Raw genomic sequence first — 53973 nt, forward strand, 5'->3', positions numbered from 1 at the left:
TCTGCTCGTCGTCACCGGTGGTGATATCGACGACGGAGGCCAGCGTCTTGTACGGCACGGGGCGAGGCGTCAGCGGCAGCTCTCGCAACTGCCGCGATGCCGAGTCCAGCACGGACACCGCCCGGGCGTGCGCCGCAATGTCGCCGGGCTGGGCCTTCTCCCCGGCCGTCTTGCGGACCAGAGCGTCCCATTCGTCGTACGTGCGGGGCAGGTCGCCGTCCAGCGCCACGTCGAAGGACTGATTCGGCTTCTTACGCCCATACAGCCAGCGCAGCAGCGGCGGCTCGAGGTAGCGCAGCGCGACCGCGGCGGTCGGTACTCCGCCCTTCGACGACGACATCTTGGCCATGCCGCGGATGCCCACGAAGGCGTACATCGGTCCGAGCGGCCGTTTCCAGTCGAAGATCGGCGCCACGTCCTTGCCCACCGCGAACGACGACCCCGGGGATTGATGGTCGACGCCGGAGGGCTCGAAAGTGATCTTCTCGAAGGCCCAGCGCATCGGCCAATCGACCTTCCACACCAGTTTGCCGTCGGTATGATCGCGAAGAATCACCGTTTCGGTGTGCCCGCACCGGCAAACGTAAGTCAGCTCGGTCGAATCGTCGTCGTACGACGTTACCGTGGTGAAATCGGTACCGCACACCGAGCAGTACGGCTTGTACGGATAGTAACCGGAATCACCCGACCCGTCCGCTTCCTCCGCCGCTCCCGACGCCGCATCAGCCTCCGATTCCGTGACCGTTTCCGATGCACTTTCGTCCACTGCTGACGTTTCTCCGCGGTCGAGCGTCCGATAGCGTTCGAGGATGCTATCGATGCGCCCTCGTTGCGCCATCGCGTGCAGCACCTGATCGGTATATGCCCCAGAGGTGTACATGGCTGTCTGGCTGATTCCGCGGTACTCGACGCCCAGATCCTCTAGCGCGCCCTGCAATTCGCGTCGGAAATGCTCGGCCCAGTTCTCCGCATCGGAGCCGTGCGGCGCCGGGACGCGTGTCAGTGGTTTACCGATGTGCTGTTCCCAGGAGGAATCGACGCCGGGGACGTTCGGAACCTTGCGGAAACGGTCGAAGTCGTCCCAGGAGATGATGTGCTCGACCTGCAGGCCGCGGCGGCGCAACTCGTCGGCCACCAGGTGCGGGACCATCACCTCACGGAGGTTGCCCAGGTGGATCGGCCCCGACGGGGAGATCCCCGAGGCCACTTTCACGGGTGTCCCGTTCCGCTCGGCGAAGGCCACGGCCTCGTCCGCGAGGCGGGAGACCCAGTCGTCCAGGGGTGCAGTCACGGGCGCAGCATTCACGGGTGGTGATCCTACCGCCCGGCCGCGATCACCCCGGATTTGCTGCGGGCGAGACCGCCGCCCCGGGTCATCACGGGCGTGAGCGGCCCGCGGAGGAGGTTCAGGCCTCGTGGGCGGCGAACTGGGCGAGCGTCCGCTCGTAGGACTTGGTCACGCGCCCGGCGCCGGGCGTGATGCCCAGGGTCAGGGCCCGGAAGCCACCGTCGACCGACGAGGCCTGCACGCCCCGGTCCCGGAGCCGGGTGGCGATCGCGGCTGCGGTGGCGCCGTTGCCGCTGACGAGCAACCACTGAGCATCGGGGCCGGCGGCAGCGAGGCTGGTGGGGAGGCCGGGGACGAGCCGGGCCGCGACGGCGGCGGCGTCGAGGGCGACGGCACCGGGCAGGATGCCGTCGCGATTGCGCTCGGACTGGTCGCGGACGTCGACGACGATCTGGCCGTCGGCGGGGGTGAAGTGCACGGGGTGCATCGAAGATTCTCCAGGAGGGAGGCGGAGCGCGGAAAGCGCGTCCGGGCAGCGGAAGGGGGCCGGGTTCCTAACGGACCCGACAACACTCCATGCAGCTGCGCACCTGGCTCATGGCAGCGAAAGTAGCACCCCGCCGCGGCCTGCGGCAAGGGTTCGAATCATGCATGGCGCGAATCCCGCGCGCGCCGGTCCCGCTGCGCCCGGTTGGCGCACTCCCGCAGGTATACGGCCCGCAGACCCTGCAGCGTGAGGTCGGCGCGATGGTCGGTCACGGTCGAGCACTCGGTGGCAATGCCCTCGTCGAAACCGCCCGTCGCGACCACCCGGGCCCCGGGAACCACCTCGAGCGCGCGCCCGACGAGCGCGTCCACCATCCCGGCGAAGCCGTAGATGATGCCCGACTGCAGCGCCTCGACGGTGTTCTTGCCGACCACCGACCGCGGCGCGACGAGCTCAACGCGGCGCAGCGCGACGGTCCGCTCGGCGAGCGCGTCCAGCGCGCTCCCGACGCCGGCGGCGATCGCGCCGCCGAGGAACTCGCCCTTGGCGCTGACCACGTCGACCCGCGTCGACGTGCCGAAGTCGACGACGACGCACGGGGTACCGGCCGCCCGGCCGACCAATTCGAAGGCGCCGGCGGCGTTGGCGACGCGGTCGGTACCCACCTCGCGCGGATTGTCCACGAGCAGCGGCACGCCGGTCTTCACGCCGGGCTCGAGGATGACGTGCTCCGCCGACGGGTAGTAGCGCGGCATCACGGCGCGCAGCGAGCGCAGCAGCTCGGGCACTGTCGACAGCACGGAGACGCCCGTCACCCCCGCGGGATCGACGCCCGCGCCCGTGAGGAAGCCGCGCAGGATCAGCGCGAGCTCGTCCGAGGTCATCCGCGGGTCGCTGCGCAGCCGCCAGGTGCCGAGCAGTTCCTCGCCCTCGGCGGACGCGAACAGCCCGACGGTGACCGAGGTGTTGCCGGCGTCGATCGCCAGCAACACTAGACGCGCCCCGTGACCAGGCCGTAGCCGTCCGGCACATGGGCCGCGTCAGCGGTGAGCTCGACGGGCTTGTTGTCGGCGTCCACGAAGACGACGCTGGGCGCGTAGGTCTTCAGCTCGTCCTCGTTCAGCTGGCCGTAGGCGATGAGGATGACGATGTCGCCGGGGTTGACGAGATGCGCGGCGGCGCCGTTGATCCCGATGACGCCGCTCCCCCGCTCGCCGGCGATGGTGTAGGTCTCCAGGCGGGCGCCGTTGGTCACGTCGACGATGGCGACCTGCTCGCCCTCGAGCAGGTTCGCGGCGTCCAGCAGATCGGCGTCGACGGTGACCGAGCCCACGTAGTGCAGATTCGCCTCGGTCACGGTGGCGCGGTGGATCTTGCTGGTCATCATGGTGCGCAGCATTATTCGGCCTCCTCCAGGAACCCGGTGCCGATGGCGATGCCCACGTTGTCGAGCAGCCGGGTGTTGCCGAGCCTGGCGGCCACCAGCAGGCGGCCGTCGCCCTTCTCCGGCGCGACGCCCAGGTCGGGGGCGCGCAGCTCCAGGTACTGGACCTCGATCCCGGGACGCGAGGCGAGCACGGCGTTGGCGGCCGCCAGGATGGCGGGCTCGCCGCCCTGCGCGGCGTAGGCCCCGGCGAGCAGCGCCGCCGAGAGGGCCGTCGCGGCCTCGCGCTCGTCCTCCGACAGGTAGACGTTGCGCGAGCTCATCGCCAGGCCGTCCGCCTCGCGGACCGTCGGGACGCCGACGATCTTGACGTCCAGGTTGAGGTCCGTGACCATCTGCCGCACCAGCACGAGCTGCTGGTAGTCCTTCTCGCCGAAGTAGGCGGTGTGCGGCCGCACGATGTTGAGCAGCTTGTTGACCACGGTCAGCATGCCCGCGAAGTGCGTGGGGCGGCTGTCGGCCTCGAGGCCCACCCCGGCGGGGCCGGGCTGGATCGTGGTGCGCGGGCCGTTCGGGTACATGTCGGCGGCCGACGGGGCGAAGACCAGCTCGACGCCGGCGGCGCGCAACTTCTCGACATCCGCGTCGAGCGTGCGCGGGTAGGCGTCCAGGTCCTCGTTCGCGCCGAACTGCAGCGGGTTCACGAAGATCGAGACCACGACGACGGCGCCGTTCAGCTTAGCGGCGTGCACCAGCTCCAAGTGGCCCGCGTGCAGCGCACCCATGGTGGGCACGAAGGCGATCTGCCGGCCGGTCGACTTCAGCGCGCTGGTGACCCTGGTCAGCTGCGCCGGGTCGTGGTGCACCGTGAGCTGACCAGGGGTGTACGGACGGGTGGGTGCGCTCATCGGTTGTCCTTCTCGAGGGCGGGATCGATCATGGCTGATGTTCCGGATTGGGCCGCCGCGCGCCGGGATTGGGCGCGGTAGGCGTCGGCGATGGCCGGGTCGACGGTGTCGATCGCAGCCAGGTGGCGGGTCACGGCCGCGGCGTCCCCGCGGGCGGCGGGACCCGTGAGAGCGGACGGTCCGCGGGCGAGGGCGTTCTCGAGGGCGGCACGGACGAGCGGGGCGAGGACGCGCTCGGCGAGCGAATCGGCGGAGCCCCCGACGATCTCGGGATCGTCGAGCCCCACCCCACCGGCGAGGGCGGCGCGCAGCGCGACCACGGCATCGTCGACCAGCGCGACCAGATGGTTCGCGCCGTGCGCGAGCGCCGCGTGGTAGAGCGGACGGGCCGATTCCGGCACCCGGACGGGCTCGGCGCCGATCTCCAGCGCAATGGCCTGGCCGACGGCGTGCCCGATCTCGTCGGCGGCGGTGATGCCGATGCAGCACGTGGCGAGCCGGGCGGTGTCGTCGGGGTCGTCGACGAAGGTCATGGCGGGATGGAACGCGATGGTGGTGCAGCCGAGCCGCGCGAGTGGCGCGAGCACGCCGACACCGAGCGCGCCGGAGGTGTGCAGCACGATCGCCGACGGGTTGATCCGCGCCGCGAGGTCGTCCACCAGCGCGGGGAGCTCGGTGTCCGGCACCGCCAGGATGAGCAGCTCGGCCTTCTCGGCGATGACCGCGGGGGCGTCGACGCGGGCCTCGGGCAGGCGCTGCGCGGCGCGGGTGCGGGAGCGGCCGGACGGCGCGGACGCGGCGGTGACGATGTGGCCGGCCCGTTCGAGGGCGGCGCCGAGTGCGGTGCCGACGCGGCCGGCCGAGATCACGCCCACGGACAGTCGCGCGGGGGTGGGGGGATTGGGGATGCCGGACAACTGGTCCACGGCATCGGGCGAGTCCGAGAACTCGGGCATGGGCGTACGCCTCCAAGGGTCGTTCCAGTCCCGCTCCGCGGGTACCAGACGGTCACCGAAAGGCTATGCCCGCACGGCCGAACGGGCAACGACGTGTGAGCTAGATCATCACTCCGGCTTGCGCCGGCGGCCGCCGCTCGAGCGCTCCGTGTCGGCGTTCATCCGGGCGATCAGATCCGCCACGGTACTGCCCGACGAGTGCTGCCCGGCGTGACTCGCTTCGACCTGCTGCTCCTGCCGGTCCTCGGGCGCCTGCTGCGGCGGGGTGCGCTGCTGGTCCTGCGCCCACGGCCGTCCCTGTGCCTGACCCGCCTGCTGCGCGTCCTCGAACTGGGGGGCCTGCGGGGGCGCGGACTGGAACGGGGAGTACGGCGCCGCCGGGGATACGGTCGGCGGGTTCGACGGGGCGTCCGGCGTGTACGGGCGCGGCGGCAGCGGCGAGCGGTAGCCGGACTGTGGCGCGAGCGGCACGAAGGGCTCGGCGACGTGGTCGACGTGCTCGACGTCGACGGGCGGCTGCGTATCCGGGGTCGCCGCGGTGGCGGGCGCGGCGGGTGCCGCGGACGGCTCGTCCGCGACGACGTGGAAAACAGTGGTCGGCGACTCCTCGTGCGGCCGGTCGGCGGCGGGGTTGCTCGCCGGCCCGGACGGCACCGTCGGACCCGACGGACCGGGCGGGACGGGGGCGGCGGGCACCTCGGTCACCGTGGCCTCGTCGATCGGCTCACCCGCGACGGACGCTGCACCGTAGTAGTCGTCGACGGCCGCGGCAGCAGGCTCTGGCACACCGGCGAAGTCCTGCTGCGCCCGGAATCGGTCGTCGTCCTCGAAGACCGACTTGGCCCGCTGGGCGTCCAGGGCCCGCTGCTCCGCCGCGGCGTACAGCTCGGTGTACGACGGGCCCAGATCGCGGCCGAGCAGCTCCTCGAGATTGGCGCGCAGCGCCAGGACCTCGGCCTTGAGCGCGGTCAGCTCCTCGTTGGACTCGCCCTTGAGCTCCGCGCGGATGTCGTGCTCCACCTGCAGCTCGTACTCGCGGCGCGCGCTGATCTCCCGCTCGAGTTGCAGCCCGTAGACGGTCTTGAGGCCGCTCTCCTTCGACTCCGCGGCGCGCAGGTCGCGCGAGTACCGCGCGATGAGGAAGGCCGCAATGACGAGGCCCCACACCAGCAGGATCAGCGAGACCAGGCCCCAGCGGCGGTCTTCCGAGAACACCCACATGCCGGTCCCGACGACCGCCAGCAGGATCACCGCACCGAGCATCCACTGCCCCGCACCCGAGGACCGTCGCGGGGCGCGCTTTCGTGAACTCGGGATAGGCGGTTGCGTCATATCCGCGACCTTACCTTTTACCTGAGGTCGGATTCCTCAGGCTGGCGATGTGTCGGCGGGCTGGTCGTCGGGATCGTCGGGTGTGCGACAGCAACGCTCGAGCCAGAGCGCGGCAGCCAGGAGCAGCAGCGCCCCGGCGGCGCCGATCCAGGCGCCCGGCCGGTCCGCGTGGGTGGCGGCCAAGGCAGCGCCCTCGGTGAGGAGGAAGACGAGCATGCCGCCGAAGAAGCCCAGGGCAACGGCGCCGAGGTACGCGGACGCCTTGGCGAGCGCCACGGCGCGGGCGACGGCGATCGGGTGGATCCGCCCGGGCCCCCAGCCGACCTCGCCGCGGCTCAGCCGCGAGCGCACGAGCTGGGCGATGTACAGGTCCGCCGCCGCCACGCCGTACAACAGCGCCCCCGCCCACACGGGGACGACCGGCACCACGGTGCGCACCAGCAGGTACGAGCCCAGGCCCACGCCCAGCACGATCACCACCAGCTCGACCCAACCGGTCGCGCGCACCGTCGGGCCGCCCGGCTCCTCGGGCGCCCGGTCCAGGCGGTTCGACGGTCCGCTCATAGGCGCGTCACCTCCGCAGTCTCGTCGGCGGGCAGAGCCCGCAGCAGGTCGCCAACGGCGCCGTGCCCGGGCAGCTGCGCCGCCGGATCGGCGTCCAGCCAGGGGATGAGGACGAAGGCACGCTCGTGCGCGCGGGGGTGCGGCAGGGTCAACTCGGGGTCGTCGGAGAGCACGGGCCCGTCGCCCTCCCAGACCGCGATCACGTCGACGTCCAGGGTCCGCGGGCCCCAGCGGACGTCGCGGACGCGCTGCGCGGCGGCCTCCTGTTCGCGGGCGAAGGCCAGCCATCCGGCCGCGTCCCGAGCCTGGTCGTCGACCAGCACCGTCGCGTTGACGAAGTCGTCCTGTTCGACCCCGCCCCACGGCGGGGTGCGGTACAGAGCCGACGCGCGCACCAGGGCAGGGCCGAGGGCGCCGATCGCGGCGCGGACGGCGACATCCGCGGCGCCGAGGTTGGCGCCCAGAGAGAGGACGGCGCGGCTCACTGTGCGCCCCGGGCGCCGGAGCGGAACCGGCGGGCGACGACCACGACATCAGCGGAAGGGGTCATTGGGGTACGCGCCTTTCCGCAGCCCGAGACCGCCGAGCCGTCACCGCAACGTCGGCGAAAGACAGCGGGATCGGGGCGGACGGCTTGTGCACCGTCACCTCGACGGCGTAGACCTTCTCGTCAGCGGCGATATCGTCGGCGATCTCCGCGGCGACGGTCTCGATGAGGTTGCGCGGCTCCCCCGCGACGATGTCGTGGGCGCGCTGCGCGAGCGCACCGTAGTCGACGGTGTCGTTCAGGTCGTCGGACGCCGCCGCGGGCCGCGAGTCGACCCACAGCACGAGGTCGATCACGAACTCCTGCCCGTCGCGCCGCTCGTGCTCGAAGACGCCGTGATTGCCGCGCACCCGCAGGCCGGTGAGCTCGATCCGGTCCGCCATGTCAGGCACCACCTTTCATCCAGGCCTCGGTCACGGCGATGGCGTCCGCCGTCGACCGCACGTCGTGCACGCGCACGCCCCACACCCCTGCCTGCGCGGCGAGGGCGGAGACCGCGGCAGTGGCGACCTCACGGCCCGCGGGTTCGCGGCCGCCGAGCAGCTCGCCGAGAAAGCGCTTGCGGGAGGCGCCGACCACGATCCGGAAACCGGTGTCCTGCAACGCCGGCAGGCCGCGCAGCAGCTCCCAGTTGTGGACCGCGTTCTTGGCGAAGCCGAGACCGGGGTCCAGCACGATCCGCTCGGGGGCGATGCCCGCGGCGATCGCGGCGTCGGCCTGGTGCAGCAGCTCGTCGCGGACCTCGGCGACGACGTCGTCGTACTCGGTGATCTCGTGATGGATGCCGGCCCACACCGGTCCCGGCGCGCCGGGCGAGGGCCGCCAGTGCATGAGGATCCACGGCGCGTCCGAGTCGGCGACGACGCGCGTCATGTCAGGGTCGGCGCGGCCGCCGGAGACGTCGTTGACGATCGCGGCGCCCGCGGCGAGCGCGGCGGCGGCCACGGAGGCCCGCATGGTGTCGACGGAGACGGCGATGCCCTCCGCGGCGAGCGCGGCGATCACCGGCACCACGCGGTCGCGTTCCAGCTCGGCGGGCACCCGGTGCGCGCCGGGCCGGGTCGACTCCCCGCCCACATCGACAATGGCGGCACCGTCGGCCACAAGCTCCCGCGCCCGTGCGACGGCGGCGCCGGGCTCGAGGTAGCGGCCACCGTCGGAGAAGGAGTCGGCGGTGACGTTGACGACGCCCATGATGAGCGTGCGGCCGGGCTGCTCCGTCACCGGCGCAGGATCAGTTCGAGCGCCTCGGCGCGCGAGGTCGCACTGTCCTTGAACGCGCCGCGCACCGCCGAGGTGGTGGTGCTCGCGCCGGGCTTACGGATGCCGCGCATCGCCATGCAGAGGTGCTCGGCCTCGATCACCACGATCACGCCGCGGGGGTCGAGCTTGCGGACCAGCGCGTCGGCGATCTGCGCGGTGAGCCGCTCCTGCACCTGCGGCCGCTTGGCGTACAGGTCCACGAGGCGGGCCAGCTTGCTCAGACCTGTCACTCGACCGCTGGTGCCGGGCAGGTAGCCCACGTGCGCAACGCCGTGGAAGGAGACCAGGTGGTGCTCGCAGGTCGAGTACATGGGGATGTCCTTGACCAGCACCAGCTCGTCGTGGTCCTCGCCGAAGGTGGTGTTGAGCACTTCGTCCGGGTCGGTGTGCAGCCCGCCGAACACCTCCTTGAAGGCCTTCGCGACCCGCTCCGGGGTCTTCTGCAGCCCCTCGCGGTCCGGGTCCTCGCCGACGGCGATCAGCAGCTCGCGGACCGCGGCGACGGCGCGCTCGTGATCGAACGGGGCCACAGCGGCCCCGATGTCCTTGCCCATCAGCTCTCGCTCGATCGGCCCGGGCCGGACTGCTCCCCGCCCTGCTGACCGGTCTCACCGGGGGTCCGCCCCTCGGGCGTGTTGCCCTGCGGCGGCCATCCGGGCGCCGACCAGCCTGCGGGGGCGCCGTAGTCGGGGCGGCTGCCAGGCTGCGGCGGCTGCTGACCGTACTGACCGCCCTGCGGCTGTCCGTATCCTGGCGCCGGGTACTGCGGGCCGGGGTAGGCCTGCTGCCCGCCCCACTGGTAGCCGGGCTGGCCGTAGGCCGGCTGCGGCTGCCCCTGCTGGCCGTACCCCGACGGTGCGCCGGGCGAGGGCCAGGGCTGTCCGGCCGGCGCGGGCGCGCCCCACTGGCCGTTCTGCCCGGCGTGACCGTTCGGCGCCGACTGGGCGGCGGCGAGGGCCGCGGCCTTCTCCTGTTCCGCCTTGCGGCGCTCGGCCTCCTCGTCGACGGGCGGCCACGGCTCACCCTTCTCGATCGCGATCTCCTTGGGAGTCTTGATCGGGGGCTTGGTCGACGGGATGCGGCCCCCGAAGTCGTCGAACTGCGTGATCACGGGCCGCTTCTCGACGGACTCGAAGATCCGCTCGAGATCCTTGCGGACCAGCGTCTCCTTCTCCAGCAGCTCGCTGGCGAGCACGTCGAGGACGTCGCGGTACTCGGTGAGGATCGCCCAGGCCTCGGTGTGCGCGGCCTCGATCAGGGAGCGCACCTCCTCGTCGATCTGTGCGGCCACGGCGTCGGAATACTGCGCGCCGCTACCGAATCCACGGCCCATGAACGGGTCGCCCTCGTCCTGTCCGTACTTCACAGCGCCCAGGCGGGCGCTCATGCCGTACTCGGTCACCATCGCGCGGGCGATCTTGGTGGCCTGGTCGATGTCGCTCGACGCGCCGGTGGTGGGCTCGGCGAAGACCAGCTCCTCCGCCGCGCGGCCGCCCATGGCGAAGATCAGCCGGCCGATCATCTCGTTGCGGGTGTACATGCCCTTGTCGTTCTCGGGCACGGCCAGCGCGTGGCCGCCGGTGCGCCCGCGGGCGAGGATGGTGACCTTGTACACCGGGTCCAGGCTCTTCGTGGCCCACGCGGCCAGGGTGTGGCCGCCCTCGTGGTACGCGGTGACCTTCTTCTCGTGCTCGCTGATGATGCGGTTCTTGCGGCGCGGACCGCCCACCACGCGGTCGACCGCCTCCTCGAGCGTGGGCGCCGTGATGACGGAACCGTTCTCGCGGGCCGTGAGCAGCGCCGCCTCGTTGACCACGTTCGCCAGGTCGGCGCCGGACATACCGGGGGTGCGCTTGGCCAGGCCGTCGAGGTCGGCGTCGGGGGCCAGCGGCTTGCCCTGGGCGTGCACGCGGAGGATCGCCTTGCGGCCCGCGATATCCGGGTTCGTCACGGGGATCTGCCGGTCGAAGCGACCGGGGCGCAGCAGCGCCGGGTCCAGGATGTCGGGCCGGTTGGTGGCCGCGATGAGGATGATGCCCTGGCGGTCGCCGAAGCCGTCCATCTCGACGAGCAGCTGGTTGAGGGTCTGCTCGCGCTCGTCGTGGCCACCGCCCATGCCGGCGCCGCGCTGACGGCCGACGGCGTCGATCTCGTCGACGAAGATGATGCAGGGACTGTTCTCCTTGGCCTGCTCGAACAGGTCGCGCACACGGGAGGCGCCGACACCGACGAACATCTCGACGAAGTCCGAACCGGAGATCGTGAAGAAGGGCACGCCGGCCTCACCCGCGACGGCGCGCGCGAGCAGCGTCTTACCGGTGCCGGGCGGGCCGTAGAGCAGCACGCCCTTCGGGATCTTCGCTCCCAGGGCCTGGTATCGGGCCGGATTCTGCAGGAAGTCCTTGATCTCGTACAGCTCCTCGACCGCCTCGTCCGCGCCGGCGACGTCGGCGAAAGTGGTCTTGGGCATGTCCTTCGTGAGCTGCTTGGCCTTGCTCTTGCCGAAGCCCATGACGCCGCCTCGGCCGCCGCCCTGCATCCGGTTCATGAGGAAGAAGAACAGGCCGACCAGCAGCAGGATCGGGAGCAGCGTGAACAGCAGCATCGAGATCCACGGCGATTCCTGCGTCACGTTCGTGGTGTACGTGACGGGCTTGCCCTCGGGGTTCCGCGCGTCCTGCACGAGGCCGAGGATGTCGCGGGAGGTGCCCGCGGGGTACTTCGCGAAGACCTTCGTCGAGCCGTCCGTGCCGTTCTCGCCGTCGACGGCTTTCGCCAGCGTCACGCGCAGCGTCTGCTCGCGGTCGTCGATCTGGACGTCAGTGACGTTCTTCGCCTCGAGCTGCTGCACGACCAGCGAGGTGGACGCGGGCTTGTAGTCACGGTTGCTGCCGCCGACCATGGTGAACGCCCAGACCAGCAGGACGAACCCGGCGATGATCGCCAGCGTGCGGATGAGTGATTTCCGTTTCATATGGCTTCGCCTCGCGGCTCGTCAGTCCTTCTTCTTCCGGCGCGCGGCGGGCCGCGCTGGGTCGACTTCCCAGGTTACCGTGCAGCGCCGGGACCGGGCCGGTCGCGTGGGTGCGCCCTGAGCGAACAACATCCCTTTCGCGCACATTATGCTGCCGCAATGACCGAGAACAGTGTCCCGCCGCAGTACCCCATCGACCCGCAGAACCCCTACGGCCAGCAGTACCCGCAGCAGCCGTTCGGCCAGCAGCAGCCGCACCCGGGGCCGGCGGTCGACGTGCCGGAGCGGTGGCGTAGCCGGTTCGACTTCTACTCCCGCTACGGGCAGCCCGCATCCTCCCCCGAGGCGACGGCCGCCTTCAAACAGCTGTCCTTCGGCCAACGCTTCCGCCTGGGCTTCAACGGGCCTGCGTTCTTCTTCGGACCGATCTACTACGCGATCAAGGGACCGTGGCGGAAGGGCCTGAGCCTGTTCGGCATCGCGGTGGCGATCACCATCGTGATCTCGATGATCGAGATCCTGTTGAACTTCACGTTTCCCGGCGCTTCGTACAGCGTGGTGATCGGCCTGCTCTACTCGACCACGGCCAACTGGTCGTACTTCCTACACGCCGCCCGCGGCAGCACCAGCTGGAACCCCTTCGAGGGCACTCCCCTCCTGCGCAAGCGGTCCTGAGTCGAGGCAGCTACACCTTTCTGGGCGCAGAAAGACGACGCGGACCTCAGACCTCGATCTTCGCGGCCAAGGCGAGCAGGTCTGCCTCGCCGCCGGGGCGCGCCACGAGCTGCACGCCCTCGCCGAGGAAGGGCACCGTCATCGCCGGCCAGCCGACGAGGTTCCACAGCGGCGGGTACGGCGCATAGGCGAGGCTCGGGATCGCGCTGGCGGCCCAGGGCAGCTCGGCGTACCGGCGCGCGGGCGCAGGCCGGCGGGCCAGGGCGGGCGTCACCAGCACGTCGACGCCCTCGGCCGCGAAGAACCGCTCCAGCGAACTCTCGAGCCGGGCGGCATCGGCCGGCCGGACGAGGCCGCGGCGCGCGACGGCCCGGCCGAGGGCGGCGTGCCGGCGCGTACGGGCCTGCAGGAGCAACGGGTTCGCGCCGCGGGCGACGATGTCGTCGGCGTCGGTCGCGGCGGCGGCCGCCCACCGGGCGAGCAGGGGCAGGGGCGACGCGGGGTACGGCACCTTCACGTCACGGACTGCGTGGCCGCGCTCGGCGAGCCGGTCGGCGGCGCCCTGCACCGCCCGCGTGATCGCGCGCGAGGTGATCGTGAACGCCGTCGGGCGGTTCAGGCCGAGGCCCACACGCAGGCCGGCACCGTCGCCGACGGTCGCGAGCTCGGGGCGCCCGGCGAGCACGGAGAGGCCCAGCGCCGCGTCCTCGACGGTGCGCGTCATCGGCCCGTTCTCGGACATGCCGAACCAGTTCGTGGGCCCGAGCTGCGCGGGCACGACGCCGCGGCCGGGCTTGATCGCGACGATGCCGGTGCACGCGGCGGGGCCGCGCAGCGAGCCGAGACCGTCGTTGCCGTGGGCGAGCGCGACGTGGCCCGCGGCCACGACGGCGGCGCTGCCGCCGGAGCTGCCGCCCGCGGTGCGGCCGGGCCGGTGCGGGTTGCCGACGACCTCGCGGGCGTCGTCCGTCATGGCCCACAGGCAGAGCTCGGGAACCCGGGTCAGGCCCACCACGACGGCGCCGGCGGCGCGCAGCCGCTTCACCACGGGGTGGTCGGTCTGCTCGACGGGCAGGCCCGCACCGCAGGCCTCGGAGACACCGTCGAGCATCCGGTGACCGGAGACGGCGACGTTGTCCTTGATCGCGATGGGTACGCCCGCGAGCGGCAGCGAGTACCGGTCGGACCGCGCGTCGACTGCGGCGGCCTCGGCGAGCGCCTGCTCGGGGCGCAGCACGCGCCAGCCGTGCACGGCGGAATCGTCACCGATGCGGGCCAGCGCCTGGCGGGTGGCGTCGACGGCGGTGAGCCGGCCCGATCGCACCCGCTCCGCGGTGGCCGCAGCGGTGAGCAGAGTCATTCGCTGTAGACCTTGGGCTCCAGCACGCCGATGTAGGGCATATCGCGGTAGCGCTCGGCGTAGTCCAGGCCGTAGCCCACGACGAACTCGTTGGGGATGTCGAAGCCGACCCACTTCACGTCGACCTCCACGCGCACCGCGTCGGGCTTGCGCAGCAGGGTGACGACCTCGAGCGAGTTGGGCTGGCGGGTCGCGAGGTTGCGCAGCAGCCAGCTCAGGGTGAGGCCGGAGTCGATGATGTCTTCGACGATGAGCACGTCGCGGCCGGCGATGTCGCGGTCGAGGTCCTTGAGGATCCGCACCACGCCGGAGCTCGACGTCGACGAGCCGTAGCTGGACACCGCCATGAACTCGAGCTGGGTGGGCACGGGCAGCGCCCTGGCCAGGTCGGTCACGAACATGACCGCGCCCTTGAGCACGGTGATCAGCAGAAGATCGGTCTCCCGATCGCCGTACTCCTCCGCGATCTGCGCCGCGAGCTCCGCGGTCCGCTGCTTGATCTGCTCCTCGGAGAGGACCACCGAGGCGATGTCTCCCGCGTACAACTCACCAGTGCCGTTCACCACGCCCTCAGAATGCCACCTGCCCGCTGCACCTGCAGCCGCCGCCCCGCACTTCCGCCCGGGATCGCCGTCGGGCCCTGCCCGCGCCAGTCGGTGACGAGGGCGTCGACGGCCGCGAGGTGGGCTCCCGTGAGCGCCCGTGCACCGCATCCAGCGAGCCAGGTCCGCAGCGCCCGGACCCTCAGGGCTGCAGGCAGTCCCGCGATGTCGGCCACCACCAGCTCGGGGCCCGACGGTGCCGGCGCCAGCGCGTCGAGCGCATCGTTGTCTGCGCGCAGCGAGGCGGCGGTGCGCGCGAGGGAGTCGGCCACTCCCCCGCCGAGCACGTCCTCAAGGAGCGGCAGCACCTCGGTCCGTACCCGCACGCGCGTGTACCTCGGGTCGAGGTTGTGCGGGTCCTCCCACGGGGTGAGCCCGAGCTCCCTGCACGCGGCCCGGGTGTCGGCGCGGCGCACGCCGAGCAGCGGACGGCCGTACGGGGCAGACCAGGCCGCCATCCCGGCGAGCGAGCGCGCCCCGCTGCCCCGGCCGAGGCCGAGCAGCACCGTCTCCGCCTGATCGTCGAGGGTGTGCCCGAGCAGCACCGGGGCACCGTCGCGGGCGCTATCGAGCGCCGCGTACCGGGCGGCGCGGGCGGCGGCCTCGGGCCCGCCCGCACCGTCGACCACGACGGGCAGGACATCGACCCGGCGCGCCCCGAGGTCGCGGGCTGTCGCCGCGGCGGTCGCGGCCACGGCAGCGGAGCCCTCCTGCAGTCCGTGGTCGACGACGAGCGCGGCGACCTCGAGGCCCTCCGCGAGCGCGCCGGTGAGCAGGGCGAGGGAATCGGCGCCGCCCGAGAGGGCCACGGCCACCGTCGGGCCCGATCCGTGGGCGGCGTGCCAGGCCCGGACCGCGTGCCGCACGCGCAGCGCCGCAGTCCCCGGGCGGCTCACAGGACCCGGGCGATCCATCGCTGCGGCTCGTCGAGTTCCTCGGGCAGCGGCAGCGTCTCGGGGCCAGCCCACACGCGGTTGAACCGCTCCATGCCCACCTCTGCCACCACGGCGTCGACGAACGTCTTGCCGCGCACGTACTGCGCGATCTTCGCGTCCATGCCCATCAAGGCCCGCAGGAGCCGCTGGAACGGGTTCGACGGTGCCGCGCGCCGCCGGTCGAAGGCGGCGCGGATGGTCGCGACGGTAGGGATCACGCCGGGCCCGGCGGCGTCCATGACGTGGTCGGCGTGGCCCTCGAGGAGGGTGCCGAGCATGAGCAGCCGCTCGACTGCGGCGAACTGCTCTGGCGGGGCAGCGACCTCGAGCACGCCGATGATGCCGTCGTGCCGCGCGTCGCCGGACAAGGCCCGCCGAACGCGGGCCAGGAGGTCACCGAGGGAGCCGGCGCCGGCGGTCCCGGCGAGCGCGGCGACGTTCTCCCGCATGTACTCCCGCAGCCACGGATTGGCGGCGAACTGCACGCGGTGGGTCACCTCGTGCAGGCACACCCACATGCGAAAGTCCTCGGGCCGCAGCCGCAGCGCCCGCTCGACGGCGAGCACGTTCGGGACGACGAGCAGCAACTCGCCACCCCGGACGCCGAACGGATCGTACTGGCCCAGAACGGAACCGGAGACCATGCCGAGCATGGCGCCGGCCTGCACTCCCGCGAGGCGGGCACCCAGGCCGGGGTGTCCCGCGTCGTCCGACTCGATCAGCGCCTCCATCGACCGGGCGGCCGCGGAGACCCATTCCTGCCGGTCCACGGTGCGCGCCGGCGGCGCGGTCCCGGGGGTGACGAGTCCGGTCACGCGCAGGACGTGCTCCTCGGCGGCGGCCGCGTCCTCGAGCAGCTGGGCGGCGGCGCGGTCGCGGGTGTAGGCGGTGGCGGCGGGGCCGTCGCCGAGGACGCGGGCCACGCGACGTCCGGACGCCGCGGCGAGCGCCCAGTCCACCTGCGCGCGCACCGACTTCGAATCCGCCATGGCGATCAGCGGCACCCGCAACCGCGGAGCGCGGCCGTCACGGCGTCCATCGCGGGCCGGGCCACGTCGACCGGCGTACCGGAGGACATGAGCGTGAAGGTGAGCACGGCACCGTCGCGCCCGGGGACGTAGCCGGCGAGCGTGGAGACGCCCGACAGGCTCCCCGTCTTGGCGCGGACGTAGCCGGCGCCGGGCCGGTTGACGGTGGTGTACCGGTCGGCGAGCGTTCCGGTGGCGGCGGCCACGGGCAGCAGGTCCAGCAGGGGGCGCAGCTGCGGCTTGCCCGTGCCGGCCGCCGCGGTGACGATGCCGTCGAGCACCGTCGCGGGAATGCGGTTGGCGTTCGACAGGCCGCTGGTATCGGAGAGTTCGACGCCGGTGAGGTCGAAGCCGGCGTTCCGAAGCGCCCCGGTGACCGCGCGGGTGGCACCGTCGAACGAGGCCGGCTGGTTCGTGGCGAGCGCGACCTCGCGGCCGATGGCCTCGGCGAGCACGTTGTCGGAGTGCACCAGCGCGTCGTGCAGCCGGGTGCTGAGCGGGGCGCTCCGGACGGCGGCGAGTTGCGCCGCGCCCTGGGGCGCGGTGCCCTCGGCGACGGCGGTCGACGGCAGGCCGAGCGCTGCGGCGAGGGCACGGCCGGCGGTCAGCGCGGGGTCGGCGACGCGGGGCGAGTAGTCCTCGGCGGGCCGGATGCGGCCGGAGTCGGCGATGAGCGACTGCAGCGGGGTGATGTCGCCGCCCGCGATGTCGGCGCGCTCCCAGCCGCGGGCGAAGTCGGTGCCGGTGAACAGGGAGGTGTCGACGACGACCTTGGTGACCGTCGTGCCGGCGCGGCGGATCTGCGCGGCGAGGTCGGCGATCTTCGGCGCGTCCGTGAACAGCGACGGTCCGCCCGCGCGCAGCGTCGGATCGCCCGCGCCGACGAGGACGACCTCGCCGGGGACCGCGCCCGCGACCACGGTGGTGGTGATCCGCTTGTCGGCGGGCAGGGTGAGCAGCGCGGCGGCGGCGGTGAGCACCTTGGTGGTCGACGCCGGGGTGCGGGGGCGCGCGGCGTCCCGCTGCCACAGCACCTGGCCGGTGCCCGCGTCGGCGATGACGCCGGTGAAGTCGCCCAGGTCAGGACTGCGCAGGGCCGCCTCGATCTGGGTGGTGATCCCGGCGGCAGTGGGGGCGACAGTGCCCGCCACCTGCGTGATAGCGGGACTGTAGGACGCCTCGGCAGGGCGCGGCGGCACGGTGTCCGCCACGGCCTGCCGGTCGCGGTAGACGCCGTATCCCAGGGTGGCCGCGACGGCGCCGCCGACGACCAGCGCCAGCACGACCACGGTGATCGCGAGGCGCAGGAGGGTCCGTCGAATCCGCGAGCGTCGCACCGCACCACCCTAACGGCAGCCCGAGGCTGGGAGCGGAGTGAGCGGGTCGGACCAGGTTCGCAAAGGGTATCCTCGTCGTGCATGGTTGACGCGAGCGAAGGGAAACAATGAGCGTCGAATTCGAGGTCACCGTCGAGATCGCCAAGGGCTCGCGGAACAAGTACGAGGTGGATCACAAGACGGGCCGGCTCAAGCTGGACCGGTATCTGTACACCGCCTTCGGCTACCCCACCGACTACGGCTACATCGAGGACACCCTGGGTGAGGACGGCGATCCGCTGGACGCGCTCGTGCTGCTGCAGGAGTCGGTGATCCCCGGATCGCTGGTCGACTGCCGCGCCGTCGCCATGTTCAAGATGGAGGACGAGAAGGGCGGCGACGACAAGGTGCTCGTCGTTCCCGCCGGCGATCCCCGCTGGGACTCGGTCCAGGACATCGGCGACATCGACAAGTTCGAGCTCGACGCCATCGAACACTTCTTCGTCCACTACAAGGACCTCGAGCCCGGCAAGTTCGTCAAGGGCTCGACGTGGGTGGGCAAGAAGGAGGCCGAGGAGGAGATCGCCCGGTCGATCGCCCGCGCCGAGACCGCCGGGTCCGACGCGCACTGACACCGTGAGACGCGAAGCGGCGGCGAGGATCTCCTCGCCGCCGCTTCCGTACGTCCTAGCGCTACAGCCTTCCGGCCACGCGCCTGACCAGGTCGTCGAACGTCGCGGTGTCGTACGTTCCGTTGGCACTCGGGTTCGCGTTGACCATCGCGAACACGCCGTTCTTCGAGAAGTACGCCGACGCCGAGCGCGCCGTCTTCTCGTTCGCGGTGCGTGCGAACTCAAAGACGAAGCCCTGCGCCCCTGCGGCACCGGCGGGCAGGTCCTTGCGGGTGGTCGCCTGCTTGAGCGCGCCGCCACCGTACTCGATCACTGCACACTCGCCGGTTCCTGCGGCCTCGAACACCGAGAGCCGCGCTGAGCCGGGTAGCAGGGTCACCCCGAAGCTCAACGACGTGTCCTTGGACAACGTCTGCTGGACGCCGTACTTGATCGTCTCCAGCACCTCCTGCTGCGCGGCGACGTTCTTGTCCTTGCAGGCCGCAGGCGTGATCTGTGCCGCCTGCACCTGGCCGACGGAGTTCATGGCGCCCTGGAAGGCGTCGTCGCTCGGCACCTTGGACAGGGCCAGCCCTGCGGGCAGGTCGGCCTGGACGAGGGCCTTCGACGGCACGTCGACGTCCGGGACGGCGGACGACGATGCCGCCTCGTCGCCGCTCCCGCCGCAGCCGGCGAGCAGGAGGCCCGACGCGGCGACCGCCGCGAGGATGCCGAGGGAACGGGTCGGGTCACTGCGGCGCAACGGCTTTCTCCTGCCGATCGGGATTGCGGATCGGGCTAGACCTTACCGAACCGCCGCAGGAAAGACACAGCGAAGGCCGGGTAACCCCCGTCGCGGATCGCGCGCCGCGCGGCCGCGGCGAGGGATACGAAGAAATGCTCGTTGTGCAGGGTGCACAGCGTCACGGCAAGCCCCTCGTTCGCGGCGAACAGGTGGTGCACGTAGGCGCGGGTGAAGGCGTCGGTCCGATTGGTCCCGCCGGGCCGCCCCTCGGCGGGGTCGAGCGGCCGGAAGTCCGCGCGCAGCGCGGGATCGGTGACGTCGAGGACGCCCGTCGAGGTGTAGACGCGGCCCTCGGCGCCGGCCCGCGCGGGCTCGGTGCCGTCGAGCAGGTCCACGCCCGCCTCGATCGCGGCCAGCAGGTCCGCCGGGCCGGCGATGCCGCCGAGGTAGCGCGGCCGGTCCGTCTCGAGCTCGCCGATGGCGGTACGCAGCAGCGCGGTCTCGTGGGCGGGGGCTCCGACGCCCTCGATCCGGTAGCCGCCGAAGCCCAGTCCGCCGGCCCGCCGGTCCTCGTCCGCGAGCCTGCGCAGTGCGCGGGCCGCGGACCGTCGACGCTCGGGATCCGCTCCGCCGGTCACCACGGCCCAGAGCGACAGGGCGTCGTGCCGGTCCGCGGTCTGCCAGGCGTGCTCGGCGAGGGCCCGCCGGGCCCAGCGCTCCGTACGCGCGGGATCGGCCGCGTCCGCGAGGGCGAAGGCGACGTCGAAGCCCATGCGGTGCGCGAGGCGCACCGCCTCCTCGGGGTCCCAGCGGTGCGGCGACCCGTCCAGGCGGCCGCGGAAGGCGATGCCCTCGTCGGTGATCCGCGTCTTGCGCTGCTCCGCGACGGCGGCGACCCCGGTGTCGGCGATCGTCGGCGCCGACCAGGCCATCGCGGCGCCGATACCACCCGCGCCCTCGATGACGTCGACGCCGGGCTGCAGATACAGCTCGTGCAGATCGACGGTCAGCGCCGCGGCGCCGAGGTCGGTCAGCTCACGCGGGGTGAGGCCGGCGATCGCGCCGCGGCTCGCCACCGGCACGTAGGCGGGCGTGGCGATCTCGCCGCGGGGCAGCATTATCCGGCCCGACCGGGCCCCGTCGGGACCAGTGGCCTCGACGGCGAATCGCACGGAGTCGGTGGTGCCGGAGGCGCGCAGCCGGGTGTTACCGGCGATCGCCCGATAGCCGGTGCGGAGGTCGGCGAGTTCGGCTGCGAGCGAGGCGTTCTGGGCCCGGAGCTCGTCGATCTCGGAACGGGAGGCCGCGGCCTGCGCGGGCGTAGGCGGTGTGGGGACGGGGCCGGTGGGCGGTTCGGTCACAGTCTCCTCCGTCGCTGCTGTGCCCGCCACGGAAGCCGCGGCGGCGCTGATCTCCGCAGTCTCGATGCTGTCAGGCGTCGCGGCGGCGCCGGCCTCCGGGGTAGTCGCCTCGACGGCCGGAGCGGTGCGCAGCGGCACCGCCTTCCAGAACAGTACGAGGACCAGGCCGATCGCCGCCAGCACGGTGACGGCGAGGAAGACCACGTCCATGGAGTCGGCGAATCCTGCCTTGAGCGGGTGCACCAGGGTGTCGGGTAGCTTCTGCAGCGCGGAGGTGTCGGACATGACGTCGCTGACGGCGCTGGAATCGCCGTGCGCGAGCTTGGCGGCGAAGTCCTGCGCGGCCGGGCCGTCGTGGCCGGCGGCGGCGCGCTGCACGGCGGCCATGTACTCGGGGTCCGCGGCCGCGTCGCTCATCCGGCCGCTCATCTTGTGCGGCATTTGCGAGAACAGCACGGAGAGGAAGACCGCGACGCCGAGCGTGCCGCCGATCTGGCGGAAGAACGTCGCGGCAGCGGTGGAGACACCCATGTCCCGCGGCGGGAGGATGTTCTGCAGCGCCAGGGTGAGCGGCTGCATCAGGTTGCCGAGGCCGAAGCCGATCACGGCCGCACCCGCCATGACGTAGCCGATCTCCACGTCGGCGCTGAGGTAGTGCATGCCGAACATGCCCGCGGTGAGGAGCACCGCGCCGATGATCGGGAAGACGCGGTAGCGGCCGGTGCGGGAGATCATCTGGCCGGCCAATATCGAGCCGAGCATCAAGCCCGCGACCATCGGCAGCATGAGGAAGCCCGCCTTCGTCGGGCTGGCGCCGCGGACCACCTGGAAGTACTGAGGCAGCAACGAGATGCCGCCGAACATCGCGGCGCCCACGACCATCGAGATGAGCACGCCCTGCGCGAAGATCACGTTCCTGAAGATGCGCAGCGGGATGATCGCGTCCTCGCCCATGCGCTTCTCGATGGCGATGAACGCGAGGATGCCGGCGGCGCCGATGCCGTAACAGATCAGCGCCTTGCTGGAGCTCCAGCCCCATTCCTGGCCCTGCTCGGCGACGATGAGCAGCGGGACCAGGCCGACGGACAGCGCCACCGCGCCGAACCAGTCGATGCGGACTCCCTCGCGGCGGGTGTGCGGCAGGCGCAGCACGCGGGAGACGACGGCGAGCGCGACGATGCCGATCGGCACGTTCACCAGGAAGACCCAGCGCCAGCCGGAGATGCCGAGGATGTTGTCGGCGCCCGAGAACAGGCCGCCGAGCACGGGGCCGAGCACCGAGCTGGTGCCGAAGACGGCGAGGAAGTAGCCCTGGTACTTGGCGCGCTCGCGGGGCGGCACGATGTCGCCGATGATGGTGAGCGCCAGCGACATCAGGCCGCCGGCGCCGAGGCCCTGCACCGCACGGAAGGCCGCCAGCTCGTACATCGACGTGGCCGTGCTGCACAGCAGCGAGCCGATGACGAAGACGGTGATGGCGAACATGAAGAAGGGCTTGCGCCCGTAGATGTCCGACAGCTTGCCGTACAGCGGGGTGACGATCGTCGAGGTGATGAGGTACGCCGTGGTGACCCACGCCTGCAGCTTGTAGCCGTTGAGATCGTCCGCGATGGTCCGGATCGCCGTGGAGACGATCGTCTGGTCGAGCGCGGCCAGGAACATGCCGGTCATGAGCCCCGACAGGATGTAGAGGATCTGCTTGTGCGTGAGCCCGGCGCCCGCGGTCTCCACAACGGCGGCGGCGTCACGGTTCGCGGTCGCGGCGGTCACTCGCCGTCCCGCATCAACTTGAGTGCCTGTTCGAACTGCACCAGCGCCCGGTTCCCGAGCGTCACGAACTGGTCGATCTCCTCGTCGGTCCACTCCTCCATGAGGGGCCGGAGCTTCTCGTTGCGCTGCTGCCGGATGAACTCGACCTTGGCCTCCCCCGCCTCCGTGGCGGAGACGAGCGCCGCCCGGCGGTCCGAGGGATCGGCGGTGCGCTCGGCGTAGCCCAGGTTGGTCAGGGTGGTCACGTACCGGCTCGCGGTGGACGGGTCGGTGTGGATCTGGTCCGCGAGCACCGACGAGCGCAGGGGCCCGCCTTTGACGAGCGCGAAGAGCGCGGTGTACGCCGCCAGTTCGACGCCGTCCGGCGCGACCGCATGCCGCGTCATCACCGCATGCCGCTCCTTGAGCCGAGTGAGCTCGGCGATCACGCCGACGATCCCCTCGATCCGGTCCGCCCGTTCCTCGTCCGTCATCACGCCTCCGCAGGTTCCGTCCGCCCACGCCGCCGTGGCCGGACATGCAAAACTACGTGCAGCTTACAACTATTAGGAGAACTAGTCGACTCGGGCGAACCGGCCTATGCCGCCGATGTCGTGACGATTCTGGCACCTGTGAGCGCCACGAGCGCGGCGAAGTCGGTGCGGAAGATCGTGTCGTGCGTCCCGGCCGCCGCGTACAGGTCCGGGTAACCGGCGAGCGACTCGTCGATCACGGTGACCACCGGCCGCGGATGCCCGACGGGCGAAACGCCGCCGATGACCTGGCCGGTCGCGGCGGTCACGTCATCGGGCTTCGCACGAGTGATCGCGCCGTAACCGAGCCGCTGCGCGAGGCAATCGGTGTCCACTCGGTGCCGTCCACTCGACAGGACGAGCAAGGGCGCACCGTCGGCCAGGAAGACGAGGCTGTTGGCGATCGCGCCCACCTCGCACCCCAACGCCGCCGCGGCTTCCGCGGCGGTCTTGGCACCGTCCGGCACCAAGCGGACGGTGTCCGGGTGGCCCGCGGCGGCCAACGCCGCGCGGACGGTCTCGGTGCGGACGGAGTACTGCTCGGTCACGCCGACCAGTATGCCCGCTCCGCGCTACGCGGCGAGCAGGGTGGCGATGAGGTCCTTGGTGCGCGCTCCGCCGACGGGACGCAACACGACGGCGTCGGCAACCTCAGCGGCGTAGACATCCTCGATCAGGGATTTCAGGCCCGACGGGGTGCCGATGTACGTGATCCCCTGCGGCGCAGAGCTGCTCGGGGCGTAACTGGCACGGGCATCGGCGGCGCGCTCGTCGATCACCACGTCGACCTCGAGCGCGACGGCACCCGGCTCCCGCCCGGCGCGCTCGGCCTCGGCGCGCAGGTAGCCGCGCTCCCGCTGTGCGAGGCGCAGGTCGGCGGCACGGACGCGGGTCAGGTGCGAGGCTTCGGGCTCACCGTCGACGGTGATCACCAGTGCGGGGCGGGAGACGGTCATGGATTCCTCCGGGTTCAATTCGCTCGTGCGGACAAGTCTTCGAGGGCGCGCGCCAGGCGGCGCACGTCGTTCTCGCTCGTGCCGAGGCCGATGCTCGCGCGGACGGCGCCGTCGTAGCATCCCAATCGGTTAACGACGGGGTGGGCGCAGAACTTCCCGTCGCGCACGCCGATCCCGTGCTCCGACGAGAGGAACTCGGCGACCTCGCGGGGCGTGCGACCGTCCACGGTGAAGGCGACGATGCCCACCCGCTCGGTCGAGTCGGCCCAGATCTTCAGCGTGCGGACCCCGTCGACGCCCTTGAGCGAGCGGAGCAGCAGGTCGGTGAGGAAACGCTCGTGACGGGCGATGGCGTCCTCGCCGAGGCGCTCGATGGCTTCGCAGGCGGCAGCGATGGCGACGGCGCCGAGGACGTTGGGCGAGCCGGCCTCGTGCCGCGCGGGCCCGGTGTGCCAGGCCACCTCGACAGACTTCGAGACGGGCGTGCCGATCACCTCGTAGCTGGCGCCGCCGCCGCAGCGGACGGGCTCGGCCTCGTCGAACCAGTCGGCGCGACCGACGAGCACGCCCGAGCCGAAGGGCGCGTACAGCTTGTGGCCGGAGAAGGCGAGGTAGTCGACGCCGCTCTCCCGCAACGAGATCCGACGGTGCGGGACCAGCTGGGCACCGTCGACCGCGATCCGCGCGCCGTGCCGGTGGGCGAGTGCGGCGAGCCGGCGGATCGGCAACACCTCGCCCGTGACGTTGGACGCGCCGGTGACGCTGACGAGGGCGGCGGGGCGGCTGCGCAGCTCCTTCTCCAGCACCTCGAGCGTGCCCTCGATCGACAGCGGCGCCGAGATCACACGCGCGCCGATCCGCTTCCACGGCAGGAGGTTCGCGTGATGCTCGCAGTCGAGGACCACGACCTCGCCGGGCACGCAGCCCGCGAGCAGGTTGAGCGAGTCGGTGGTGTTGCCGGTGAAGATGACGTGGTCGTCGGCGCGGGCGCCCACGAACTCGGCGACGATCTCGCGGGCCCGCTCGTAGCGGGAGGTGGAGCGCTGCGAGAGGTAGCCGGCGCCGCGGTGCACGCTCGCGTACTCGCCCAGCGCGGCCTGGACCGCCTCCTGCACCTCGACCAGGGCGGGAGCGCTCGCGGCGTAGTCGAAGTTGGCGTAGCGGACCGTCGCGCCGTCCGTGAGCGGGGCGTACTCGTCGGCGCCGGTCACGGCGGCGAGGGGGCCCAGCGACAGCGGCGTGCTGCGGACGGTCGGGGTGAGGCAGACGGCGGTGCGCTCGGTGGTGGCGATGCTCATGAGAGATGTCCTTCGGTATGAGGACGCGCAGCACCCGTTTCCGACGTGCCGCGAATCCGCGCTTGCCGCACTCGTTCGGTGCGACCAGGTCGTCACCCGGAGCACCCCACCGCGGAGGAGGGTTGCCGACCAGCGAGCCGGGGCTTGTCGCTGGCACTCATGACCTGCGTCGAGAATGCCCTGTCGCGCGGCCCGTCGTCAAGGTTCGAATCACAGCGACGCGAAACCGCCGGGAGTAGATTCGCGGGCATGAGCGAGTGGACGTACCTGATGGACATGGACGGGGTCCTCGTCCACGAGGAGCACCTCATCCCCGGCGCCGACGCGTTCATCGCGGAGCTGACGGCCGCCGGTACGCCGTTCATGGTGCTCACCAACAACTCAACGCGCACCCCTCGTGACCTGCGCGCACGCCTGGTCGCCACCGGGCTCGACATACCCGAATCGCGGATCTGGACCTCCGCGCTCGCCACCGCGAAGTTCCTGCAGGACCAGCGGCCGAACGGCACCGCCTACGTCGTCGGCGAGTCGGGCCTGACCACCGCGCTGCACGACGCGGGCTACGTGCTCACCGACAACGATCCCGACTACGTGGTGCTCGGCGAGACCCGAACGTACTCCTTCGAAGCGATCACCACGGCGATCCGGCTCATCGACCGCGGCTCGCGCTTCATCGCGACGAACCCGGACCCGACGGGGCCGTCGCGCGACGGCCTGCTGCCCGCGACCGGTGCCGTGGCCGCCCTGATCCGCGAGGCCACGGGCCGCTCCCCCTACTACGTGGGCAAGCCGAACTCGCTGATGATGCGGTCGGCGCTGCGCGCCCTCGGGGCGCACTCCGCGGACACCCTGATGATCGGCGACCGGATGGACACCGACATCGTGTGCGGCCTGGAGGCGGGGCTGCGGACCATCCTGGTGCTCACCGGCATCTCCACCCGCGAGTCGGTGACCGCCTACCCGTACCGCCCCACCCGCACAATCGATTCCGTCGCCGACCTCGTCGGGCATACGGAGGAACCGTTCCCCGGCTGAGAGAGCCCAGCCGGGGAACGGATCACTGCCCCTTCACGTTGACGATCTGGCGCAGGACGGCGCGGACCGTCACCAACTGCTCCGCGTCGGCCATCACCCGGTCGATCGGCTTGTAGGCCTGCGGGATCTCATCGATGAAGTCTGGGCTATCGCGGAACTCGATGCCCGTCATGGCCTCCCGCAGCTGCTCGTGCGTGAATGCCTTGCGCGCCGCGGACCGGGAGTACTCCCTCCCCGCGCCGTGCGGCGAGCTGTTCAGCGACGGGGCGAAGCCCTTGCCCTCGACGATGTACGACGCGGTGCCCATCGAGCCCGGGATCAGGCCGAGCTTGCCCTCGGTGGCCTCGATCGCACCCTTCCTCGACACCCACACCTCCTTACCGAAGTGCTTCTCGCGCTTGGTGAAGTTGTGGTGGCAGTTGATCCGCTCCGCCTCCACGACGGGCGTCCCCACCCACTCGCCGAGCTGGCGGATCACCCGGTCCATCATCTCCTCGCGGTTGAGCAGCGCGAAGTGCTGCGCCCACGTCAGCTCGGCGATGTACCGGCGGAACTCGGGCGTTCCCTCCACGAGGTAGGCCAGGTCCGGATCCGGCAGCTCGATCCACCACTGCTTGCACAGGCGGGTCGCCACGGCGATGTGGTGCTGGGCGATCTTGTTGCCCACGCCGCGGGAGCCGGAGTGCAGGAACGCCCAGACGGTGTCGTCCTCATCGAGGCTGATCTCGATGAAGTGATTCCCGCCGCCGAGGGTGCCCAGCTGCAGCGCCCAGTTCCCGGCGTACTTCGCGGGGTCGAAATCCGCCCGCTCGGCGAGCTCGGTCAGCTCCGCGATCCGGGGCGCCGCCGTGGCCACAACCTTCTTGTTGTACCGGCCGGGCGACAGCGGGACCGCCCGCTCGATGGCCTCACGGATCGTCGCGCGGTCGTCGGGCAGGTCGGCCAGCGTGAACTGGGTGCGGACCGCGATCATGCCGCAGCCGATATCGACGCCGACGGCCGCGGGGATCACGGCGCCGAGGCTCGGGATGACCGAACCGACGGTGGCACCCTTGCCCAAGTGGGCGTCCGGCATCAACGCGATGTGCGGGTAGATGAACGGCAGCTTCGCCGTGGTGATCGCCTGCTCGCGGGTCTTGTCGTCCAGGATGGACGCCCACGAGACCAAGGACTTACTGATCTTCTCCATGTCTTTCTCGTCTCGGTGTGATGGTCACCGGTCCGAGTGGCCATGCGTGTGACGCATGGCTCCCGAGCCGGCGGTGGAGCGACGGCCCGGGTTGCCGCAGGTTATGCGGGCACGCCGAACCGACGGCAGTAGCACTGCCGCAGCGATTCGGGGAGCTTGCGCATATCCATGGATGACACGCTATTGGACTGCAATCAGCGGTGCCAATTCTTTTCTACCAACGGTTCCGGCGCGATCTTCCACAGCTTGCGGCGGCTGATCATTTGCGTATCGCCGCCGCAACCCGCAATTGTTCCGGCGATGGCAGACGTGCGCCTGGGAATCCCGGGGCGGGAAGCCAGTCGATGAACGTCCCGGCGATGCCGTCGCGCTCAGCTGTCGTCCGCAGGATCAGGTCGGCGCCGCCGTCGTACGGGTGATGCACCCACGTGGCGGCGGGCACGGTGATCATGACGCCGCTGACCAGCTCATCGGCGACGAGCCGGAGAAGTCGGGGCAGCCCACCCCCGTCGCGGTGCACTACCGAGAGGTAATGGTGCGTCCAGATCCGATACTCCTCGTCCTCGTCGTCTTCGGTGAAGCTGCGCCACAGGCGCGCCCGCGGGAGCAGACCGACGAGGGCGGCGGACCGTCGAACCGGCCGGGCGGCGGAGGAGTACGAGCACGTGACTACCCACAGGTCATCCGCACCTGCCCGCAGTTCGTCGAGTTCGGCCAGGTAGCGGGTGAGCAACACGCCGTACTCGGCCTCGGTGTCCGGGTACCGCTTGCTCTCGGCAGGCTGTGCAGCCGCACCCACCGCTCGTAGCACGTCGCCCGAAGCCAGTGGGCGTACGGCAGTTCGGTGCCCATGTTCCGAGTCCAGGCCGCGTCGAACGCGGCGACCTCCGACGGAGTGGGACGTCGGACGGCCTCGGGGTCACTCACCGGGTCCGCTCCAGGCGATGGCGTCGATCGGTGGCAGCTGGAGCGGACCGCTGCCGTAGGAGTAGACCTCGAGGCTCGCGAGGTAGCCATCGAGCAGGAACACGATCATTCCGCCCAACGGTATGTCTCCGTCGCCGGGGATCTCTGCGCCCACCGGGAGCGGACTCGGCGCAGCGGCCTGCGCCAACGCACGATCCGCCACAAGATCGACCGTGCCGCAGCCGCATGGACAGGACCGGTCCGGGTTCACGCGAAGGGTAGGAACCTGGGCGCGGAGTTCCTCGACGCCGGGGAAGTCGAAGGACAGGAAGCCGTCGACGATCGCCCGCTCCCGGTCGGTGAGCGAGCGCAGACTCGTCGGCTCAGGCAGCTCCATGAGCTGCACCGTAGTTCGTCGCCGGACTGCGGCGCCACGTGGTTTCACCGGCGAATACTCCGTTGATCTCGCGCGCGCTGCGACCTAGCGTCGACAACATGCCGCCCGTACACCGCGCCATCGCGTCTCTGCAGCTCAGCGGTGTTGCTCTCGACCCGTCGGTCATCACCCGGATACTCGGCACCCTGCCGACTCTGTCCTACGCGCGGGGCGACCTCGTACCAGCCGGGAGCGGCACCCGGACCGCCCGGTTCGGGCTGTGGTCCCTCGCAGCCGAGGACACCGAGCCCGCCGACATCGATACGCAGGTGACGCACCTGCTGAGCGGACTCCCCGCCGATCTCGGCGTCTGGCGCGAGCTGTCCGATCGATACGCCCTTCGCCTGTTCTGCGGGTGGTTCCTGCAGGGCGGGAACGAGGGCGTGGTCCTCTCCGCGACCACGCTCGCCGCGCTCGGCGAACGAGGCATCGCCCTCGATCTGGACATCTACAGTGCCCCGCTTCGATTCGACGACTCCGTGTGACTCCTCAGCAGCGCCGATCGGCTCGCGCCGAGCACGTCTAGGGTGGGCGAATGGCATTGCTGGAGGTGATCGCCCTGGACGCGCGGGACGCGGTCGCCGCGCACAAGGGCGGGGCGGACCGGGTGGAGCTCGTCGTCGACATGGGGGCGGACGGGCTGAGCCCCTCCCCCGCCACCGTCGCCGACGTCCGTGCCGCCGTGGACATCCCCGTGCGCGTGATGCTCCGGCTCACCGGCGGATTCGCGCCCGGGGACCTCGGCGAGCTGGTGCGGTGCACCGTCGAGCTGAGAAGCGCAGGGGCGCAAGAGTTCGTGCTGGGATTCCTCACCGCCGACGGCGCCGTGGATCTGCCGGCCGTGACGCGGGTCGTCGAAGCGATCGACGGCGCGCCGTGGACCTTCCACCGGGCGATCGACCACTGCGCGGACCGGGCGGCACTGCGAAGCACGGTGGCGGAGCTGCCGGGGCTCGACGGCTTCCTCACCGCGGGCGCGGCCGCCGGGCTCGATGACGGCATCGCCACGCTGATCGCGGAAGCATCAGGACCGCAACGGATCCTGGCCGGCGGCGGCCTGCGCCTCGATCACCTGCCGCGACTCGAAGGAGCGGGGATCGACGCCTTCCACATCGGCAGCGCCGCGCGGCCACAGGGCTGGGAGTCGCCGGTGTCAGCAGAGGCCGTGCGGACGTGGCGCGCCGCCGTCGACGATCAAAGGCCCTGAGAGGCTCAGCCCAGAGCCTGATCCAGATCGGCGATGAGGTCGTCGACGTTCTCCAGCCCGACGGACAGGCGCAGCATCGAATCGGTGAGCCCGATCTTCGCGCGACCCTCCGGCCCCGTCGCGCGATGGGTCGTGGTGGCGGGGTGCGTGATCAGCGACTTGGCGTCGCCGAAGTTGTTGGAGATGTCGATGACCTGCAGCCGATTGAGAAACTCGAAGGCCCGCGCCTTGCCCGCGGCCGACGCCGAATCGGCCAGTTCGAGGGTGATCACTGTGCCACCGGCCTTCATCTGCCGCTTCGCCAGCTCGTGCTGCGGGTGCGAGGGCAGGAAGGGGAAGAGCACCTTCGACACCCGCGGGTCGGCGTCGAGGAACTCGGCGACCTTCTGCGCGTTCGCGCTCACCCGCTCGGCCCGCAGGTCCAGCGTCTCGAGCGCCTTGAGCAGCACCCATGCGTTGAACGGCGCCATCGCGGGGCCGGTGTGCCGCATCAGCTGCTTCACCGGACCGTCGATGTAGTCGAACCGGCCGAGGATGGCTCCGCCCATGACGCGGCCCTGGCCGTCCATGGTCTTGGTGGAGGAGTGCACGATCACGTCGGCGCCCATCCCGAGCGAATCCTGATAGCCGACCGGCGTGAAGCCGGCGTCGAGCACGACCTGCGCGCCCGCGGCATGGGCCAGCGAAGCCACGGCGCTCACGTCGACGAGGCCCTGCATCGGGTTCGCGGGGGTCTCGAAGAAGACGGCCTGGGTGGGGGCGCTGAGCGCCTCCTCCCACTGGGCGAGGTCCTCGCCGTCGACGAAGACGGTCTCGATGCCCCAGCGCGGCAGGATCTCGTTGCAGACGACGTAGCAGGAGCCGAACAGCGAGCGGGCTGCGACGAGCCGGTCGCCGGCCTTGAGCAGCGCGCCGAGCGCGGTGAAGACTGCGGACATGCCGGAGGCGGTCGCGAAGCAGGCCTCGGCGCCCTCCAGGAGGCGCAAGCGCTCCTGGAACATCGCCACCGTCGGGTTGCCGTAGCGCGAATAGACGAACCGGTCGATGTCGCCGTTGAAGGCAGCTTCGGCGGCCTCCGCACTCTCGTAGGTGTAACCCGAGTTCAGGAAGAGCGCCTCGGAGGTCTCCTCGTAGTTCGTGCGCAGGACGCCACCGCGCACCGCGTACGTCTCGGGCCGCAGGCCGTCGGGCAGGGGGCTGAACTCCGTCATGGCTTCAGCCTAGAACTGCCGCCAGGGCAGGCCGTCGGCGCGCCAGCCCGCGACGCCTCGATGTCCGAGTGCGTCGATGGGGCCCTCGAAGCCCTCGAGGACGTTGTAGGCGCGCTGCACGCCGGCAGCAGTGGCGGTCTCGGCGGCGCCGATCGAGCGGTGTCCGGAGCGGCAGAGGAAGACGACGGGCGCGTCGTCGGTGATGCCCTTGGCGCGGAGCTCGTCGACGAACGTGGGGTTGAGCGCACCGTCGGGGTAGCGCTGCCACTCCACGAGCACGGGGTTGCGCCCGACCTGCGAGAGCTCGGGGATGCCGACGTAGTTCCATTCGGCCTCGGTGCGGCAGTCGACGAGGATGGCCGCGGGGTCCTGTTCCAGCAGCTCCCAGGCCTCGCGCGGCGTCAGGTTTCCGGCGTAGTTCACGAGCACTTCTTCCACTTGCCGTCTTCGCGGACGAACGTCGCCTGTGCGGTGCGCTCGCCCGCCTTCTCGTAGGTCACCGTGAGATCGGCGGACGCGGAGTCACCGTTCACGGTGAGATTCTTGACGCCCTTCTCGTCCAGCTTCGCCTCGCCCTCGCGCTCGACAGCGGTCTTGCGGGCGTCGGGAAAGCCCGCCTCCTTCGGGAAGTCGGCGGCGGCGCGGTCCTTGGCACAGGTGTTGGCGACGAGGTCGGCGTACCGGCCCTTGTTCAACGCGCCGTAGTACTGGCCGATCGTGACCTGGACCTGCGCGGAGTCGCTGAGCCGCTCGTCGGAGGGGCGGATCGCGTTCCAGGTGAGGACGCCGCCGATGAGCACGACGGCGACCACGAGAGCGATGATGAACGGGGTCGCCGTGGTGCGGCGTTCGGGGGGCGGTCCGGCGGGGGCCTTGTCTGCACTCACTGAAGTCTCTACCCTCTGCTACTAGAACACGTTCCAGTTCCTCGGCGGGGTGGAATGGACCACCCGCACTAGGAACAGTTGATAAGTCCGCACTAACCTGGTGGGGAACTTCAACCGCGTATGCAGACAAGGTAGCCGACTTCACATGACCGAACAGAACCGCCCGTTGCGCGTCGCGATCGTGGGCGCAGGCCCCGCTGGTATCTACGCGGCGGACGCCCTCATGAAGTCCGACGAGGCGAAGGACCCCGGCGTCAGCATCGATCTCTTCGAGAAGATGCCGGCCCCGTTCGGCCTGATCCGGTACGGCGTCGCACCCGATCACCCGCGGATCAAGGGCATCATCACCGCGCTGCACAAGGTGCTCGACAAGCCGCAGGTCCGCCTGCTGGGCAACCTCGATTTCGGCAAGGACTTCACCCTCGAGGACGTGCGCCGCCACTACGACGCGGTGATCTTCTCCACCGGCGCCGTCGCCGACCGCAACCTGGAGATCCCCGGCATCGACCTGGACGGCAGCTACGGCGCCGCCGAGTTCGTGGCCTGGTACGACGGGCACCCGGACTTCTCGCGCGAGTGGCCGCTCACCGAGGAGAAGGTGGCCGTCCTGGGCGTCGGCAACGTGGGCCTCGACGTCGCCCGCGTGCTCGCCAAGACCGCCGACGAGCTGCTCCCCACCGAGATCCCGCCGAACGTCTACGAGGGCCTCAAGCTCAACAAGGCCAAGGAGGTGCACGTCTTCGGCCGCCGCGGACCGGCGCAGGTGAAGTTCACCCCGCTCGAGCTCAAGGAGCTCGACCACTCGCAGACCATCGAGGTCGTCGTGAACCCCGAGGACATCGAGTACGACGAGGGCTCCGCGAAGGCGCGCCGCGAGTCGAAGATCACCGACCAGGTCGCCACGATCCTCGAGAACTACGCGATCCGCGAGCCGAACAACCGCCCGCACAAGCTGTTCATCCACCTCTTCGAGTCGCCCGTCGAGATCCTGGGCGAGAACGGCAAGGTCACGGGCCTGCGCACCGAGCGCACCGAGCTCGACGGCACCGGCAACGTGCGGGGCACCGGCAGGTTCACCGACTGGGAGCTCGGCGCCGTCTACCGCGCTGTCGGCTACCTCTCGAACGACCTGCCGGAGATCCCCTTCGACGACCAGGCCGGCGTCATCCCGAACGAGGCCGGACGCGTCATCGACGCAGGTCAGCACATCACGGGCGTCTACACCACCGGCTGGATCAAGCGCGGCCCCGTCGGCCTCATCGGCCACACCAAGGGCGACGCCAACGAGACCATCGCGTGCCTGCTGGAGGACTTCCACGCCGGCAAGCTGAACGCCCCGTCGGACCCGTCGACCACCGGCGTCACCGACTGGCTGGACGACCACGACACCCCGTACACCACCTGGGACGGCTGGTACCGCCTCGACGAGCACGAGCGCAGCCTGGGCGAGGCCGAGGGCCGCGAGCGCGTGAAGGTCGTCGAGCGCGGCGACATGCTGGCCGCCTCGGAGCCGAGCAAGGTCCAGCAGGACTAACCCTCCGAGCGTACGTACGACGGTGCCGCCGTCCCGATTTCTCGGGGCGGCGGCACTTTTCGCTCACGATGATTCTAATTCGGTCGCGCCGACTCCTCGCCGCAGATGGTGAGCTCGCACTGGACCTGCAATTCCCCATGCGCCTGCGCGATTCGGAGAAGGCCGAGCGAGCCCGGCTCGAGCACGCACCGCGTCAGTAGGCGAGGGAGGCTATTTAGGGTAGCCTCAGTTTCATGGGTAGAGGAGTGACCGGCCTGATCCTCAAGGCGATGCGGGCGGACGACTACGTTTTCACGGTGCTGTCGACGGAGGCCGTCAGCGAGCACTATCACCGCATCCGCTTCGACGGCGGCGACTTCCTGCAGGACAACCCCTGGTTCCCGACCATGTGGGTGCGACTGTGGGTGCCGAAGAGCGGCGCCGCGACGACCGACGCGGACGAGGGAACGCTCGTGCAGCGCGGCTACACGATAGTCGCGCCCGAGGGTTCGGAGTTCAGCATCGAGTTCGCGATGCACGAGGGGCCCGCACCGCGCTGGGCCCTGGACGCCGAGCCCGGCGACCGGATCGCCGCCACGATGATGGGCGCCGACCTCACGGTCCCGGAGGAGCCGGCACCGTCGGAGTACGTACTCGTGGGCGACGCCGCCTCAATCCCCGCGATCAACAGCATCCTCGGGACCGCGCAGGCCCCGTGCCGCGTGTACCTGGAGTACCAGCACGACGCCGAGCGGGACCTCCCCGTGCAGAGCGAGGCCGTCACCTGGGTGCCGCGCGAGAACCGCGGCGCCACACTGGTGTCCACGGTCGTCGGCGCCGGAATCGGTGCTGACGCCTTCCTGTTCGTCGCCGCCGAGACGAAGGCGACGCGCGAGATCACCAAGGCCGCCAAGCGCGACTTCGGCCTACCCAAGGACCGCATCAAGTCCCAGGCCTACTGGCTGCAGCGCGGATAGATACGCGGCCGGCCGGTGCGGCGCCTGAGGCCCGTCGACGCTCCGCTGCCTAGTCCTGCGGACGCTGGGGCGGCAGGCCCATCGAGGTGGGCGGGTTGTGGTCGTACTCCTCGATCTCCGGAACCGTGGGCGGCTTCGGGCGCGTCGCGGTCTCGCCCGTGGGCGGGCGCGGGGCGGGCTGGATCGGGCGGGGCGGCGCGGGGCGCCGGGCGGCGACGGGGTGCATGCTCGTCGGCGCGATCGGTTCGGCGGGCCCGGCCTGCGGCGGGGCCACGCGCGACGAGGGCTGCTGCGGTGGCACGACCGGGGAGGCGGCAGTCGGCGGGGCGGGCGGCACGACGGGCGATGCCGCCGTCGGCGGGGCCGGTGGCGGGGTGGGCTGCTGCGGCGCCTTCTGGACTGGGATCTGCTGGGCCGGTGGTTGCTGAGTCGGAGCAGGATGAACGGGGCGCTGCACCGGCATCGCGCGGGTCGACGGGTCGTCGAGCGGCGGCTGCGGCCGCTGGATCGGCACGGCCGTGGTCTCCGGCGCGCCCTGCTGGAACGGGTCAGTGCTGTCCACGACGACGACCCGGCCCGCCGCCTCCGCGGCGTTGGCGCGCGCCACCTCGACGGTGTCGGCGGTAGCGACCGCGACGCCGAGGCGCCGCTTGGCGTAGCCCTCCGGCTTGCCGAACAGGCGCAGGTCGCTCTCGGGCACGTCGAGCGCGCGGGAGACGCTGTCGAAGGCGACGGAGCTGCTGTCCTTCGTCCCGTAGATCACGGCCGACGCGGCGGGCGACATGAGCGAGGTGTCCACGGGCAGGCCGAGGATCGCGCGGGCGTGCAGTTCGAACTCGGAGAGCCGCTGCGAGCCCAGGGTCACCAGGCCGGTGTCGTGCGGGCGGGGCGAGACCTCGGAGAAGTAGACGTCGTCGCCCTTGACGAAGAGCTCGACGCCGAAGACGCCGCGGCCGCCGGTGCCGCCGTCGCCGAGGGCGGTGGTGATGCGGCCCGCGACGGAGGTCGCCGCGTCGTAGGCGGCCTGACTCATCGCCTGCGGCTGCCAGGACTCGACGTAGTCACCGTCGGACTGCCGGTGCCCGATGGGCTCGCAGAAGCGGGTGACCACCTTGCCGCGCTCGGCGTCGTAGACGCGCACCGTGAGCAGCGTGATCTCGTAGTCGAAGTCGACGAAGCCCTCGACGATCACCCGCTCGTTCCGGACGCGACCGCCCTCGACGGCGTACGTCCAGGCACCGTCGAGCTCCTCGACCGAACGGACCACCGACTGGCCCTTGCCCGAGCTCGACATCACCGGCTTGATCACGCAGGGGAAGCCGACTTCCCGCGAGGCCGCACGTACCTCGTCGAGCGACGAGGCGAAGGCGTACGGCGAGCACGGCAGGCCGAGCTCCTCGGCGGCGAGCTTGCGGATCCCCTCGCGGTTCATCGTCAGCGCGACGGCCCGCGCCGTCGGAATGACCTCGGCGAGCCCCTCCTCGTCCACGGCGACGAGCGCCTCGGTGGCGAGTGCCTCGATCTCGGGGACCACGAAGTCGGGCTTCTCCGCCTCGATGACCCGGCGGACCTCGGCGGCGTCGGTCATGTCGATGACGTGGCTGCGGTGCGCCACCTGCATCGCGGGCGCGTTCGCGTAGCGGTCGACGGCGATCGTCTCCACGCCGAGGCGCTGGAAGGCGATCACCACCTCCTTGCCCAGCTCGCCCGAACCCAGCATCAGCGCCTTCGTGGCACCGGGGGTGAGCGCCGTGCCGATCCGGGGGTTGCCACCGGTCTCGCTGAGGTTCGTCATGGACTCCATTCTGGCAAACCCTCGGGGCCATGGTGCACAGTGCGCTTAGGGTCGTCGTCATGACCGACCGCACCCTCTGCCTCGGCGAGGCACTCGTCGACGTCGTACTGCGCGACGGCGCCGAACCGTCCGAGCACGTGGGCGGGAGCCTGTTCAACGTCGCGTGCGGGCTGGCGTCGCTGGGCGATCCGACGTCGATCCTGTCCTGGTGGGGGCGCGACGTCCGCGGGCATCGGATCGCTGAGACCGCCGCCCGGGCGGGCGTGGACATCGTCCCCGGGTCCGACGGTGCCGCCAACACCCCACTCGCGCACGCGCACGTCGACGCCGAGGGGCGCGCCACGTACGACTTCGACCTCACGTGGGAGGTGCCGCCGGTCGAGTCGCTGGAGCGGTACGGGCACCTGCACACGGGCAGCTTCGCCGCGACGCTGGCGCCGGGGTCCGACGGCGTCGCCGACGTGGTGCGCCGGATCCGGGACCACGCCACCGTCTCCTACGACCCGAACATCCGGCCCGCCCTGATGGGCACGCCCGCCGAGGTGCTGCCGCGGGTGCTGGAGATGATCGCGCAGTCCGACGTGGTGAAGGCCAGCGACGAGGACATCGCCTGGTTGCATCCCGATGAGGCCGTCGAGGACGTGATGCGCCGTTGGATCGCGGCCGGACCGGCACTGGTCGTGCTCACGCGGGGGCCGCACGGCGCGGACGCTCTGCTCGCCGGGGGACCGGGCGTGCTGCACATCGAGCCGCGGACCGTCGAAGTGGCGGACACCGTCGGCGCCGGGGACTCGTTCATGGCCGGCCTGGTCTCCGGGCTGCTCGACGCCGGCTACCTGGGTTCGCGGTCCGCCGCCCGGCGGCTCCGGGACGCGCAGTGGAGCGACGTACAGCCGGCGCTGCACCGCGCCGTCATCACCTCGGCGCTCACCGTGAGCCGGGCGGGCGCGTACGCACCGTCGATGGACGAGGTGCACGCGGTGCGCGCGCAGGACCCGCCGCTGCACTGACGGGCAGGACCAGGCCGGGTCACGGGCGGGCCGAATTCGAAGGTGGCTGACAGCCGATCCCCAGGTAGCGGCCGCATCATCGGTTCCAAACGCGGTCGCGGTGACCGCACCGACCGAAGCGAGAACCCATGACCGAGCCCACCGAACCGCAGCCCGCGCCCACCGCGCCGATTCCACCCGCGCAGGCGGCCGCCCCCGCACCAGCCCCGGCCCCGCAGGAGGCCGCACCGTCGAAGACCGGCCCGTCGAGGAAGCTGCTCATCGCGGCGATCGTCTTCGGGCTCATCGGGATCAGCGGCGTCAGCTTCACCGCCGGCTACTGGGTCAACGAGGCGACCGGCAAACACAAGGGCCATTCGATGCAGCAGCGCGGGCCAGGCGGCCACGACACCCAGCGGCACGGGCCCGGCCGCGGCGAGGGTCCGCGGATGTACCGAGTGACCCCGACCGCTGCGCCCTCGGCGACGCCGACCCCTGCCCCTACGCCCTAGGACGCGTCCGAAACCGGGCCTGGGCGGAGCGACGATGGAAATACTTCGCCGCGACCGCGGTCAAGCCCGGTTTCGGAACAGTCAGACGATGGCGCGGCGGACGATGGTCTCGTCGCGGCCCGGGCCCACGCCGATGCAGGAGATGTGCGCGCCGGAGAGCTCCTCGAGTCGCAGCACGTAGTCCTGCGCGTTCTTCGGCAGGTCCTCGAACGTGCGGCACTCGGAGATGTCCTCCCACCAGCCGGGCATCGTCTCGTAGATCGGCTTCGCGTGGTGGAAATCGGTCTGGTTGGGCGGCATCTCGTCGTACCGCACACCGTCGATCTCGTACGCGACGCAGATCGGGACGTTCTCGATGGAGCTGAGCACGTCGAGCTTGGTGAGGAAGTAGTCGGTGATGCCGTTGACGCGGGTCGCGTAGCGGGCGATCACCGCGTCGAACCAGCCGCAGCGGCGCGCGCGGCCGGTGGTGACGCCCACCTCGCCGCCGTGCTTGGCGAGGTACTCGCCCCACTCGTCGAAGAGCTCCGTCGGGAACGGACCCGAGCCGACGCGGGTGGTGTACGCCTTGAGGATGCCCAGCACCGTCGTGATGCGGGTGGGGCCGATGCCCGAGCCCACCGAGGCGCCGCCCGACGTCGGGTTCGACGAGGTCACGTACGGGTAGGTGCCGTGGTCGACGTCGAGCAGCGTGCCCTGCGAACCCTCCAACAGCACCGTCTCGCCGCGCTCCAGCGCGAGGTTGAGCTCGAGGCGGGTGTCGGCGATGCGGTGCTTGAAGCTCTCGGCGAGCTCCAGCGTCTCGTCGACCACCTGGCGCGCGTCGAGCGCGCGGCGGTTGTAGATCTTGGTGAGCACCTGGTTCTTGAACTCCAGCGCCGCCTCGACCTTCTGGGTGAGGATCGACTCGTCCAGCACGTCCTGCGCACGCACGCCGACGCGGGCGATCTTGTCCTGGTAGCAGGGGCCGATGCCGCGACCGGTGGTGCCGATCTTCTTGTTACCGAGGAAGCGCTCGGTGACCTTGTCGATGGCCACGTGGTACGGCATGAGCAGGTGCGCGTCGGCCGAGAGCAGCAGGTTCGACGTGTCGACGTCGCGCGCCTCGAGGCCGTCGAGCTCGGCGAGGAGGACCGACGGGTCCACCACGACGCCGTTACCGATGACGTTCTTCACGCCGGGGGTGAGAATGCCCGACGGAATGAGGTGGAGCGCGAACTTGTCGCCGTTCGGCAGGACCACCGTGTGGCCGGCGTTGTTGCCGCCCTGGTAGCGAACCACCCACTGGAGCTTCTCCCCCAGCAGATCGGTGGCTTTTCCCTTACCTTCATCGCCCCATTGGGCGCCGATCAGCACGATCGCAGGCATGGACGATCTCCTTCCGGCTCGATACACCTTCAAAGGAATCACCTGGATAACGTCGAGCCGTGCCGCAACCTTACAGTAGGTGCGGTGAGCTCCGTGACCCAGAGCACCGTCGTGGTGCGTGCCCCCGATGTCCGTATCCCGGGCAGCCTCCGCGACCTCGAAACGATCACCGTCGACCTCGACTCCGCCAAGGCGGAACTGAAGCAGAAGCTGACGTTCCCGAAGCGGATCGTGGTCGCGGGGCCCGATGACCTGCTCGCGGCGGTGATCGCCCGGCTCATGGCATCGGAACGCCTCGACGTGGAGGTGGCGTACGTGCCGACCGAGAACTCGCATGCGTCGTCCATCTACCCGCCGGGCGACCCGCTGACGGGCACGCCCCGCGCCGTCCCCCTGATCCGCGATGATCGCGGCTTCGTCCTGGTGGGCAAGGCCAAGATCACGGGCCCCGACGGCGGGCCGCTGATCGGCGAGACCTTCGTCGACTCCGAGAAGCTGTTCACCGGGCAGGCGAAGGCTGTGATCGTGGAGCCCTTCGGCGCGGCGGGCGAGACGGGCGGGGTGCGCGCCCGGCTCGCGAAGGGCGTGCGCCGACGGTGGCTGTCCGGTCGCGCCGCGCAGACCGGCGGGCTCGAGCTCGTCGTGACCCGCGACGGCCGCACCGACGCCAGCGTCGTGACCCGCGCGACGTTCTACCGCAACACCGAAGACTGGCTGCTCATCAGCTGACGCGCGGCTACTCGGGCGGTTTCGGCGCGTCCTTCTTCTTCGACACCTCGCGCATCTGCGCGACCGCCGAGGTACGCGAGAGCCCGGCGACCTGCAACAGGTCGACGATCGTCGAACGGAGCTGCCCGTAGATCATCACCTCGTTGAGCGATTCGCTCTCGGAGATCTCGTCGTGCATCGACAGCGCGTTGGCGCGCCGCGCCGCGGACCGGAGCACCCGCGCACCGTCGGCCTGATCGGGGTGCGCGCCCGGCTCGGCGAGCACCACGTCGCGCATGGTCTTGAAGGAATCGGCGAGCCGGCCGACCTCGGTGACCAAGGTGGGGTCGATCCGCTCACCGTTCTGATTCGAGGCGAGAGCCCGCCGGGCCATGACCCGCACGTTGCGCACGGCGTTGTCGAGGGGATCGGCGATGGCCTGGAGCTTGTCCATCCGGGGCCGCGAGCTCCAGAACATCGGCGAGACCTTGGCGATCTCCAGGCCGCCCGCGAGGTCGTTGGTGAGCTGGTCCAGGTCGGGCTGAGTGGCGCGGGCGGTCTCGAGGGCCCATTCCAGCGAGGAGATGTCGCGATCGGTGAGGCCGGCGGCGATCGAGGCGACGACGCGCCGCATGGTGTCCAGCACCTTGGCGGCATCCTTACGCGGCCGCCGGGCGGGGTTGTTCGGGATCAGCGCGGCGATCACGACGCCGACGAGGCCGCCGATGAGCGCGTCCAGCATCCGCGTCCAGCCGCCCGTCGACCCCGGCGGGATCAGGGTCGCGACCAGCACCGCCGACGACGCCGCCTGCATCGGCACGAGCGGGCCCCTGTCGGCGAGCACCGCGACGGCCATCGCGATCGCGACGACGAGCGCGAGCTGCCAGGGCCCGGTGCCGATCACGGAGATCAGCAGGTCGCCCACGCCGATGCCGACGGTGACGCCGCCCACCAGCTCCAGCGAGCGGCGCAGCCGCTGCTGCAGGGACAGCCCCAACGAGATGATCGCGGCGATCGGGGCGAAGAACGGCGAGACGTGCCCGATCACGTCATTCGCGATGAACCAGGCGATGCCCGCGGCGACCGCGCACTGCACGATGGGCAGTTTGGCGTTCCAGAGCCGCTTGGTGCGGCTCTGGATCACCTGCGGCAGCGCGTTGTGCCGCCGGAGTAGTCGACTACGCGCCGAGTCCGAGGGCGCCGGCGGCTTCGGGGTCACAGTCGTTCAACAGATCCAGGCAACGGAGGTACTCGTCTTCCTCGCCGATCGACTGCGCGGCGCGGGCCAGCGCGGCCACCGCCCGCAGGAAACCGCGGTTGTTCTCGTGGCTGTAGGGCACGGGACCGAAGCCACGCCAACCCTGGCGGCGCAGCTGGTCGAGGCCACGGTGGTAGCCGGTGCGCGCGTAGGCGTAGGCGGTGACGGCCTGCCCCTCGTCGAGCGCGCCCTCCGCGAGCACGGCCCACGCCAGCGACGACGTGGGGGCATCCGCCGCGACCTCGACCGCCGGGCGGCCCTGGTTCAACTGCAGTTCCGGCTCTTCGTCGATGTCGAGCAGGACCGGGGGCGGGCCGAGGAGATCACCGAAGGACGTCATTGCTCCAGTCTTCCATGCTGCGCGCGGCGAACGGCGGACGACGTGCATGCCCGCACAACGCGCGGGTCGCGCCCGGTGCGCGCCCGCTAGGGTGTCAGGTGTTCCGCGTGCGGCGCGCCGCGGCGGAGGAGCAACGATTCACGAACGAGGGGATGGCGGAAGCGATGGCGCGGGATGACAACCGGGGACCCCTGTCGCGACTTCGTGACCTGCGTGGACGCCTCGCGGCGTGGCCCGCGGCGCCACTCCACGATCACCCGGAGACCGCCGGCACGCTCGGCAGCGCACCCGTCGACGCCGTGATCCCCTCGCAGTCCGACTCCCTCGCGCAGCTCGTTCAGGACGCCGCCCCCGCCCCGTCGCCCGGAGAGGCCGAGACCACCGTCATCCCCGTCGACGGTGCCGCCGCGTCCGCCGCGGAGGACTCCGGCAAGACCAAGGACTCGAGCGAGGCCGGGGAAGCGCCGTCCGACGCCGAGACGCGGGTGCTGCCCGCCGCGGGGCGCGCGCTGGTCGACGACGAGGACGACGTCGCCGTCGCGGACGCCGCCGGCGACGCGAGCGAGAAGACCGCGGACAAGAGCACCCCGGACTCGCCGCTGCGGACCGTCGGGCCGGTGGTGACCACGTCGCCGGGCGCCGACGACACCGAGACCACCGTGCTGCCCGCCGTGCAGCGTCCGAGCTCCGCCGAGACCACCGCCATCCCCGTGCAGGCCCGCCCGGCCGAGGAGGCTCCCGCGGAGCCCGTCGAGGATGAGGCGAGCGCTGACGAGGCCGGCGTCGCCGACGAGGGGGCGCAGGAGACGGAGGAAGCTGCGGCGACGTCCGAGGCCGACGAGACCGCCGCCGACGACGACACGGACGAGGGCCAGGTCGCGGCCGACGGGGTCGCCACTGCGGACGCCACTGACGGCGAGGACAGCGCAGACGCAGCCGACAGTGCTGACGGCGCGGACAGTGCAGACGGATCCGACGACGCCGAGGCCGACGGTCCGTCGGTCGCCGCAGCGGCCGCCGGAGCTGCGGGTGCCGCTGCCGTCGTCGCGGGCGCTGCCGCGGTCGCCGGAGAGGATCAGGACGAAGACCAGGACACCTCCCCCGAGGCCGAGGCCGACGAAACGGCGGGCGATACCGCTGACGAAGACGGCAACACCGCAGAGGACGAGCCCACCGTCGACGACGGCGCGAGCACGACCGAGAGCGACGGCGAGCCGGACGCCACCGCAGAAGGCGAGGCGACGGCCGACAACGCGGAGGACGCCGGGGACGGAACACCCGTCGCCGAGGACACCGCGGGCGAGGAAACCTCCGCCGACGAGCAGGATCCCGCCGCGCAGGACGAGACGGCCCAGGACGAGGCGGCCCAGGACGAGGCGGACGAGGCCGCAGCCGACGAGGACGTCGCGTCCGACGAGGACAGCGCGGGCGACGAGGAAAGCGCGGGCGACGTCGACGACGTGGACGAGGCGGCGACGACGGCGATCCCGGCCGTTGCGCGACCGGACCAGGCGATCATCGACACCGAGCAGAACGAACTGCCGGACGCGACGCCGGCGACCGAGGCGATTCCGCTCGCGCCGCTGGCCGCGGCGACGGCCCCCGACCTCGCGAAGCCCGAGGCGCCGCTGGAGAACACAGCGCGGCAGTCGCCCGAGTACTACGCGCCGTCCGGCGGTCAGGACGCCCCGTCGAAGGGCAAGCGCACGTTGTGGATCGTGGCGGCCGCGGTGGTCGCGATCGTGGTGATCGTCGCGGCGATTGCGCTGCTGGTGCCCAAGTCGGGCTCCGGCTCGTCGAGCGATCCGCGGCAGCAGGCGGCGAATGCGACGACGTCGTTCATCGATGCCGTGGGCCGCGGCGACCTCGCCACCCTGCGCGCGCAGACCTGCGGCAACGCCAAGGTGTACTACGACGGCCTGGACGACGGCCAGTGGCAGCGTGCCTACGGCAACGCCAAGGCCGACGGCCTGCTCCCCGAGCTCGACGGCCTGCAGGCCGTGGACGTACGCGGCGACAAGGCTGAAGTCCAGGTCGAGGTGCACTACGCCAACAACCCGAGCGCGAAGGTGCGCAACACCCTCACGCTGGAGAAGGACGCGGACACCTGGAAGGTGTGCACGCGCGTCGGGGCGCGATGAGCACGCCGTCGGAGGAACCCACGCTCCGCACTCCGAAGCAGAAGCGGGCGCCGGAGCCGCGGACGGCACCATCGGAGCCCAAGCTCGCGTACTCCGAAGTGCCGGACCGACCCTCCCCGCGGACCGACAGGATCGCGCGCGGCGCGGGCCGCGTCACGCCGCCCCGGCGCACCGCGACCCCGCCGATGGCTGCCCCGCACCGGATGGCGCCGCGCCCGCACGCGCCACACGGTGCGCAGCCGCACCGCCCGCACGCCGCACAGGACCGCGCGCAGCAGGCGCGGCCTCCGCAGGCTCCGAACCGGACCGCCGGGCCTCCGCAGGGCGCTCCGTCGAACCCGCCCGCCCCGCAAGCGCCGGATCGGGCCCCGAAACGCGCACGGCCGCTGCTCACCGGCCCGGAGTGGGCGGCGGCAGCGGCCATGATCGTGCTCGTGCTGGCGGTCCTCCTGGGACTGGCGCTGGCCTGAGCTACTTCGCGCTGATGGACTTGCCGGCGGAGTGCAGGTCGTTACACGCCTCGACGACACGCTCGGCCATCGACGTCTCCGCCTTCTTCAAATAGGACCGCGGGTCGTAAACCTTCTTGTTACCGACCTCACCGTCGATCTTGAGCACCCCGTCGTAATTCGACAGCATGTGCCCGGCCACCGGACGGGTGAACGCGTACTGGGTATCGGTGTCGACGTTCATCTTCACCACGCCGTAGGACAGGGAGTCCTCGATCTCCGACTTCAGCGAGCCGGAGCCGCCGTGGAAGACGAAATCGAAGGGCTTGCTGCCCGCGGGCAGGCCCAGCTTCGCCGACGCCACCGCCTGACCATCACGCAGCACCTCCGGACGCAGCTTCACGTTCCCCGGCTTATACACACCGTGGACGTTGCCGAACGTCGCCGCCAGCAGATACCCCTCCGCACCCAGCGCATCGACAGTCCTCGCGAAATCCTCATCCGAGGTGAACAGCTTGTCGTTGATCTCGTTCTCGACGCCGTCCTCCTCACCACCGACCACACCGATCTCGATCTCCAAGATGATCTTCGCCGCCTTCGCCTTCGCGAGCAGCTCCTGCGCGATCTGCAGGTTCTCCTCCAACGGCACCGCCGACCCGTCCCACATATGCGACTGGAACAACGGATTGCGCCCGGCATCGACGCGCTCCTGCGAGATCGCCAGCAACGGCCGCACATACGTGTCGAGCTTGTCCTTCGGGCAATGATCGGTATGCAGAGCGACCGTCACCTCATACTGCGCCGCCACCACATGCGCGAACTCCGCCAACGCGACCGCACCGACCACCATGTCCTTGACACCCAAACCGGAACCGAACTCCGCCCCGCCGGTCGAGAACTGGATGATCCCGTCACTGCCCGCATCGGCGAAACCCTTGATCGCCGCATTGATCGACTCACTCGACGTGCAATTGATCGCCGGATAGGCGTAACCGCCCTCACGGGCGCGGTCCAACATCTCCCGGTAGGCCTCGGGGGTGGCGATGGGCATGTCTGTCCTCCTGAGCGGTTCGACGTTTCAATGAAAGACTATCGCCCATGGAGCTCGCTGTTGGGCTGGTCGCCCTCGTCGCCACCGTTCTGGTGGTCAGTGCATTCTGTGACCGTCTCGGTCTCGCCGCGCCGTTGGTGCTGACGGTAGTCGGCATCGGAGTGTCATTCGTCCCCGCGGTACCCGAGGTGCCGCTCAACCCCGACGTGGTGCTGCTCGGCCTGTTGCCGCCGCTGTTGTACGCGGCGGCGTCGAAGGCCTCGCTCGTCGACTTCAAGGAGAACATTCGGCCGATCGGGATGCTCTCGGTCGGGCTGGTGCTGTTCACGGCCGGGGCCGTGGGCGTCGTGACGTCCTATCTGCTGGACATCCCGTTCGCCGCCGGACTCGCGCTGGGCGCCATCGTCGGACCGCCCGATGCGGTCGCCGCGACCGCGGTGGGTCGGCGCATCGGCCTGCCCCGCCGGGTGACGACCCTGCTCGAGGGCGAGTCGCTGTTCAACGACGCCACGTCGATCGTGTTGCTGCGGACCGCGATCGCGGCGGTCGCCGGCACCGTCGGCTTCTGGCAGGTACTCGGCTCCTTCGCGCTGAGCGCGATCGGCGGCGTCGTGATCGGCGTCCTCGCCGCCCTGGCGATCCGGTTCGCGCTGCGCCGCCTGACCGATCCGGTGCTCACCACCGGCATCAGCCTGATCAGCCCCTGGATCGCCTACCTGCCCGCCGAGCACATCCACGGCTCGGGCGTCGTGGCGACGGTCGTCGCCGGTCTCCTCGTCGCGTACCGGGCGCCCACCGACCAGACGGCGATCGGCCGCATGTCGGCGCGCATCAACTGGAACACCATCCAGTTCCTGCTCGAGAACGCCGTCTTCCTGCTCATCGGCCTGCAGATGCGGACCATCTTCGTGGGTGCCGACGAATCGTCGATCGGGTGGCCGCTGATCATGACGACGTGCATCGCGGTGATGATCACGGTGATCCTCGCGCGAATGGTGTGGTGCGCGCCGTCGGCCCTCATCGCGATCAAGGTGGACGATGCGAACGAGCGGCTCACCGCCGGCGAGACGACGGTGCTGTCGTGGGCGGGCATGCGCGGCGTGGTCACTCTCGCGGCCGCGTTCATCCTCCCGCTGGATTTCCCCGACCGCGAGGTACTCGTCTTCGCCGCCATGGTCGTGGTGGCCGGCAGCCTCCTGATCCAGGGCTCGACGCTCCCCGCGCTCGCCAAGCTGCTGCGCGTCCAGGGGCCGAACGCGCGGACCGACGCCCTGCAGCAGGCCGTGGTCATGCGGTCCGCACTCAACGCCGGCCTGACGCGCCTCGACGAGATCGCTGCGAGCCCGGAGAACACGATCCCCGCCACTGTCCTCGACGGGGTGCGCGAGCACACCATCAGCCGCGAGCGCGCCTTCTGGGAAAGGCTCGGCCCGGACTCCGCGAACACCCCCGCCGCGCAGCTGCGCGCGGTCCGGCTGCAGATGATCGACGCCGAGCGCGCGGAGGTGCTGCGGATGCGCGACGCCGGCCAGGGCGATCACGAGGTGCTCGAGCAGGTGCTGTCGAACTTCGACGTCGAGGAGGCGATGCTGGAGGTCTCGGCGGTGCGCAGCGAGCGCATCGCGGTCGCCGAACTGCTCACGCCGCCGTGGGCGCAGGACGAATGTGACCATCTTCGCGTTTCGGACGATTTCGCCGACCCGGTGCCGCTCAGCGAGACCTGCCTCGAGTGCGTCGAGTCGGGGCAGAACCCCGTCGCCCTGCGACTGTGCCTGACCTGCGGACACGTCGGCTGTTGCGACTCCTCCGAGGGCAAGCACGCGACGGTTCACCACGAGCTCACCAATCACCCGGTGATCCGGAGCTTCCAGCCCGGGGAGTCGTGGCGCTGGTGCTACATCGACGAATTGCTGAAATAGAGCCGGTATCCTGGCAGGCGTGTATGTCAACGACCTGACTCTGGCCGCCTCGACCACCATGCAGGCGTTCGCCCTCAAGGACATCACCGATCCGGTGGCCGTCCTCAACGCCTTCGGCGGCATCGCCCTGGTGGGCCTGTTGCTCGTGGTGTTCATCGAATCCGGCGTGCTCTTCCCGGTGCTGCCGGGTGACTCGCTGCTGTTCGTCGCGGGCCTGCTGACCGCGGCCGGGACCGGCGCCGCCGTCGGTGAGGCCACCTACACGGGCTCGGCGATGTCGCTGCCGGTGCTGTTGATCGCGACGCCCATCGCGGCGATCCTTGGTTCCCAGGTCGGCTACTTCATCGGGCGGTTCGGCGGCGAGAAGTTCTTCACGCCCGACGCGCGTTTCCTCAAGACGAAGTACCTCGACGAGTCGCACGAGTTCTTCGAGAAGTACGGCCCCGCCACGCTGATCCTGGCCCGCTTCGTCCCCTTCGTGCGCACGTTCGCGCCGATCGCCGCCGGCGCCGCGAAGATGAGCTACAGCAAGTTCGTCATCTGGAACGCGATCGGCGCGGTGATCTGGGCCGACGGCATCATCCTGCTCGGCGTGTGGCTCGGCAAGATCGCCTGGGTCCGCGAGAACATCGACATCATCTTCCTGGCCATCGTCGCCATCTCCGTACTGCCGATCGTGTGGGGCGTGGTCAAGAAGTTCCTCGCGGGTCGCCGCGCCGACGCGGCCGCCTAGGCCCCTCCGTGCTCGAATTCGTCCAAACCGCCGGGCCGGTGATGATCTGGCTCGTTGTGGCCGGATTCGTCTTCTGCGAGTGCGCCTTCATCATCGGGCTGTTCCTGCCCGGCGACTCGCTGCTGCTCACCGCCGGCCTGGCCATGGCCACCACCGGCCACTCCGCGATGTCGGTGTGGGGGCTCGCGCTGGCGGCCTTCCTCGCGGCCATCGCCGGTAACCACGTGGGCTACGGCATCGGCGTCACGATGGGCGATCACGTGCTCGCCAAGCAGGACGGCCGCTACCTCAACGCGCACAACCTGCACCGCGTCAAAGAACTGATGGACAAGCACGGCTTCTTCTCCGTGCTCATCGCCCGCTGGATCCCCTGGGTCCGCACGCTGTGCCCGCTGGTCGCCGGCGCGGTCGGCATGGACAGGCGGAAGTTCACCATCGCCTCGGTGCTGGGCTCGCTGATCTGGGCCCCCTTCCTGCTGCTGGTGGGCTACTACGCCTCGGCGGCGCTGCAGGACTACAAGTGGATCCTCGATTGGGCGCTGCGCGGCATGATCGTCATGCTCGTGGTCGGCACGATCGTCGGGATCGTGGGCTACCGGCGAGAGATGCGCAAGCCGAACGTCACCGTCGACCTCGAGGACTAACTGCATGACCGTCCTGCAGACCCGCGACCTGACGGTCGCGTACGCCGATCGGACCCTGTTCTCGGGGCTCGATCTCGTGATCGCGCCGGGCGACGTCGTGGGTCTCGTCGGCGCCAACGGCGCTGGGAAGTCGACGCTCCTCAAGCTCCTGGCCGGCGTGGGCGCCGACGGAGGCCCCGATGTGAGCGGCACCGTCGATCTCTCCCCCGCCGACGCGGAAGTCGGGTACCTGGCGCAGGAGCACGAGCGCCGGCCCGGCGAGACCGTCGCGCAGTTCGTCGCGCGACGGACCGGCGTCGCGGCCGCGCAGGAGGCGATGGACGCGGCCGCACTCGCTCTCGGCGACGATCCCGACACCGACCTCTACACCCCCGCGCTGGACCGATGGCTCGCCCTCGGCGGCGCCGATCTGGAGCAACGCCTCGACGCGATCCTGTCCGACGTGGGGCTGGACAGCCCGGACGCGGAGATGACGGGGCTCTCCGGCGGGCAGGCGGCGCGCGCGGGCCTCGCCGCGGTGCTGGCCTCGCGGTACGACGTGCTGCTGCTCGACGAGCCCACCAACGACCTGGACCTCGCCGGCCTCGAGCTGCTGGAGCGCTTCGTCGCGGAGGCGGCGACCGCGATCGTCGTGGTCTCGCACGACCGGGAGTTCCTGGCCCGGACGGTGACCACCGTGGTGGAGCTGGACCTCGCGCAACAGCAGATCGGCGTGTACGGGGGCGGCTACGAGGCTTACCTCGTCGAGCGGGACGTCGCGCGGCGGCACGCGCGCGAGGAGTACGAGGAGTACTCGGGGAAGCTCTCCGACCTGCAGGATCGCGCGCAGATGCAGCGCAACTGGATGGACCACGGCGTGCGCAACGCGCGCCGCAAGATGAAGAGCGGCACGGACTCCGACAAGGCCGGTCGCAAAGCGCGCCTCGAGTCGACGGAGAAGCAGGCCTCGAAGGCGCGGCAGACCGAGCGGGCGATCGAGCGGCTCGAGGTGGTCGCCGAGCCGCGCAAGGAATGGGAGCTGCGGATGTCGATCCTCTCCGCTCCCCGCAGCGGCACGGTCGTGGTGACGGCGTCCGGGGCGTGCGTCTCCTATCCCGGGCTGACCGTCGGACCCGTGACGGTGAGCGTCGAGTACGGCGACCGCATCCTGCTCACCGGCCCGAACGGCGCCGGCAAGTCCACGTTGCTGGGGCTGTTGCTGGGGCGCCAGACGCCCTCCGCCGGGACGGTCACGCTCGGTTCCGGGGTCGAGATCGGCGAGGTCGACCAGGCCCGCGGGCGCTTCCTGTCCGACGGTCCGCTGCTGGACGCCTTCTGCGCGGAAGTACCGGAGACGCCACCGGCCGACGTGCGGACGCTGCTCGCGAAGTTCGGGCTGCGCGGCCACCACGTACTGCGCCCCGCCTCGTCGCTCTCCCCCGGCGAGCGGACCCGCGCCGCGCTGGCGCTCCTGCAGGCCCGCGGCGTGAACCTACTGGTCCTCGACGAGCCGACCAACCACCTCGACCTGCCCGCGATCGAGCAGCTCGAGGAGGCCGTCGAGTCCTTCGACGGCACCATCATCCTGGTGACCCACGACCGCAGGATGCTCGACACCGTCCGCGCCACGCGCCGCTGGCGCATGGCCGACGGTGCCCTGACCGAGGACTGACGCCAGCCCGGCGCCCCGGCGCGCCCTGTTCGTGCGGCGCGCTCTCGGATTCTGTCCGTTGCGGACACGGTGTCCGTCGTGGACAGGATTCGAGAGTCGCGCCATCGCTCCCACTCCCGTTGTCGATCACCCGTGTGACCTCTTGCACATCTGTATAAGTCGACTTACAGTGAGGTCAGCCCACCGAGGAGACGTCATGCAGAAGATCGACCGCAACCGCGGCCTGAACCCGGAGACCGATTTCGTCGAGATCTCGCGGAACCTCGGGACGTACGACTTCCCGTGGGACATCACCCAGGCTCTGAGCTTCGCGCTGTTCCGCACCTACGCCGTGCCCAGCATCGGCCGCCTCCTGGCGGACACGGGTGAGTTCACCGAGCGCGTGCAGAAGCGCTACGACGACACGGCCCTCCTCCTCGAGGTGCCGCTGCTCAAGGGCTTCGCCAGCCCGGAGGGCAAGGCCGCCGTCCGGCGCATCAACCAGATGCACAAGATGTACGACATCTCCGACGACGACATGCGGTACGTGCTGTGCACCTTCGTGGTGGTGCCGATCCGCTGGAACGCCGACTACGGCTGGCGCGCGCTGACCGAGGCGGAGAAGCTCGCGACGGTCCGCTACTACCAGACTCTCGGCAAGCACATGGCGATCCCGGACATCCCCGCCACCTACGACGAGTTCGCCGACTACATGGACCGCTACGAGGCCGAGCACTTCGCCTTCGACGAGGGCGCCCGCCGCGTCGCGGACTCCACCCTCGAACTGCTCAAGAGCTTCTACTTCGCGCCCGTGCGCCCCGCGATCGGCGTGTTCAGCCGCGCTCTCATGGACCCGCCGCTGCTCGCCGCCTTCCATTACGACGATCCGGGTCCCGTCGTGCGCCGGATCTCCGTCGGCGCGATGAAGCTCCGCGCCCGGCTCCTCGCGGTCCTGCCGTCCCGGCGCCGCCCCGCGCTGGTACAGAACAACCACCGGATCCGCAGCTACCCGAAGGGCTTCCGCACCGAGGGCCTCGGCACCTTCGCGCCGGGCTGCCCGGTGCACCGGGGCCCCGCTGCCGACGCCCCGAGCCTGGAAGCGCACTAGCCGCGCTCAGGCCTCCCCGCCCAGGACGTGGCGGCGGAGCTCCGGGATCACGACGTCCCACGTCGCGGGCGGCGGGATCTCGTGGCCGGGACCATGGAGGGTGAGCAGCCGCGCACCCGGGATCATCCGCACCAGGGCCTCGCCGTGCGGCAGCGGGAACAGCGGGTCGTCGGCGCTGTGGATCACCAGCGTCGGCGCGGCGATCGCCGCGGGGTCGACGGGCGGCGCCGGCTCGGCGAGGAAGTGGTTGTTCAGCGACGACTCCATGCTCCGCGTGCGGTGCACCTCCCGCGTCGCGATGCCCCGCGTGCGCTCCTCCTCCAGGCCGCCGGGCCCCGCGTAGGGCCGCTCGACGTCGACGCGGTAGTCGATGACGGCCGCCTCATCGGACCAGTCGACCTCGGGCGGCGGCTCCGTGAAGGTCGCCGCCACCGCGGGCGTCGGGCCGGGCAGCGGGCCGGGATCGCCACCCGCGGGGCTGGACTCGATCAGGGTCAGCGACAGCACCCGCGCGGGCGCATCGACTGCCAGCGTCTGCCCGATCCCGGCACCCATCGACATCCCGACGACGTGCGCGGCGTCGACGCCGAGGGAGTCGAGGATCCGCAGCGGGTCCGCTGCGAGGTCGGCGCCGGCGTACGTGGGCGAGCCGGGCGGCGAGGTCGACGACTCGCCGCTGTCGCGGTGGTCGTAGCGGATCACGCGCAGGTCGTCGCCCGCGAGCCGCGCGCAGAACTCGGGCGTCCACCAGTCCATGGACTGTCCGCCGCCGGCGACGAGCAACACCGTCGGCCCGCTGGCGTGCCCGATGACGTCCACCGCGAGCGCCGCCCTGTCGACCTCGATGACCTGCATAGCGACCTCCTGGATCTCGGTGGCAGGCTCAGTGTCGCGCGAGCGCTGCCGCGGCCTCCATCGCCATCCAACCACCGACCTGCACGGACAGGTCGCGTTCGGGGGTCTCGCTGGAGCGGACCGTGCCGCCCGTGAAGTAGGCGGGCGCATCGGAACCGCCCGGGATCCGAGCGTCGCGGGTCCAGTCCGCGGAGAACAGCACGCGACCGTCCAGCTCGCGCGTCCCGTGCCAGGCGGCCTCGGCGGAGGCGAAGACGATCTCCGACGCGAGAGCGCGCGCATCCTCGGCGTCGGGTCCACGCAGCGCGCGGGCCGCGACCGCGAGGTACCGGATGAGGATGCCGTTGAACAGGCCGCCGTCGCCTCCGTCCCCGCCGGTGATGACGGCACCGTCGGTCATGTGCTCTGCGACCGCAGCGATGAGGCCCGCGGCACGGATCGCATGCGTGGGCGCCAGGTCCGAGGAGAGCTCCGCGTCCAGGCCGATGGTGACGCCCTGGTTGTAGGAGTACTTCTCCGGGTAGATCTTCCCGACCTCGGGGCTGTCGTAGTCGCCGTCGACACCGTCGTTGATGAGACCCGTCTCCAGGTCCAGCAGGCGCCGGTACAGCCAGTCGGACGTCTCCTCCGCACGCTCGAAGCGGCCCATCCGGGCGAGGAAGATGCCGGCCGGGCCGTTGGCGGGCGCGTTGAGGAACAGGCCCTTGGTGCGCCAGGTGATGCCGCCGCCGGCGTCGGGCACCCAGGCGTCGTAGAGGGTGTCCCGCAGCACCCGCAACCGTCTCGCCGAGTTCAGGCCCGCGTGCCGCTGCGCCCGCTCCAGCGCGAGCCCCATCCACGCCATGTCGTCGTTGTACGAGTTGGTGACGCGGAACAGGTTCCGCACGCGGTGGCCGCGGGCGATGCGCAGCACCAGCTTCCGGGTCGACGGTGCGCCGTCCCGGACGTACGCGTCCACCGCCACGTCGAGCAGGTGGGCCTGCCACCAGTAGTTCCAGCTGACGAACAGCGAATCGCGCCGCGTGGCCGGGTAGGCGGGCGTGCCGAGCAGGGTGCCGGGGATGCCCCACACCGGTTTCAGGTGCCGCTCGACGACCGCGGCCTGCGCCGCGGCCGCGCGCTGATTCCACTCGACCGAACTCATGCTGACATCACATCACGGGTCACCGACGAGTGCACGTCCTCGCAGGTCAGAGCGAGCCCCAGGAGCCAGGGCTCTGCGCGACGATCCCTGGTCAGACCTGACCAATCCAGGTATCCTGACGACATGGGCAGCGCCGAGTTCAACATCTACGCCGCGAAGTCGCAGTTCTCGCGGTTGGTCGCGCGCGCCGAGCAAGGAGACCGGATGACCATCACCCGCAACGGCAAGCCGGTCGCCCGGCTCGTCCCGTACGTGCCCGACCGGCCGGTGCGCGCTCCGGGCGCCTGGGCCGGGCGGATCGAGATCGCCGATGACTTCGATGTGCTGACCGACACCGATCTCGAGGATTGGTACGGCGAGTGAGGCTCCTCGCGGATACCCACGTCCTCCTGTGGTGGCTCGGGAGCGATCCCCGGCTCCGGCCCGACCACCGGTCGCTGATCGAGGACGATGAGAACACCGTGCTGGTGTCCGCGGCCACCGTCGCCGAGGTCTCGATCAAGGCCTCCCTCGGCAAGTTGGTCGCCCCTGAGATGAGCGAGGAGTTCCTCACCGCGCAGGGATTCTCACTGCTCCCGCTGAGCGTCCGCCACGCGCAGGCGATCCGCGACCTTCCCTGGCACCACCGGGATCCGTTCGACCGCATGCTGGTCGCGCAGTGCGTCGTCGAGCAGGTGCCGATCCTCACGGTCGACGAGCGGATCCGCGCCTACGCGATCGAAGCCCGCTAACGTCACCACGCGGCGTCGAGGTCGGCGTGCTCGCGGACCCAGGCGTGCATCGCGATGCCGGCCGCGACGCCCACGTTGATCGACCGCGTCGAGCCGAACTGGGCGATCGACACCGTCGTCCCGGCGACGTGCCGGGCGCCCCCGGAGACGCCCGGCCCCTCCTGTCCGAACAGGAGCAGGCACCGTCGGGGCAGGGCAGCCCGCTCGAGCGGCACAGAACCCGGCAGGTTGTCGACGGCGACGATCGGCAGGTCGCGCTCGGCGCACCACGCGGCGAGCGCGTCCGTGTCCTCGTGGTGGTGCAGGTGCTGGTAGCGATCGGTGACCATGGCACCGCGCCGGTTCCAGCGGCGCCGCCCGACGAT

57 protein-coding genes, 1 pseudogene and 1 riboswitch (2 of these 59 only partly in view) are annotated in these 53973 nt (G+C 71.0%); of the genes and pseudogenes, 19 read left to right on the top strand and 39 right to left on the bottom strand.

Going from position 1 to position 53973, the window contains the following annotated elements:
• The 13 genes from lysS to ftsH all read right to left on the bottom strand — a co-directional run.
• Positions 1-1306, bottom strand: partial view of a lysine--tRNA ligase gene (gene lysS / locus HNP44_RS14775; protein WP_259141768.1) — the 5' portion only. The gene continues 479 nt to the left of window position 1, outside the view; the window shows 1306 of its 1785 coding nt (coding positions 1-1306); its start codon is at positions 1304-1306; its stop codon lies beyond the left edge, outside the window.
• A 100-nt stretch (positions 1307-1406) separates the two neighbouring features.
• Positions 1407-1775: a rhodanese-like domain-containing protein gene (locus HNP44_RS14780; protein ID WP_259141769.1), complete on the bottom strand. Its 369-nt coding sequence runs from the start codon at positions 1773-1775 to the stop codon at positions 1407-1409.
• Positions 1776-1933: 158 nt separating this feature from the next.
• Positions 1934-2767, bottom strand: a complete 834-nt coding sequence (locus HNP44_RS14785) for a type III pantothenate kinase (RefSeq protein WP_259141770.1) — start codon at positions 2765-2767, stop codon at positions 1934-1936.
• Positions 2767-3174, bottom strand: a complete 408-nt coding sequence (panD, locus tag HNP44_RS14790; RefSeq protein ID WP_259141771.1) for an aspartate 1-decarboxylase — start codon at positions 3172-3174, stop codon at positions 2767-2769. The genes HNP44_RS14785 and panD overlap by 1 nt, the downstream gene beginning before the upstream one ends.
• Positions 3174-4067, bottom strand: a complete 894-nt coding sequence (panC, locus tag HNP44_RS14795) for a pantoate--beta-alanine ligase (RefSeq protein WP_259141772.1) — start codon at positions 4065-4067, stop codon at positions 3174-3176. The genes panD and panC overlap by 1 nt, the downstream gene beginning before the upstream one ends.
• A complete protein-coding gene (locus tag HNP44_RS14800) occupies positions 4064-5023 on the bottom strand; it encodes a Rossmann-like and DUF2520 domain-containing protein (RefSeq protein ID WP_259172140.1) in 960 nt (319 codons plus the stop codon). Before HNP44_RS14800 ends, panC begins: the two co-directional genes overlap by 4 nt.
• 108 nt (positions 5024-5131) lie before the next feature.
• Positions 5132-6355 (bottom strand): DUF6779 domain-containing protein, encoded by a 1224-nt coding sequence (locus HNP44_RS14805; protein WP_259141774.1) that lies wholly within the window; start codon positions 6353-6355, stop codon positions 5132-5134.
• A 36-nt stretch (positions 6356-6391) separates the two neighbouring features.
• The gene (locus HNP44_RS14810; RefSeq protein ID WP_259141775.1) at positions 6392-6919 is read right to left on the bottom strand and encodes a DUF3180 domain-containing protein; all 528 of its coding nucleotides are present in this window, start codon (positions 6917-6919) and stop codon (positions 6392-6394) included.
• A complete protein-coding gene (gene folK / locus HNP44_RS14815; protein WP_259141776.1) occupies positions 6916-7404 on the bottom strand; it encodes a 2-amino-4-hydroxy-6-hydroxymethyldihydropteridine diphosphokinase in 489 nt (162 codons plus the stop codon). Before folK ends, HNP44_RS14810 begins: the two co-directional genes overlap by 4 nt.
• Before the next feature lie 61 nt (positions 7405-7465).
• Complete coding sequence (gene folB / locus HNP44_RS14820; RefSeq protein ID WP_259141777.1) at positions 7466-7849, bottom strand: dihydroneopterin aldolase; 384 nt, start codon at positions 7847-7849, stop codon at positions 7466-7468.
• Between the two features lies 1 nt (position 7850).
• Positions 7851-8660 (bottom strand): dihydropteroate synthase, encoded by an 810-nt coding sequence (folP, locus tag HNP44_RS14825; RefSeq protein ID WP_259142239.1) that lies wholly within the window; start codon positions 8658-8660, stop codon positions 7851-7853.
• Positions 8661-8686: 26 nt separating this feature from the next.
• Positions 8687-9283: a GTP cyclohydrolase I FolE gene (gene folE, locus HNP44_RS14830; RefSeq protein WP_259141778.1), complete on the bottom strand. Its 597-nt coding sequence runs from the start codon at positions 9281-9283 to the stop codon at positions 8687-8689.
• Positions 9283-11703 carry an ATP-dependent zinc metalloprotease FtsH gene (gene ftsH / locus HNP44_RS14835; protein ID WP_259141779.1) on the bottom strand — a complete coding sequence of 807 codons (2421 nt, stop codon included), beginning with the start codon at positions 11701-11703 and terminating at the stop codon, positions 9283-9285. The genes folE and ftsH overlap by 1 nt, the downstream gene beginning before the upstream one ends.
• 159 nt (positions 11704-11862) lie before the next feature.
• On the opposite strand from ftsH, the gene HNP44_RS14840 reads away from it, so the two are divergent.
• Complete coding sequence (locus tag HNP44_RS14840) at positions 11863-12378, top strand: DUF2628 domain-containing protein (RefSeq protein ID WP_259141780.1); 516 nt, start codon at positions 11863-11865, stop codon at positions 12376-12378.
• Positions 12379-12424: 46 nt separating this feature from the next.
• Here HNP44_RS14840 and HNP44_RS14845 read toward each other — a convergent pair whose 3' ends face one another.
• Genes HNP44_RS14845 through dacB form a run of 5 tightly spaced genes read right to left on the bottom strand, consistent with a single transcriptional unit; the run spans position 12425 to position 17640 of the window.
• Positions 12425-13738 carry an amidase gene (locus HNP44_RS14845; RefSeq protein ID WP_259141781.1) on the bottom strand — a complete coding sequence of 438 codons (1314 nt, stop codon included), beginning with the start codon at positions 13736-13738 and terminating at the stop codon, positions 12425-12427.
• A complete protein-coding gene (hpt, locus tag HNP44_RS14850; RefSeq protein WP_068524691.1) occupies positions 13735-14301 on the bottom strand; it encodes a hypoxanthine phosphoribosyltransferase in 567 nt (188 codons plus the stop codon). Before hpt ends, HNP44_RS14845 begins: the two co-directional genes overlap by 4 nt.
• Entirely contained in the window at positions 14298-15254 is a 957-nt protein-coding gene (tilS, locus tag HNP44_RS14855; protein ID WP_259141783.1) for a tRNA lysidine(34) synthetase TilS, read from the bottom strand. The genes hpt and tilS overlap by 4 nt, the downstream gene beginning before the upstream one ends.
• Positions 15233-16264 (bottom strand): zinc-dependent metalloprotease, encoded by a 1032-nt coding sequence (locus HNP44_RS14860; RefSeq protein ID WP_259141784.1) that lies wholly within the window; start codon positions 16262-16264, stop codon positions 15233-15235. The genes tilS and HNP44_RS14860 overlap by 22 nt, the downstream gene beginning before the upstream one ends.
• A 5-nt stretch (positions 16265-16269) precedes the next feature.
• A complete protein-coding gene (gene dacB / locus HNP44_RS14865) occupies positions 16270-17640 on the bottom strand; it encodes a D-alanyl-D-alanine carboxypeptidase/D-alanyl-D-alanine endopeptidase (protein WP_259141785.1) in 1371 nt (456 codons plus the stop codon).
• Positions 17641-17747: 107 nt separating this feature from the next.
• On the opposite strand from dacB, the gene HNP44_RS14870 reads away from it, so the two are divergent.
• Complete coding sequence (locus HNP44_RS14870) at positions 17748-18251, top strand: inorganic diphosphatase (protein ID WP_068523642.1); 504 nt, start codon at positions 17748-17750, stop codon at positions 18249-18251.
• Between the two features lie 61 nt (positions 18252-18312).
• On the opposite strand, the gene HNP44_RS14875 is transcribed toward HNP44_RS14870, so the two are convergent.
• The 7 genes and pseudogenes from HNP44_RS14875 to HNP44_RS14905 all read right to left on the bottom strand — a co-directional run bounded on the left by HNP44_RS14875 (position 18313) and on the right by HNP44_RS14905 (position 24872).
• Complete coding sequence (locus HNP44_RS14875; protein ID WP_259141786.1) at positions 18313-18993, bottom strand: hypothetical protein; 681 nt, start codon at positions 18991-18993, stop codon at positions 18313-18315.
• Between the two features lie 35 nt (positions 18994-19028).
• On the bottom strand, positions 19029-20366 hold the full coding sequence (locus tag HNP44_RS14880; RefSeq protein ID WP_374758793.1) for a tRNA-guanine transglycosylase: 1338 nt from the start codon (positions 20364-20366) through the stop codon (positions 19029-19031).
• A 63-nt stretch (positions 20367-20429) separates the two neighbouring features.
• A pseudogene (locus HNP44_RS14885) lies at positions 20430-22106 on the bottom strand (MDR family MFS transporter); the annotation flags it as partial.
• Positions 22103-22579, bottom strand: coding sequence for a MarR family winged helix-turn-helix transcriptional regulator (locus HNP44_RS14890; RefSeq protein ID WP_259141787.1), 477 nt, complete (start codon positions 22577-22579; stop codon positions 22103-22105). The gene HNP44_RS14890 and the pseudogene HNP44_RS14885, both read right to left, overlap by 4 nt.
• A gap of 104 nt (positions 22580-22683) precedes the next feature.
• Positions 22684-23166, bottom strand: coding sequence for a YbaK/EbsC family protein (locus HNP44_RS14895; RefSeq protein ID WP_259141788.1), 483 nt, complete (start codon positions 23164-23166; stop codon positions 22684-22686).
• 24 nt (positions 23167-23190) lie between these two features.
• Complete coding sequence (locus tag HNP44_RS14900; RefSeq protein ID WP_259141789.1) at positions 23191-23574, bottom strand: hypothetical protein; 384 nt, start codon at positions 23572-23574, stop codon at positions 23191-23193.
• Between the two features lie 14 nt (positions 23575-23588).
• Positions 23589-24872 (bottom strand): aminotransferase class V-fold PLP-dependent enzyme, encoded by a 1284-nt coding sequence (locus HNP44_RS14905; protein WP_259141790.1) that lies wholly within the window; start codon positions 24870-24872, stop codon positions 23589-23591.
• 53 nt (positions 24873-24925) lie between these two features.
• Positions 24926-25037, bottom strand: a riboswitch (SAM riboswitch).
• Positions 25038-25121: 84 nt separating this feature from the next.
• Here HNP44_RS14905 and HNP44_RS14910 point away from each other — a divergent pair.
• Positions 25122-25907 (top strand): HAD-IIA family hydrolase, encoded by a 786-nt coding sequence (locus HNP44_RS14910; protein WP_259141791.1) that lies wholly within the window; start codon positions 25122-25124, stop codon positions 25905-25907.
• 22 nt (positions 25908-25929) lie between these two features.
• Here HNP44_RS14910 and HNP44_RS14915 read toward each other — a convergent pair whose 3' ends face one another.
• The 3 genes from HNP44_RS14915 to HNP44_RS14925 all read right to left on the bottom strand — a co-directional run bounded on the left by HNP44_RS14915 (position 25930) and on the right by HNP44_RS14925 (position 28399).
• Positions 25930-27096 (bottom strand): RtcB family protein, encoded by a 1167-nt coding sequence (locus tag HNP44_RS14915; RefSeq protein WP_259141792.1) that lies wholly within the window; start codon positions 27094-27096, stop codon positions 25930-25932.
• A 259-nt stretch (positions 27097-27355) separates the two neighbouring features.
• Positions 27356-27895, bottom strand: a complete 540-nt coding sequence (locus tag HNP44_RS14920) for a DUF3885 domain-containing protein (RefSeq protein WP_259141793.1) — start codon at positions 27893-27895, stop codon at positions 27356-27358.
• A gap of 120 nt (positions 27896-28015) precedes the next feature.
• A complete protein-coding gene (locus HNP44_RS14925; RefSeq protein ID WP_259141794.1) occupies positions 28016-28399 on the bottom strand; it encodes a hypothetical protein in 384 nt (127 codons plus the stop codon).
• Between the two features lie 98 nt (positions 28400-28497).
• On the opposite strand from HNP44_RS14925, the gene HNP44_RS14930 reads away from it, so the two are divergent.
• Complete coding sequence (locus tag HNP44_RS14930) at positions 28498-28923, top strand: DUF4279 domain-containing protein (protein WP_259141795.1); 426 nt, start codon at positions 28498-28500, stop codon at positions 28921-28923.
• 50 nt (positions 28924-28973) lie between these two features.
• Positions 28974-29645: a copper homeostasis protein CutC gene (locus HNP44_RS14935; protein WP_259141796.1), complete on the top strand. Its 672-nt coding sequence runs from the start codon at positions 28974-28976 to the stop codon at positions 29643-29645.
• A gap of 5 nt (positions 29646-29650) precedes the next feature.
• On the opposite strand, the gene HNP44_RS14940 is transcribed toward HNP44_RS14935, so the two are convergent.
• Genes HNP44_RS14940 through HNP44_RS14950 form a run of 3 tightly spaced genes read right to left on the bottom strand, consistent with a single transcriptional unit; the run spans position 29651 to position 31743 of the window.
• Complete coding sequence (locus tag HNP44_RS14940; RefSeq protein WP_259141797.1) at positions 29651-30856, bottom strand: O-succinylhomoserine sulfhydrylase; 1206 nt, start codon at positions 30854-30856, stop codon at positions 29651-29653.
• 9 nt (positions 30857-30865) lie between these two features.
• Positions 30866-31279 carry a rhodanese-like domain-containing protein gene (locus HNP44_RS14945; RefSeq protein ID WP_259141798.1) on the bottom strand — a complete coding sequence of 138 codons (414 nt, stop codon included), beginning with the start codon at positions 31277-31279 and terminating at the stop codon, positions 30866-30868.
• Positions 31276-31743: an Rv0361 family membrane protein gene (locus HNP44_RS14950; RefSeq protein ID WP_259141799.1), complete on the bottom strand. Its 468-nt coding sequence runs from the start codon at positions 31741-31743 to the stop codon at positions 31276-31278. Before HNP44_RS14950 ends, HNP44_RS14945 begins: the two co-directional genes overlap by 4 nt.
• Positions 31744-31888: 145 nt before the next feature.
• Here HNP44_RS14950 and HNP44_RS14955 point away from each other — a divergent pair, with 145 nt between their 5' ends.
• Positions 31889-33277, top strand: coding sequence for an FAD-dependent oxidoreductase (locus HNP44_RS14955; RefSeq protein ID WP_259141800.1), 1389 nt, complete (start codon positions 31889-31891; stop codon positions 33275-33277).
• A gap of 233 nt (positions 33278-33510) precedes the next feature.
• Positions 33511-34233, top strand: coding sequence for a siderophore-interacting protein (locus HNP44_RS14960; RefSeq protein ID WP_259141801.1), 723 nt, complete (start codon positions 33511-33513; stop codon positions 34231-34233).
• A 49-nt stretch (positions 34234-34282) separates the two neighbouring features.
• On the opposite strand, the gene purT is transcribed toward HNP44_RS14960, so the two are convergent.
• Entirely contained in the window at positions 34283-36028 is a 1746-nt protein-coding gene (purT, locus tag HNP44_RS14965) for a formate-dependent phosphoribosylglycinamide formyltransferase (RefSeq protein ID WP_259141802.1), read from the bottom strand.
• Positions 36029-36087: 59 nt separating this feature from the next.
• Between purT and HNP44_RS14970 the strand changes: the two genes are divergently transcribed.
• Together HNP44_RS14970 and HNP44_RS14975 are read left to right on the top strand one after the other, a co-directional pair.
• Positions 36088-37038 (top strand): PfkB family carbohydrate kinase, encoded by a 951-nt coding sequence (locus tag HNP44_RS14970; protein WP_259141803.1) that lies wholly within the window; start codon positions 36088-36090, stop codon positions 37036-37038.
• Positions 37039-37166: 128 nt separating this feature from the next.
• On the top strand, positions 37167-37529 hold the full coding sequence (locus tag HNP44_RS14975; RefSeq protein WP_259141804.1) for a hypothetical protein: 363 nt from the start codon (positions 37167-37169) through the stop codon (positions 37527-37529).
• 81 nt (positions 37530-37610) lie between these two features.
• Here the strand turns inward: HNP44_RS14975 and HNP44_RS14980 are convergent, their stop codons facing one another.
• On the bottom strand, positions 37611-38897 hold the full coding sequence (locus HNP44_RS14980) for an adenylosuccinate synthase (protein WP_259141805.1): 1287 nt from the start codon (positions 38895-38897) through the stop codon (positions 37611-37613).
• A gap of 84 nt (positions 38898-38981) precedes the next feature.
• Here HNP44_RS14980 and HNP44_RS14985 point away from each other — a divergent pair, with 84 nt between their 5' ends.
• Positions 38982-39626 (top strand): hypothetical protein, encoded by a 645-nt coding sequence (locus tag HNP44_RS14985; protein WP_259141806.1) that lies wholly within the window; start codon positions 38982-38984, stop codon positions 39624-39626.
• A 7-nt stretch (positions 39627-39633) separates the two neighbouring features.
• On the opposite strand, the gene HNP44_RS14990 is transcribed toward HNP44_RS14985, so the two are convergent.
• Both HNP44_RS14990 and HNP44_RS14995 read right to left on the bottom strand, forming a co-directional pair.
• On the bottom strand, positions 39634-40824 hold the full coding sequence (locus HNP44_RS14990; RefSeq protein ID WP_259172141.1) for an FUSC family protein: 1191 nt from the start codon (positions 40822-40824) through the stop codon (positions 39634-39636).
• Positions 40784-41203, bottom strand: coding sequence for a DUF3151 domain-containing protein (locus HNP44_RS14995; RefSeq protein ID WP_259141808.1), 420 nt, complete (start codon positions 41201-41203; stop codon positions 40784-40786). Before HNP44_RS14995 ends, HNP44_RS14990 begins: the two co-directional genes overlap by 41 nt.
• A 98-nt stretch (positions 41204-41301) precedes the next feature.
• Between HNP44_RS14995 and HNP44_RS15000 the strand changes: the two genes are divergently transcribed.
• Positions 41302-43344: an Rv0361 family membrane protein gene (locus tag HNP44_RS15000; RefSeq protein ID WP_259141809.1), complete on the top strand. Its 2043-nt coding sequence runs from the start codon at positions 41302-41304 to the stop codon at positions 43342-43344.
• On the top strand, positions 43341-43814 hold the full coding sequence (locus HNP44_RS15005) for a hypothetical protein (RefSeq protein WP_259141810.1): 474 nt from the start codon (positions 43341-43343) through the stop codon (positions 43812-43814). Before HNP44_RS15000 ends, HNP44_RS15005 begins: the two co-directional genes overlap by 4 nt.
• A gap of 1 nt (position 43815) precedes the next feature.
• On the opposite strand, the gene fbaA is transcribed toward HNP44_RS15005, so the two are convergent.
• Positions 43816-44844 (bottom strand): class II fructose-bisphosphate aldolase, encoded by a 1029-nt coding sequence (gene fbaA / locus HNP44_RS15010; protein WP_259141811.1) that lies wholly within the window; start codon positions 44842-44844, stop codon positions 43816-43818.
• A 47-nt stretch (positions 44845-44891) separates the two neighbouring features.
• Here fbaA and HNP44_RS15015 point away from each other — a divergent pair, with 47 nt between their 5' ends.
• The 5 genes from HNP44_RS15015 to HNP44_RS15035 all read left to right on the top strand — a co-directional run bounded on the left by HNP44_RS15015 (position 44892) and on the right by HNP44_RS15035 (position 50878).
• Complete coding sequence (locus tag HNP44_RS15015; protein WP_259141812.1) at positions 44892-46763, top strand: Na+/H+ antiporter; 1872 nt, start codon at positions 44892-44894, stop codon at positions 46761-46763.
• 19 nt (positions 46764-46782) lie between these two features.
• Positions 46783-47496, top strand: coding sequence for a DedA family protein (locus HNP44_RS15020; protein ID WP_259141813.1), 714 nt, complete (start codon positions 46783-46785; stop codon positions 47494-47496).
• Between the two features lie 8 nt (positions 47497-47504).
• On the top strand, positions 47505-48140 hold the full coding sequence (locus HNP44_RS15025) for a DedA family protein (RefSeq protein ID WP_259141814.1): 636 nt from the start codon (positions 47505-47507) through the stop codon (positions 48138-48140).
• A gap of 4 nt (positions 48141-48144) precedes the next feature.
• Positions 48145-49791 carry an ABC-F family ATP-binding cassette domain-containing protein gene (locus HNP44_RS15030; RefSeq protein ID WP_259141815.1) on the top strand — a complete coding sequence of 549 codons (1647 nt, stop codon included), beginning with the start codon at positions 48145-48147 and terminating at the stop codon, positions 49789-49791.
• A 196-nt stretch (positions 49792-49987) separates the two neighbouring features.
• A complete protein-coding gene (locus HNP44_RS15035) occupies positions 49988-50878 on the top strand; it encodes an oxygenase MpaB family protein (protein WP_259141816.1) in 891 nt (296 codons plus the stop codon).
• A 6-nt stretch (positions 50879-50884) separates the two neighbouring features.
• Here HNP44_RS15035 and HNP44_RS15040 read toward each other — a convergent pair whose 3' ends face one another.
• On the bottom strand, positions 50885-51733 hold the full coding sequence (locus tag HNP44_RS15040) for an alpha/beta fold hydrolase (protein WP_259141817.1): 849 nt from the start codon (positions 51731-51733) through the stop codon (positions 50885-50887).
• 28 nt (positions 51734-51761) lie between these two features.
• On the bottom strand, positions 51762-52877 hold the full coding sequence (locus HNP44_RS15045; RefSeq protein ID WP_259141818.1) for a glycoside hydrolase family 76 protein: 1116 nt from the start codon (positions 52875-52877) through the stop codon (positions 51762-51764).
• 123 nt (positions 52878-53000) lie between these two features.
• Here HNP44_RS15045 and HNP44_RS15050 point away from each other — a divergent pair, with 123 nt between their 5' ends.
• Positions 53001-53240, top strand: a complete 240-nt coding sequence (locus HNP44_RS15050; RefSeq protein ID WP_259141819.1) for a type II toxin-antitoxin system Phd/YefM family antitoxin — start codon at positions 53001-53003, stop codon at positions 53238-53240.
• Positions 53237-53608 (top strand): type II toxin-antitoxin system VapC family toxin, encoded by a 372-nt coding sequence (locus tag HNP44_RS15055; protein ID WP_259141820.1) that lies wholly within the window; start codon positions 53237-53239, stop codon positions 53606-53608. Before HNP44_RS15050 ends, HNP44_RS15055 begins: the two co-directional genes overlap by 4 nt.
• Positions 53609-53610: 2 nt before the next feature.
• On the opposite strand, the gene HNP44_RS15060 is transcribed toward HNP44_RS15055, so the two are convergent.
• A protein-coding gene (locus HNP44_RS15060; RefSeq protein WP_259141821.1) for a TrmH family RNA methyltransferase crosses the window boundary here: on the bottom strand, positions 53611-53973 show its 3' portion. 354 nt of this gene lie beyond the right edge of the window; only the last 363 of its 717 coding nucleotides appear in the window; the start codon falls outside the window, past its right edge — the gene reads right to left on this strand; it ends in the stop codon at positions 53611-53613.

Origin of the sequence: Tsukamurella ocularis (assembly GCF_024807615.1) — a bacterium.
In the GTDB taxonomy this organism is placed as follows: Bacteria; Actinomycetota; Actinomycetes; order Mycobacteriales; family Mycobacteriaceae; genus Tsukamurella; species Tsukamurella ocularis.

What these genes read in the sequence shown, in the direction of transcription:
- HNP44_RS14780 (WP_259141769.1), bottom strand. Translation starts at nt 1,775, where the DNA reads ATGCACCCCGTGCACTTCACCCCCGCCGACGGCCAGATCGTCGTCGAC.
- panD (WP_259141771.1), bottom strand. Translation starts at nt 3,174, where the DNA reads ATGCTGCGCACCATGATGACCAGCAAGATCCACCGCGCCACCGTGACC.
- panC (WP_259141772.1), bottom strand. Translation starts at nt 4,067, where the DNA reads ATGAGCGCACCCACCCGTCCGTACACCCCTGGTCAGCTCACGGTGCAC.
- HNP44_RS14800 (WP_259172140.1), bottom strand. Translation starts at nt 5,023, where the DNA reads ATGCCCGAGTTCTCGGACTCGCCCGATGCCGTGGACCAGTTGTCCGGC.
- HNP44_RS14805 (WP_259141774.1), bottom strand. Translation starts at nt 6,355, where the DNA reads ATGACGCAACCGCCTATCCCGAGTTCACGAAAGCGCGCCCCGCGACGG.
- HNP44_RS14810 (WP_259141775.1), bottom strand. Translation starts at nt 6,919, where the DNA reads ATGAGCGGACCGTCGAACCGCCTGGACCGGGCGCCCGAGGAGCCGGGC.
- folB (WP_259141777.1), bottom strand. Translation starts at nt 7,849, where the DNA reads ATGGCGGACCGGATCGAGCTCACCGGCCTGCGGGTGCGCGGCAATCAC.
- folP (WP_259142239.1), bottom strand. Translation starts at nt 8,660, where the DNA reads ATGGGCGTCGTCAACGTCACCGCCGACTCCTTCTCCGACGGTGGCCGC.
- folE (WP_259141778.1), bottom strand. Translation starts at nt 9,283, where the DNA reads ATGGGCAAGGACATCGGGGCCGCTGTGGCCCCGTTCGATCACGAGCGC.
- ftsH (WP_259141779.1), bottom strand. Translation starts at nt 11,703, where the DNA reads ATGAAACGGAAATCACTCATCCGCACGCTGGCGATCATCGCCGGGTTC.
- HNP44_RS14840 (WP_259141780.1), top strand. Translation starts at nt 11,863, where the DNA reads ATGACCGAGAACAGTGTCCCGCCGCAGTACCCCATCGACCCGCAGAAC.
- HNP44_RS14845 (WP_259141781.1), bottom strand. Translation starts at nt 13,738, where the DNA reads ATGACTCTGCTCACCGCTGCGGCCACCGCGGAGCGGGTGCGATCGGGC.
- tilS (WP_259141783.1), bottom strand. Translation starts at nt 15,254, where the DNA reads ATGGATCGCCCGGGTCCTGTGAGCCGCCCGGGGACTGCGGCGCTGCGC.
- HNP44_RS14860 (WP_259141784.1), bottom strand. Translation starts at nt 16,264, where the DNA reads ATGGCGGATTCGAAGTCGGTGCGCGCGCAGGTGGACTGGGCGCTCGCC.
- HNP44_RS14870 (WP_068523642.1), top strand. Translation starts at nt 17,748, where the DNA reads ATGAGCGTCGAATTCGAGGTCACCGTCGAGATCGCCAAGGGCTCGCGG.
- HNP44_RS14890 (WP_259141787.1), bottom strand. Translation starts at nt 22,579, where the DNA reads ATGACGGACGAGGAACGGGCGGACCGGATCGAGGGGATCGTCGGCGTG.
- HNP44_RS14900 (WP_259141789.1), bottom strand. Translation starts at nt 23,574, where the DNA reads ATGACCGTCTCCCGCCCCGCACTGGTGATCACCGTCGACGGTGAGCCC.
- HNP44_RS14905 (WP_259141790.1), bottom strand. Translation starts at nt 24,872, where the DNA reads ATGAGCATCGCCACCACCGAGCGCACCGCCGTCTGCCTCACCCCGACC.
- HNP44_RS14910 (WP_259141791.1), top strand. Translation starts at nt 25,122, where the DNA reads ATGAGCGAGTGGACGTACCTGATGGACATGGACGGGGTCCTCGTCCAC.
- HNP44_RS14915 (WP_259141792.1), bottom strand. Translation starts at nt 27,096, where the DNA reads ATGGAGAAGATCAGTAAGTCCTTGGTCTCGTGGGCGTCCATCCTGGAC.
- HNP44_RS14925 (WP_259141794.1), bottom strand. Translation starts at nt 28,399, where the DNA reads ATGGAGCTGCCTGAGCCGACGAGTCTGCGCTCGCTCACCGACCGGGAG.
- HNP44_RS14930 (WP_259141795.1), top strand. Translation starts at nt 28,498, where the DNA reads ATGCCGCCCGTACACCGCGCCATCGCGTCTCTGCAGCTCAGCGGTGTT.
- HNP44_RS14935 (WP_259141796.1), top strand. Translation starts at nt 28,974, where the DNA reads ATGGCATTGCTGGAGGTGATCGCCCTGGACGCGCGGGACGCGGTCGCC.
- HNP44_RS14940 (WP_259141797.1), bottom strand. Translation starts at nt 30,856, where the DNA reads ATGACGGAGTTCAGCCCCCTGCCCGACGGCCTGCGGCCCGAGACGTAC.
- HNP44_RS14955 (WP_259141800.1), top strand. Translation starts at nt 31,889, where the DNA reads ATGACCGAACAGAACCGCCCGTTGCGCGTCGCGATCGTGGGCGCAGGC.
- HNP44_RS14960 (WP_259141801.1), top strand. Translation starts at nt 33,511, where the DNA reads ATGGGTAGAGGAGTGACCGGCCTGATCCTCAAGGCGATGCGGGCGGAC.
- purT (WP_259141802.1), bottom strand. Translation starts at nt 36,028, where the DNA reads ATGACGAACCTCAGCGAGACCGGTGGCAACCCCCGGATCGGCACGGCG.
- HNP44_RS14970 (WP_259141803.1), top strand. Translation starts at nt 36,088, where the DNA reads ATGACCGACCGCACCCTCTGCCTCGGCGAGGCACTCGTCGACGTCGTA.
- HNP44_RS14975 (WP_259141804.1), top strand. Translation starts at nt 37,167, where the DNA reads ATGACCGAGCCCACCGAACCGCAGCCCGCGCCCACCGCGCCGATTCCA.
- HNP44_RS14980 (WP_259141805.1), bottom strand. Translation starts at nt 38,897, where the DNA reads ATGCCTGCGATCGTGCTGATCGGCGCCCAATGGGGCGATGAAGGTAAG.
- HNP44_RS14995 (WP_259141808.1), bottom strand. Translation starts at nt 41,203, where the DNA reads ATGACGTCCTTCGGTGATCTCCTCGGCCCGCCCCCGGTCCTGCTCGAC.
- HNP44_RS15005 (WP_259141810.1), top strand. Translation starts at nt 43,341, where the DNA reads ATGAGCACGCCGTCGGAGGAACCCACGCTCCGCACTCCGAAGCAGAAG.
- fbaA (WP_259141811.1), bottom strand. Translation starts at nt 44,844, where the DNA reads ATGCCCATCGCCACCCCCGAGGCCTACCGGGAGATGTTGGACCGCGCC.
- HNP44_RS15015 (WP_259141812.1), top strand. Translation starts at nt 44,892, where the DNA reads ATGGAGCTCGCTGTTGGGCTGGTCGCCCTCGTCGCCACCGTTCTGGTG.
- HNP44_RS15030 (WP_259141815.1), top strand. Translation starts at nt 48,145, where the DNA reads ATGACCGTCCTGCAGACCCGCGACCTGACGGTCGCGTACGCCGATCGG.
- HNP44_RS15035 (WP_259141816.1), top strand. Translation starts at nt 49,988, where the DNA reads ATGCAGAAGATCGACCGCAACCGCGGCCTGAACCCGGAGACCGATTTC.
- HNP44_RS15040 (WP_259141817.1), bottom strand. Translation starts at nt 51,733, where the DNA reads ATGCAGGTCATCGAGGTCGACAGGGCGGCGCTCGCGGTGGACGTCATC.
- HNP44_RS15045 (WP_259141818.1), bottom strand. Translation starts at nt 52,877, where the DNA reads ATGAGTTCGGTCGAGTGGAATCAGCGCGCGGCCGCGGCGCAGGCCGCG.
- HNP44_RS15050 (WP_259141819.1), top strand. Translation starts at nt 53,001, where the DNA reads ATGGGCAGCGCCGAGTTCAACATCTACGCCGCGAAGTCGCAGTTCTCG.